Consider the following 55,255-nt stretch of genomic DNA (forward strand, 5'->3'; position numbering starts at 1 on the left):
CTACCTCGCGAGCTACCAGTCCGAACTGATGGGGCGCGTCTTCCGCGCCCTCGGCATGACCACGGGCGTCATCCTGTCGGGCCAGACGCCCGAGGAGCGCCGCGAGCAGTACGCGGCCGACATCACCTACGGCACGAACAACGAGTTCGGGTTCGACTACCTGCGCGACAACATGGCGTGGCAGGCGAGCGACATGGTCCAGCGCGGGCACTTCTTCGCCATCGTCGACGAGGTCGACTCGATCCTCATCGACGAGGCGCGCACGCCGCTGATCATCTCCGGACCGTCGTCCGGTGAGGCGAACCGCTGGTTCAACGAGTTCGCGAGCCTGGCCAAGCGTCTCGAGCCCGACGTCGACTTCGAGGTCGACGAGAAGAAGCGCACTGTCGGCGTGCTCGAGCCCGGTATCGAGAAGGTCGAGGACTACCTCGGCATCGACAACCTCTACGAGTCGGCCAACACCCCGCTGATCTCCTTCCTCAACAACGCCATCAAGGCGAACGCCCTGTTCAAGCGCGACAAGGACTACGTCGTGATGAACGGCGAGGTGCTCATCGTCGACGAGCACACCGGCCGCATCCTGATGGGCCGACGGTACAACGAGGGCATCCACCAGGCCATCGAGGCCAAGGAGGGCGTGGAGGTCAAGGCCGAGAACCAGACCCTCGCCACGGTCACCCTGCAGAACTACTTCCGCCTCTACAAGAAGCTGTCCGGCATGACCGGTACGGCCGAGACCGAGGCCGCGGAGTTCATGAGCACCTACAAGCTCGGTGTCGTGCCCATCCCGACCAACAAGCCGATGCGGCGTCTCGACCAGTCCGACCTCGTCTACAAGAACGAGCAGGCCAAGTTCGCGCAGGTCGTCGAAGACATCGCCGAGCGTCACGAGAAGGGCCAGCCCGTCCTCGTCGGCACGACGAGTGTCGAGAAGAGCGAATACCTCTCGCGGCTGCTCGCCAAGAAGGGCGTGCGCCACGAGGTGCTGAACGCCAAGAACCACGCTCGCGAAGCTGCGATCGTCGCGCAGGCCGGCCAGCTCGGCTCGGTGACGGTCGCCACGAACATGGCCGGTCGTGGAACGGACATCATGCTCGGCGGCAACGCCGAGTTCCTCGCGGTAGCCGAGATGAACGCCCGCGGACTCTCGCCTGTCGACACCCCCGACGAGTACGAGGCCGCCTGGGACGAGGTCTTCACCAACGTCAAGGCCAAGGTCGCCGAAGAGGCTGAGAAGGTCATCGACGCCGGCGGCCTCTACGTGCTCGGCACCGAGCGCCACGAATCGCGCCGCATCGACAACCAGCTGCGCGGCCGTTCCGGCCGTCAGGGAGACCCCGGCGAGAGCCGCTTCTACCTGTCGCTCACCGACGACCTGATGCGCCTGTTCAACGCCGGCGCCGCTGAGAGCCTCATGGGCCGCGGAAACGTGCCCGACGACCTGGCGATCGAGTCCAAGGTCGTGAGCCGCGCCATCCGGAGCGCCCAGTCGCAGGTCGAGGCGCGCAACGCCGAGATCCGCAAGAACGTGCTCAAGTACGACGATGTCCTCAACCGTCAGCGCGAGGCCATCTACAGCGACCGCCGCCACATCCTCGAGGGCGACGACCTCCACGAGCGCACCCAGCAGTTCCTCACCGACGTGATCGACGACATCCTCGACTCGCACACCGGCGAGGGCAACGGAGACGACTGGGACTTCGACGCCCTGTGGAGCGAGCTCAAGACCCTGTACCCGGTGGGTGTGACGATCGACGAGGTCATCACCGAGGCCGGTAACAAGGGCAAGATCAACCGCGAGTTCATGCGCCGCGAGATCCTGTCGGATGCCCGCATCGCCTACCAGAAGCGCGAGGAGTCCCTCGGGTCGCCCGCCATGCGCGAGCTGGAGCGTCGCGTCGTGCTCTCGGTGATCGACCGCCGCTGGCGGGACCACCTCTACGAGATGGACTATCTGAAAGACGGCATTGGCTTGCGGGCCATGGCTCAGCGCGACCCGCTGGTCGAGTACCAGCGCGAGGGCTACGCCATGTTCCAGCAGATGATGGGCTCGATCCGCGAAGAGACGGTCGGCTTCCTGTTCAATCTCGAGGTCGAGGTCAACCAGGCTCCGGGCGAGGTCGAGTCGCCGAGTGTCGCCGCCAAGGGCCTCGGCCGTGGCGAGGCCGACGCTGCTCTCAGCTACTCGGCTCCCAGCGACGCCGGCGGTGTCGAGGTCCGCAACCAGCGCGGTCAGATCGAGCAGGGCGCCACTGCTCGCGCTCAGCGCGCGGCGCAGCAGCAGAACGCGCCCGCCGCCCCACCCGCCCAGGCGGCGACCCAGCGCGGCGCCTTCGGCCAGAAGATCGCCGACGGCGACGCTCCTGCGCCCACCAACCGTGCCGAGCGGCGCGCGCAAGACCGCAAGCGCTGATCCACTCAGACCAGCCGACACGACGGGGCCGCCTCACTGCGAGGCGGCCCCGTCGTCGTTCCGGTGGGATCGCACTCCGTGGCATGCGAAGTCTGGCGTAGCGGCGCACAGATCAGCGCCGCGAAGCGGCCGCCCGGCTCACAGGACTGTGATCGCGCTCGCCCGCCAGCGTCCGGCAAGGTCTTCGAGGCGGATGGCGACGGCGCGTGAACGCGTCGGCTGATGCACCATCACGACGGCCTCGACCACCCCCTCGCACGGCCGGGTGACGATGGGCGTTCCCACGGTCAGCCGGGGGCGCCGCACCTGGCCGCCGGTGATCGCACGCGACCGTGACGCGATCGTCACCCGGCGGATCAGATTGGAATACACATCGTCGGTCACCCACCTCGTGACCTGTTCGAGACTGCGCACTCCGGCGAGGATCTCGACGACGCACCGCGTGAGATTGATCAGCAGCGGCGCCGGATCGGCGGACGCCCTCTCGAGCGACGTCTGTGCCGGAAGCGATGCCGGCAGCGAGCCTCTCAGTGCATCCGTGTCGCACGATAGCGGCGGCGCGACGTGTCGCCACCGACGCTGCGTCGGCGCCTGCTCGGACGGCGCGGCGACCGGTCTCGGCCCGCTGCGGTGCCGGACGTCGTGTTCGACTGCTGTGCTCATCTGACGTTCCCCCTCGTTCTTCACCGACCCGTCGCCGGTGTGGACTGCACGGCCGCCGGCGGTCTCCGCCCCGCCGCGCCGAAGGTCGTGGCAGCAACTCAACCAGGGGCGCCCCCGAGTGTCCAGGGCAGCAATGCACTGTGGATAACCTTCGTGATCCTCATCCGGTTCTGCCTAGACTGGGGACGTGTCGACGCTCAGTGATCTCGTGCTTGCCCAAGGCCGTTCCTCCGAGGCCGACGTCGATTGGCTTCACGGCCTGGTCGGCGACTGGCAACTCCTCGCCGACCTCGCGTTCGCCGACATCGTGCTCTGGGTGCCCACCGCCGACGACAGTTTCGTCGCGGTCGCCCACGCCCGGCCGTCGAGTGCTGCCACGCTGTTCTACCGCGACTTCGTCGGCCAGCGCATCAAAGCCGAGTGGCAGCAGCAGGTCACGGAGGCCTACGAGACCAAGCAGATCATCGACACCTCGGCGCCCGATTGGTTCGAGGAGACCCCGACGAGGGTGCGCGCCGTCCCGGTCATCCGGCGCCTCGGTGTCCACTCGGCCGAGACCGCCGAGCTCCCCGTCGCGGTGATCACCCGGCACTCGAACCTCAGCGAGACGCGCACTCCGAGCCGCCAGGAGATCACGTTCAACGACTGCGCGAACGATCTCTTCTACATGATCGCGACCGGCGACTTCCCCGATCTGGGAGCGCCGACTGGCCCCCGTCGCGGCGCTCCCCGGGCATCCGACGGCCTCATCCGGCTCGACGTCGACGGAACCACGACGTTCGCGAGCCCCAACGCCCTGTCGGCGTTCAACCGCATGGGCTTCACCGACGAGCTCGAAGGCGAGTCGCTCGCCGCCGTCACCACGCGCCTGCTCACGGGCCGGATGACCGTCGACGAATCGCTTCCGCTGGTGGTCACCGGCCGTGCCCCGTGGCGAACCGACATCGAGGCCCGCGGCGTGACCGTGTCGCTGCGCGCCATCCCGATCCGCAATCACGGCGAACGGGTCGGGGCCATCGTGCTCTGCCGCGACGTCAGCGAGCTCCGCCACCAGGAGCGCGAGCTCATCACCAAAGACGCGACGATCCGCGAGATCCACCACCGCGTCAAGAACAATCTGCAGACGGTCGCGTCGCTGCTGCGCATCCAGGCCCGCCGAACCCACTCGGAGGAGGCGCGCGAGGCGCTCAGCCAGGCCATGCGACGCGTCGCGGCGATCGCCGTGGTGCATGACACGCTGTCCACCGGCCTCGCGCAGATCGTCGACTTCGACGACGTGTTCGACCGGGTGCTGCTCCTCGTGGCGGAGGTGGCGTCGAGCCACAACACGACCGTGCATCCGAAGTCGTCGGGCAGTTTCGGATCCCTGCCCAGCGAATACGCGACCCCATTGGCTCTCGCGCTCACGGAGCTCGTGACGAACGCCGTGGAGCACGGGCTCGCCGGTCGTGAAGGCGAGGTGGAGATCATCGCGCATCGTTCGGAGGAGTCGCTCACCGTCAAAGTGGTCGACAACGGCTCCGGGCTGCCGGAGGGCAAGGTGGGCAGCGGCCTCGGCACGCAGATCGTGAGGACGCTGATCCAGGGTGAACTGGGCGGCACGATCGACTGGCACACCATGATGGGCCAGGGGACCGAGGTCACCATCGAGGTTCCGCTGCGCTACCTCACCAAGGCGTGACGGCCGGAGACCGGCCGGAGGCAAAAGAAAAGCCGAGGATCCTCTGCGCTCCCCACGTGCTAGGTGTGAGGGGGAGCGGCAGAGGCCTCGGTGGCGCGAGGTCTGGTGCTAGGACGCGCGACGGGCGCGAGCGGCGCGACGCTTGAGGGCGCGACGCTCGTCTTCGGAGAGGCCGCCCCAGACGCCGGAGTCCTGACCGGTCTCGAGCGCGTACTGCAGGCAGATCTCCGTGACGGTGCAGCGGGCGCACACAGCCTTCGCCTTGTCGATCTGGTCGACGGCGGGCCCGGTGTTGCCGACGGGGAAGAATAATTCTGGGTCCGCTGTGAGGCAGGCAGCTTTGTCGCGCCAGTCCATGGGGAGTGCTCCTTAATTGCTGGGTGCATGGCCGATCGGCCTAGAATGCGTGGTAAGCAGTCGAGCTACAGGGTGCAATGATCCGTGGGGATGATACCTGCCCACGACCCTGTGAGCGCTAACTCGACCTCAAATATGCTCCCATAGCGCTTAACACGAATCAATAGTTTTGTATGGGATAACGCTGTGAACACGAGTCGGAAACGCATGAATGATATAGTTCCGGCCCCCCAGGGGGACCACTCCGGCCACGATTCCGACGACCACGGCGATCACCACGGCCGCTCGACACCGGCTCGCCCACCGCTGCTGATCGCTCTCGCGGTGCTGCTCTTCCTCGAGGCGGCGCTGGTCGCCGGACTCACGATCTGGCTGATCGTCGAGCTCCTGACCGTCGTGCCCGACTCGTTCGTGAGCGCCGTGGCCATCGTGGTGCTCGTCGCCCTCGCCGCGGTCTGGGTGACCGCGACGGCCATCGGCGCCCTCCAGGCCCGCGGATGGTCGCGCGCATCGGCAGTGACCATCCAGATCCTCCAGATCGCCGTCGCCGTCGGCTCCTTCCAGGGCTTCTATGCGCGCCCGGACCTCGGCTGGGCGCTGCTGATCCCGGCGCTGGCCGGCATCGTGCTCGCCCTCACGCCGCAGGTGGTCAAGGCCACGACACGCAACACATCGCAACACGAATAGGCGACGAGCGGGAACAATACGCATACTCGGATCGTTATGACCGACATCGTGACTGAAACATCGGCCCCCGCTCCCACACGTCCATCCGTCGTCGACGCCGCCAGGGCCGGCTACCCCGAGTGGCGCGCGTGGCGCCTCGAAACGGTCGCCGCGCCCACCGGCAACCTGAGTCTCATCGAGACCCGGTGGCTGCAGCCCGGAGACGAGACCACCGTCGAGGATGCGCTGGCCGGGCATCCCGAGACCGTCGTCGCCACCGAGCTGACGCGCCGCAGCCTCGAGACCGGAGAGGCCGAACGCGGCATCCGGCTGTGGGACGCGAAGTCCCCGGCGATCCGCGCGTTCGAGACCATCACCGCGTTCCCGTTCGACCCCGACTGGGTCATCGAAGCGCGCTTCACGCCCGTCGCCGGCGATCGCACGGTGCCGTTCGAGCACCTCCGCGACAACGGGGGAACGCGCGAGCTCGTCGTGCCGGGCGACATCACCTTCACCCGGGACGGCGTCGACTACACGCTGAGCGCGTTCGACGACGACGGCACGCTGCTGCTCGTGTTCGGCGACAGCACCAACGGCGCCGAAGGGCCCGGCCGAACCTACGCGTCCGGGCGCTTCCTGTTCGTCACGCGTGACGGCGATAGCGCGGTGCTCGACTTCAACCGGGCCTTCGTTCCCCCGTGCGGATTCTCGGATCAGTACAACTGTCCGCTCCCGCCGAGGAACAACCGTTTCGACCTCCCCGTCGAGGCCGGCGAGAAGGTCGTGGTGTTCCGCGACGGCTACGCCGGCTGAGCACCGTAACGACACCCGCTCCACAGCACTTCACCGCATTTCACCGCACAATCCACAGCACAGGAGAACTCCGTTGAGAAAGACCCCCTTGATCGCCGTGCTCGCGACGGCCGTCGCAGCGGCGCTGGCACTCGCCGGCTGCTCCGGCGCCTCGTCGTCCGGCGCGACCGGAAGCGACGCGTCCATCGCCGTCGGCTCCATCTACGAGCCGCAGAACCTCGACAACACCGCCGGTGGCGGCCAGGGCGTCACCGAAGCCCTCAACGGCAACGTCTACGAAGGTCTGTTCAAGCTGACCGACGACGGCAAGACCGAGCCGCTGCTGGCCACGAAGTACACGACCAGCGCTGACGGCCTCACCTACACCTTCACGCTGCGCGACGGCGTGACGTTCCACTCCGGCAAGCCGCTGACCAGCGCCGCCGTGAAGTCGAGCATCGAGCGTGTGACCGCGGCCGACTCGCAGTCCGCGCGCAAGTCGCAGCTGGACGTGATCTCGACGATCGCCACCCCCGACGACAAGACGGTCGTGATCACGCTCAAGTCGCGGTCGATCTCGCTGCCGTACAACCTCAGCTACGTCTGGATCTTCGGCCCGGGCACCACGGACTACAAGACGGCCGAGGACGGCACCGGGCCGTACACGCTCGGGACGTGGAAGCGCGGAAGCTCGCTCAGCCTGGAGCGCTCGAACGACTACTGGGGCGCCAAGGCGAAGAACAAGGAAGTCGTCTTCGACTACTTCACCGACGCCACCGCCCTCTCGAACGCCCTGCTGACCAACCAGGTCGACATCGTCACGAGCATCCAGAGCCCGGATGCCCTCACGCAGTTCGAGGGCAACAAGGACTACACCATCTCCAACGGCAAGTCCACGACCAAGGAGCTCCTCGCCTTCAACGACAAGGTCGCGCCGTTCAACAAGACCGAGGTGCGCAAGGCCGTGTACTCGGCCATCGACACCAAGAAGCTGCTCAGCTCGATCTGGGGCAAGTACGGGACGCTCATCGGGTCGATGGTCCCGCCGAGCGACCCCTGGTACGAGGACCTCACGTCGGTGAACCCGTACGACGTGTCACTGGCCAAGAAGGAGCTGGCAGCGGCCGGCTTCCCGAACGGCTTCACCTTCACCCTCGACACCCCCACGTACGACCCGCACCCCGCGGTCGCCGAGTTCCTGAAGAGCGACCTGGCCAAGGTGGGCATCACGGTCAACATCAACTCCATCTCGGCCGACCAGTGGTACTCGAAGGTGTTCAAGGACCACGACTTCCAGGCCACCCTGCAGGAGCACGTGAACGACCGCGACGTTGTCTGGTACGGGAACCCCGACTTCTACTGGGGCTACGACAACCCGCAGGTGACGAAGCTGGTGAACGAGGCCGAGCAGGCGACGACCACGGCCGACCAGACCGCCAAGCTGAAGCTCGTCAACGAGCAGATCGCGAAGGACGCGGCCAGTGCGTGGCTGTACCTCTACCCGCAGATCGTCGTCGCGTCGAGCTCGGTCAGCGGCTACCCGGTGAACGGACTCAACTCGCAGTTCTACGTCTACGACATCGTCAAGAAGTAGGCAGGGGCGCGTCATCTACAGGATGCTCGGGGAGCCGTTCGGCGGCTCCCCGAGCATCTACGCTTGAAAAATCATGGCCGTCTACGTTCTGCGTCGCTTCGCCTTTCTGGTGGTGTCGCTCGTGCTCGCCATGGTCGTGCTCTTCCTGCTGCTGAGGGTGCTGCCGGGCGACCCGTCGAACGCGCTGCTGTCGGTCAACGCCACCCCTGGGCAGATCAAGGCTGCGCAGGAGCAGGTGGGAAGCGATCAGCCGATCCTCGCGCAGTTCTTCACCTGGTTCGGCAGTCTGCTCACCCTCAACCTCGGCCAATCGTTCATCAGCTCGCTCCCCGTAGGCCCGGAGATCGCGTCGCGGCTGGCGGTGACGATCCCGCTCACGCTGATGGCCTTCGTCCTCGCCCTCGTCCTCGCTCTGATCATCGGCTTCGTCGCCGCGTGGAAGGCCGAGACGTGGTACGGAATCGCGTTGTCGGCCTTCTCGCAGCTCGGAATCGCGGTGCCGGTGTTCTGGGTGGGCATCCTGCTCGTCAGCGAGTTCTCGATCAACCTGCGCTGGTTCCCCTCCGGCGGCTTTCCGCGGGACGACTGGGCCGACCCGGCCGCCGCCCTCACCTCGCTGGCCCTGCCCGTGATCACGGTGGCCATCGTGATGAGCGCCTCGATCGCCCGGTACGTGCGCAGCGCGACGCTCGACGTCATCGGCAGCGACTTCCTGCGCAACTCCCGGGCACTCGGCTCCAGCTTCGGCCAGGCGATGCGGCGCCACGGGGTGCGCAACGGTGCGGTGCCCGTCATCTCGATCCTCGGCATCGAACTCGCCACCACGTTCCTCGGCGCTGTCGTGGTCGAGAGCGTGTTCACGCTGCCCGGGCTCGGGAGCATGCTGCTGCGTGCGATCGAGCAGCACGACTACCCGAACATCCAGGGCATCCTGTTCGTCAGCACCCTGGCGGTGCTGCTCATCGGCTTCGCGGCCGACATCGTTCAGCGCCTCATCGACCCGCGGCTGCGGCAGAGCATCTCGGGGAACCGATGAGCGCGATCGTCGACCAGGCAGCCGGGCACGCCGGCGAGACGGAGCCCGAGGGCGCACCCGTCGCCGCCCGGACGCGCCGGCGACGTTCGGTGACCCTGTCGATCGGACTCGTGCTGGTCGGTCTGGTGGTGATCGTGGCCCTGGTGTCGTTCTTCTGGCTGCCGTTCGCGCCCGGCGACACGTCGGGCGGACGGCTCGAGCATCCGGATGCCGCCCATTGGCTCGGCACCGACAAGCTCGGCCGCGACCTCACCACGCAGTTGATGATCGGCGCCCGCATCGCCCTCGCCGTAGGCATCGGCTCGGTGGCGATCGGCGCCGTGATCGGCATCACGCTCGGGCTGCTGGCGGCCTTCGCCAGCACCTGGCTCGACGACACCATCTCGGCCGCGCTCGACATCGTGATCGCGTTCCCGACCCTGCTGCTCGCCATGCTCATCGTGGCCGCGCAGGGGGCGTCGCTCGGGTCGGCCATCCTCGCGATCGGGCTGGCCATGTCGGCCGTCGTCGCGCGACTCACGAGGGTGCTCGCCAAGCGGGTCCTCTCCCAGCAGTACGTGACAGCGGCCCGCACGTCGGGAACGGGCTGGCTGGGCGTGATCGCGCGGCACATCCTCCCCAACATCTGGCCGACGCTCAGTGTGAACCTCGCGCTCCAGTTCGGAGTGGCCGTCCTCGCCGAGGCGAGCCTCTCGTATCTCGGTCTCGGGGCGCCGCCGCCGAACGCGTCGTGGGGCCGGCTGCTGCAGGAGGCGCAGGGAACGGTCGCTGTCGCACCGGTCGGGGCGATCGCCCCCGGAGTCGCGCTGGTGATCCTGGTCATCGGCGTGAACCTGGTCGCCGACGGCCTGCGCGACGTTGCGGACCCGACGAGAAGGAGGTCGCGATGATCCTCGACGTGCAGAACCTTGGCGTCACCTCGCGCGACGGCGCACAGCTCGTCCGCGATGTGTCGTTCACCGTGGACGCGGGGGAGCGGATCGGGCTGATCGGCGAGTCCGGGTCGGGCAAGTCGCTCACCTCGTTCGCCGTCACGGGACTCCTTCCGGCGGGCCTCGAGGCCTCGGGGAGCGCAGTGCTCGACGGCGTGCAGGTGATCGGAGCGCGGGAACGCGACCTGGTCGAGCTGCGCGGCGGCGTCGCCTCCGTGGTCTTCCAGGAACCGCTGACCGCGCTCGACCCGCTGATGCGGCTCGGCAAGCAGGTCGCGGAACCGCTGCGGCGCCACCTCGGGCTGCGCGGCGACGGGCTGAGACGGGCGGTGATCGACGCGCTGACAGAAGTGCGGCTGCCCGATCCGGAGCGGATCGCCCGCGCCTACCCCCACGAGATCTCCGGCGGTCAGCGCCAGCGCGTGGCGATCGCCGCGGCGCTCGCGTGCAAGCCGCAGCTCCTGATCGCGGACGAGCCGACCACGGCCCTCGATGTGACCGTGCAGGCCGAGATCCTCGCCCTGCTCGACTCGCTGGTCGCCGACCGGGGGATGGCGCTGGTGTTCGTCAGCCACGACCTAGCAGTCGTCTCGCGGATGACCGATCACGCGCTCGTGCTGCGCGAGGGACGCGTGGTCGAGCGTGGCCCCATCGCGCGCATCCTGAAAGCCCCCAGCGACCCGTACACGATCGAACTGGTGCGCAGCGCCCGGGAGCTCGATGCCGCCCTGGAGGTGTCATGACGGCCATCCTGGAGCTGCGCGATGCAGGATTCCGCTACCGCCGCAGCGCGCAACCCGCGCTGGAGGACGTCACGTTCGGCGTCGAGGCCGGACGCAGCGTCGGTCTGGTCGGGGAGTCGGGCGCGGGCAAGACGACGGTGCTCTCGCTGCTGCTCGGCCTCGCGAGCCCGACCTCCGGTGAGGTGGTCTTCGACGGCGAGCCGCTCGACCGTCGCGATCGGTCCCGGATGCGCGAGTTCCGCCGCAGTGTGCAGACCGTCTTTCAAGACCCGTACTCGTCCCTCGACCCGCGGCAGAGCGTCGGGCGCATCGTCGCGGAGCCGTTGCGGTCGCTCCGGATCGCCGGCGGCGCGCAGGCGGCCGAGCGCGTTGCCGGGGCGCTCGCTGCGGTCGGGCTGCCGGCGGACGCCGCCCGCCGCTATCCGCACGAATTCTCCGGTGGTCAACGTCAGCGCATCGCCATCGCGCGGGCCGTCGTGTCGAGGCCGCGCATCCTGCTCGCCGACGAGCCGGTCAGCGCACTCGACGTCACCACGCGCATCCAGATCATCGAACTGCTCGCCGAACTCGGCGAACGCGAAGGGATGACCGTGGTCATGGTGTCGCACGACCTGGGCGTCGTCGCGGCGCTCTGCCGGCAGACGGTCGTGCTGCGCGGCGGCCGCGTGGTCGAGCAGGGGGACACCCGGCAGGTGCTGGGCTCGCCGTCGGACCCGTACACCCGCAGGCTGCTCGAGTCGGTGCCGAGGCTGCCCGCCGCGTGACCGGGGGGCGCGATCGGGCGTCGGCGGGTCAGGCGTCACCCGGTCGGCGTCGCGGGGTCGGGCGTCGGCGGGTCAGGCGTCGATGCCGAGCTTCTTGCGGAGGCTCGCGACGTGACCGGTCGCTTTCACGTTGTAGAGCGGGAGCCGGACGTCGCCGTCGGGGTCGAGGACGAACGTCGACCGGATGACCCCGGTCACCGTCTTGCCGTAGAGGTTCTTCTCCCCGTAGGCACCGTATGCCTGGTGCACGGCGAGGTCTTCGTCGGAGAGCAGCGGGAAGTTGAGACCCTCCTGCTCCTGGAACTTCTTGTTCTGGGCGGGGGCGTCCTTGGAGATCCCGATCACCTGGTAGCCGGCGGCGGCCAGGGAGTTCAGGTTGTCGCGGAAGTCGCAGGCCTCCGTCGTGCATCCGGGTGTCATGGCCGCGGGGTAGAAGTAGACGATCACGTTCTTCCCGGAGAAGTCCCCGAGGGAGACGGTCGCGCCGTCCTGGTCCTTCAGCGAGAACGCCGGAGCCGTCTCGCCCGCTTCAAGTCGCACATCACTCATGCCTCCATTCTCTCCCGCCCGAGCGTCCCGCCAATCGAGTCCGGACTTAATCGCCGTTCGCAGGCGCTCAGAAGCCGATTAAGTCCGGACTCGATTGCGGGGCGCTCGGCCGGGGCGGACGCGCGGGGCGGGGCGGATAGGCGGGGCGGATGCTCGGGGCGGGCCGGGGCGGGCCGGTGCGGGCCGCGAGTTCAGCGCGCGAACGTCGTGAGCAGCCGCTGCAGCGAGTCGAGGCGGGCGCGACCGATGTCGCCCAGCCGCCCGGCCTCGACGGCCTCGACGATCGCGCAGTCCGGCGCGTCGGGCAAGTGCGTACAGCCGCGCGGGCAGTCCTCTGCGAGCTCGGCGAGGTCGGTGAACGACTTCAGGATGTTCTCGGTCTTGATGTGCCCGAGGCCGAACGAGCGCACCCCGGGGGTGTCGATCACCCAGCCGTGCCCTTCCCCGTTCTCCACGCGCAGCGACACGGTCGACGACGACGTGTGGCGCCCGCGGCCGGTGACCACGTTGACGTGCCCGGTCGCCCGTTTGGCTCCCGGCACGATCTCGTTCACGAGCGTCGACTTGCCCACGCCCGAGTGCCCGACGACCACCGTGTCGTGGCCGACGAGCGCGGCCTTGATCGCGTCGACCGGGATGTGGTCCTCGCGGCTGGTGAACACCGGGAGGTCGAGCCCGCGGAAGTTCTCGAGGAACGGTCCGGGGTCGGCCAGGTCGATCTTGGTGACGCACAGCATCGGTCGGATGCCGGCGTCGTACGCGGCCACGAGGTAACGGTCGACCAGGCGCGTGCGCGGCTCCGGGTTCGCAGCGGACACCACGATGAGCATCTGGTCGGCGTTCGCGACGATGACGCGCTCCACCTCGTCGGTGTCGTCGGCGCTTCGCCGCAGCAGCGTGGCCCGGGGCTCGATGCGCACGATGCGGCCGAGCGTCCCGTCTTCGCCGGTGGTGTCGCCCACGACGGCCACCCGGTCACCGGTCACGATCGCGTGCTTGCGCAGCTCGCTCGCCCGCGTCGCCGTCATCTGGCGTTCGTCGGAGGTGTCCTCGTCGAGCAGCACGGTGTAGCGCCCGCGGTCCACTCCGAGCACCCGTGCGATGCGGGCATCCGCGTGCTCCGGCCTCATCTTGCTGCGCGGACGGTTGCCCTTCGGGTTGGGGCGGGAGCGGATGTCGGCTTCGTCGTACGCGTCGTACTCGTCCGGCTCGTCCTCACCGTCCGCCCACCACGACATCTAAGCCGAGCCTTCCTCGACCAGCCGCTGCCACAGCTGGGTGAACTGCGGGAGGGTCTTGGCGGTGGTGGCCACGTTCTCGATCTCCACGCCGGGGACAACGAGGCCCACGATCGCGCCGGCCGTGGCCATCCGGTGGTCGTCGTAGCTGAGCCAGACGCCGCCGGTGAGCGGGCGCGGCTCGATGCGCAGGCCGTCGGGCAGTTCGGTGACGGCGCCGCCGAGCCGGTTGATCTCGGCGACGAGTGCCGCGAGGCGGTCGGTCTCGTGGTGCCGGATGTGGCCGATGCCGGTGATCTCGCTCGGCTCGTCGGCCAGGGCGGCGATCGCGACAAGGGCGGGGGCGAGCTCGCCGCCGGTCGACAGGTCGAGCGTGACGCCCCGGATGCTCTCCCCGCCGGTCACCGTCAGGCGGTCCCCGTCGCGGGTGACGGTGGCGCCGAAGAGGGGGAGGAGCTCGGCGAGGTCGGCTCCGACCTGGGTGGTGCGGGACGGCCATCCGGTGACCGTCACCGAACCGCCGGTGACGACCGCTGCCGCGAGGAACGGCGCCGCGTTGGAGAGGTCGGGCTCGATGTCGACGTCGAGTGCGGCGATGGGACCCGGATGCACGACCCAGCGACCCACCTCGGGAGACTCCACCGTGACGCCGCGTGCGGCCAGAGTGGCGATGGTCATCTCGATGTGCGGGAGGCTCGGAAGGCGCTCGCCGGAGTGGGTGAGGTCGATGCCGTTGTCGAAACGCGACGCCGACAGCAGGAGGGCGCTGACGAACTGGCTCGACGAGGAGGCGTCGATCGTGATCGCCCCTCCGGTGACCGAGCCGGTGCCGTGCACGGTGAACGGGAGCTTGGCTCGACCGTCGTCGTTGATGTCGACGCCCAGGTCGCGCAGCGAGGAGATGATGGAGCCCATCGGCCGGCCACGGGCCGAGTCGTCGGCGTCGAACATGGTCGGGCCGAGCGCGAGCCCGGCGACCGGCGGGACGAACCGCATCACCGTGCCCGCCTGGCCGCAGTCGATGGTCGTGCTCCCGATCAGCTCCTCGGGCGGGGTGACGAGCAGGTCGGCGCCGAACACCCCGCTGCCCGGGCGCTCTTCGATGCCGACGCCGAGCGCGCGCAGGGCCTCGACCATGTTGGTGCTGTCGCGCGAGTGCAACGGCGACCGGAGCAGCGACGGACCGTCGGCCAGGGCGGCGAGGACGAGCTCGCGCGCGGTCAGCGACTTCGACCCGGGAAGCGACACAGAGGCGTTCAGCGGGCCACGCGCGACGGGCGCGGGCCACACCGTTTCGGGCTCGTCATGCGTGTTGTCGCCATACGGATCGAACTCCGGGGCGGAATATTTCGAGATCAGCATTGTTCTCAAGGGTATCCGCGTTTTCGATCGAAGGAAGGACAGCTCGTGGCATCGGCGACCATCGTTCTGGACTCTCCCAGTGTCGACGCACTGGCAGAACTAGACTGGCCGGTGATGAGCACCGACACTGACGAGACCGAAGCGGGCGACCTCGGGCCGCTCTTCGAAGAGCAGGCACTGCCGTACATGGACCAGCTGTACGCGGCAGCGCTCCGCATGACCAGGAACCCTGCCGACGCGCAGGACCTGGTGCAGGAGACCTTCGTCAAGGCGTATGCGGCGTTCCGCCAGTTCCAGCAGGGCACCAACCTGAAGGCGTGGCTGTACCGCATCCTCACGAACACCTTCATCAACACGTATCGCAAGAAGCAGCGCGAGCCGTATCAGGGAACGATCGACGAACTCGAGGACTGGCAGCTCGGCGGGGCGGAGTCCACCACCGCGTCGACCAGCCGATCCGCCGAGGCCGAGGCGATCGACCACCTGCCCGACAGTGCCGTCAAAGACGCGCTGCAGGCCATCCCGGAGGACTTCCGGATGGCCGTCTACTTCGCCGACGTCGAGGGATTCTCCTACCAGGAGATCGCCGACATCATGAAGACCCCGATCGGCACCGTGATGAGCCGCCTCCACCGCGGCCGCCGCATGCTGCGGGAGCTTCTCACCGACTACGCGCACGAGCGGGGGCTTTCCGCCGTGCAGACCCCCAGGAGCACGAAATGACCGATTGCGGCTGCGACAAGGCCAAACAGGATCTCGAAGAGTACCTGCGCAACGAGCTGCGCAGCGAAGATGCTGCCGACATCCGCGAGCACCTCGCGCACTGCGACGGATGCTCCGACGAGGCGCACTTGAACGTCGTGCTCACCGAGGTGGTGCAGCGGGCGTGCCGAGAGACGGCTCCCGAGACGCTGCGCGCCGAGGTCCTGCTGCGGATCCGTTCGATCCAGGCCACCCACTGAGCCCGAGCCGTACCCGCTGAGCCCGAGCCGTAGCCACTGAGCCCGAGCTAGGCCGGCGCTGAGCCGCCGCTGCCCACCTGGTGAAGCAGGAACATGCCACCGAGCGGATCGTTGACCTGGGCGAAGCGACCGAAGTCGCTGTCCCACGGGTCCCGGATGACGCTGCCGCCGAGTTCGACGACGCGCGCACAGGACGCCTCGGGGTCGTCCACTCCGAAGTAGATCGTCCAGTGCGACGGGATGCCGTCCGGCAGCATCTTGTCGGCGTCGTAGATGCCGCCTGCGGGTGCGTCTTCCGGCCCGAACGTCGCGTAGCGGAAGTCCGCCGTGTCGCCCAGTATCTTGGGCGTCCAGCCGAAGACCGCCGTGTAGAAGTCGAGCTGCGCCTGGTAGCTGCGCGCGTACAGCTCGTGCCAGGCGGGGGCGCCGGCCTCGGCGGCGAGCTCGAAACCGTGGAAGAGCCCGGGCTCCCAGAGTCCGATCGCGGCTCCTCCGGGGTCGGCGATCACGGCCATGGCGCCGCGGTCGCCGATCGTCATCGCGGGGGCGAGCACGTCGGCGTCGGCGTCCTCGGCCGCGGTCACGGTGGCTTCGGCGTCTTCGACGAGGAGGTAGGTCGTCCACACGTTCGGCTGCATCCCGCCCATCGCGCTGCCCATCCCCGCGACGGCGCGGCCGCCGGCGCGGAAGGTCAGGTAGCCGCCGTACTCCTCCGGCGCGGCTTCGGCCTCCCAGCCGAACAGCGCGGTGTAGAAGTCGCGTGAGGCCGCGAGGTCGGCGCTCGCGTAGTCGACCCAGCAGGGCTCACCGAGACGGTGTTTCGTGATGACGGTCATGGCGACACTGTACGCCCGGCGCCACCGACGCCGAAGGGTGCCACGAGCATCCGGATGGTGAACTCCGGATGCACTGGACACCCTTCGGCGGTGAGCTGCGGTCTAGAGGGTGAGCGCCCTCTGGACGAGCACGCTCTGCTCCTGCGCGTGGCGCTTGGCCGAGCCTGCGGCCGGCGACGCCGACGGCGGACGGGAGATGACACCGAGCGGGCGGGGGCCCAGCTTGGAGGTCTCGAGGATTATGTACGGCCAGGCGCCCTGGTTCTCCGGCTCGTCCTGGACCCACACCAGCTCGGCGTTGGGATACGAGGCGACTACCGCCTGCAGCTCAGCGGCGGGCAGCGGATAGTACTGCTCCACCCGCACGAGTGCGATCTCCGGGTTGGGGTTCTTCTCCAGCTCGTTGAGGAGGTCGTAGTACAGCTTGCCTGCCATGAGCAGCACGCGCTTCACCGCGTTGCGGTCGGTGATGCGCGCGTCGTCGAACACCGGCTCGAACTTGCCTTGGGTGAAGTCGGCCACATCGCTGGTGGCGCCGCGCAGTCGCAGCATCGCCTTCGGGGTGAACACGACGAGCGGACGGCGCGGACGGGCGTAGGCCTGGCGTCGCAGCAGGTGGAAGTACGACGCGGGCGTCGAGGGTCGCGCGACGGTCATGTTGTTCTCGGCGCACAGCTGGAGGTACCGCTCGATGCGGGCGCTCGAGTGATCGGGACCCTGGCCTTCGTACCCGTGCGGGAGCAGCAGCACGAGCGAGGAACGCTGGCCCCACTTCTGCTCGGCCGACGACACGAACTCGTCGATGATGATCTGGGCGCCGTTCGCGAAGTCGCCGAACTGGGCCTCCCACAGCACGAGAGCGTCGGGGCGCTCGACCGAGTAGCCGTATTCGAAGCCCATCGCGGCGTACTCGCTCAGCAGGGAGTCGTAGATCCAGAACTTGGCCTGGTTGTCGCTCAGGTTCGCCAGCGGCAGCCATTCCTGACCGTTCGTGCGGTCGTGGAGCACGGCGTGACGTTGGACGAAGGTGCCGCGACGTGTGTCCTGACCGGCCATGCGCACGGGCGTGCCCTCGAGCAGGACGGAACCGAGCGCCAGCAGCTCTCCGAAGCCCCAGTCGATGTTGCCGTTGCGGCTCATGTCGCCGCGCTTGACCAGCAGCTGCTGCAGCTTGGGGTGGACGGTGAAGCCGGCGGGCGGGTTGTTGAACGCGTCGCCGATCAGCTGGATGACCTGCTCGCTGACACCGGTCGTCTCCGGCTCGCCCGAGGCGTCCTCGCCCTGCTGGGCGATCGGACGCTCGAGGTCGGCGACGGCGTCGGGGTCGTCGGCGATCACCGGGGTGGAGTGCGTCTGGGCCTCGTGCGTCTCCATGAAGGCACGCTCCAGGCGCTCCTGGAAGTCGCGGTGCGCCTGCTCGAACTCGTCTTGTGTGATGTCACCGCGGCCGACGAGCGCTTCGGTGTAGAGGCGGCGCACGGACCGCTTGGCCTCGATGAGGTTGTACATCAGGGGCTGCGTCATCGAGGGGTCGTCGCCCTCGTTGTGGCCACGGCGACGATACGCGATGAGATCGATGACGACGTCGCGCTTGAACTCCTGGCGGTACTCGAAGGCGAGCTGCGAGACGCGCACCACGGCCTCGGGGTCGTCGCCGTTCACGTGGAAGATCGGCGCCTGGATCGTCTTCGCCGCATCGGTCGAGTAGACCGACGAGCGGGACTCGCTGGGCGACGTGGTGAACCCGACCTGGTTGTTGATGTTGACGTGGATGGTGCCGCCGGTGCGGTAGGCCCGCAGCTGCGACATCTGCAACGTCTCGACCACGACGCCCTGACCGGCCATGGCCGCGTCTCCGTGCACGAGGATCGGCAGGGTGAGGAAGGTCATCGGCGGGCGGCGGTCCTGCTTGGCGCGGACGACGCCTTCGACCACGCCGTCGGCCGCCTCGAGGTGCGAGGGGTTGGCCGCGAGGTAGACCGGGATCTCTTCGCCGTTGGCGCCCTTGAAGGTGCCTTCGGTGCCGAGGTGGTACTTGACGTCGCCGGAGCCCTGCACGGTGCGCGGGTCCTGGGTGCCCTCGAACTCGCGGAAGATCTGACCGTAGGTCTTGCCGGCGATGTTGGTGAGCACGTTGAGGCGGCCGCGGTGCGCCATGCCGATGGCGACCTCGTCGAGGCCCTCCTCGGCTGCGCCCTGGAGGATCGTGTCGAGCGCCGCGATGGTGGACTCGCCGCCTTCGAGGCTGAACCGCTTCTGGCCGACGTATTTGGTCTGCAGGAAGGTCTCGAAGGCCTCGGCCTCGTTCAGCTTGCCGAGGATGCGCAGCTGCTCGTCGTGCGACGGCTTCTCGTACCCGCGCTCGACCTTGTTCTGGATCCACTTGCGCTGGGCGGGGTCCTGGATGTGCATGTACTCGATGCCGACCGTGCGGCAGTACGAGTCGCGGAGCACGCCGAGGATGTCGCGCAGCAGCATCTTGCGCTTGTCGCCGCCGAACTGGCCGGTGACGAACTCGCGGTCGAGGTCCCAGAACGTGAGGCCGTGGCTGGCGATGTCGAGGTCGGGGTGGGTGCGCTGCTTGTACTCGAGGGGGTCGATGTCGGCCATCAGGTGGCCGCGCACACGGAACGCGTTGATGAGCTCCTGCACGCGTGCGGTCTTGTCGACGGCGCTGGCCAGGTCGACGCTGATGTCGGGCGCCCACTGGATGGGGGAGTACGGGATGCGCAGCGCGGCGAAGATGTGCTCGTAGAAGTCGCGCTTGCCGATCAGCAGCTCGTGCACGATCTTGAGGAACTCGCCGGACCCGGCACCCTGGATGACGCGGTGGTCGTAGGTGCTGGTGAGAGTGATCGTCTTGCCGATCGCGAGGTTGGCGAGCGTCTTCTCGGCCGCGCCCTGGAACTCGGCCGGGTACTCGAGGGCTCCGGCGCCGATGATGGCTCCCTGGCCCTTCATCAGCCGCGGGACGGAGTGCACGGTTCCGATACCGCCCGGGTTCGTGAGCGAGATGGTGGTGCCCGCGAAGTCGGCCGCCGTCAGCTTGTTGTTCCTGGCCCGGGAGACGAGCTCCTCGTAGGCGGCGAGGAATTCGCCGAAGCCCATCGTGTCGGCTCGCTTGATGCTCGGCACGAGAAGTGCGCGCGATCCGTCGGGCTTCGGGAGGTCGATGGCGATGCCGAGGTTGACGTGGGCGGGCGCGACCACGGAGGGCTTGCCGTCGACCTCGTCGTAGTACACGTTCTGGCTCGGGAAGTCCTTGAGCGCCTGGACGAGCGCCCAGCCGATCAGGTGAGTGAACGAGACCTTGCCGCCACGGGCGCGCTTGAGGTGGTTGTTGATGACGATGCGGTTGTCGATCATCAGCTTGGCCGGGACGGTGCGCACGCTGGTCGCGGTCGGGACCGTGAGGCTCGCATCCATGTTGGTGGCGAGGGTCTTCGACATGCCGCGCAGTGGCGTGACCTTGTCTTGCGGCTCCTCGGCGGGCTCGCCCTCGGGCGTGATCACCTGCTGCGGTGAGGTGACCGGGGCGTCGGCCGGCACCGGCTGCGGCTTCGGGGCGATCGACGTGGTGCGGGCGACCGGCTGGCTGCCGATGACCGGGATGGGCGCAGTGAGCGGGGCGGACCCGCCGCTGGGCACGGACGGCTCCGTGGGAGCGGGGGGCGCCGGCTCGGTCGGGCTCGGCACGTTCGGCTCGGCCGGGCTCGGGACGACCGGTTCGGTCGGATTCGGCGCGGTCGGCTCGGTGGGGCTGGGGGCGGGTGTCTCGTCAGGCGACGGGATGGAGGACTGCGCGCCCTCGTCTTTGACCGTCGGCTTGTAGCTCTCGAGAATCGGCCACCAGGATTTGTCGACCGAGTTCTTGTCGACGATGTACTGCTCGTACAGTTCGTCGACGAGCCATTCGTTGGCTCCGAATTCGCCCGAGGACCCGTCGTCGGTTCCCACTCCGGTCAATTGGCTCGACACAGCCGATCGCCCACTCTCTCCATTGATTCGTCTCGATCGGGCGGCATGACCGCCCGTTTCCATCCAGTCCTCAAGCCTAATCCCATCGGGCGGCAGGTGCTGGCGCTCAGGCGGGGGGTAGCGTTATTCCCATGCAGTTCTATGGAACGAATCCGATCAACGATCTGACGTACTCCGACGTGTTCCTCATCCCGTCCCGTTCATCGGTGACGAGCCGCCTCGACGTGTCCCTCGCGCCCAACGACGGGACGGGCGCGACCATCCCGATCGTCTCGGCCAACATGAACTCGGTGACCGGCAAGCGCCTCGCCGCCACGCTCGCCAGGAGGGGCGGTCTCGGGGTGCTGCCGCAGGACATGCACCTGCAGGATCTCGACGACGCCATCCGGTGGGTCAAGGCCCAGCCCGTGGCCTTCGACACCCCGTACGTGCTCGGCCCCGACGAGACGGTGGCCGACGCCCTGCGCCGTGTTCCGGCGCTGGAGGGCCACGGGGTCGTCATCAACGACGCCGACGGCACCTACCTCGGCGCGCTCGCGGCCGGCAGGCTCGGCTCCGCGCTTCCGGATGCCCGGCTCGGCGACCTGCTGCACGGCGCCATCACCTCGCTCGATGCCGAGGACATCACCGGCGGCCGGGCCGCCTTCGACGTGATGAACGCCGCGGACCTCGAGTTCGCGCCCGTGCTCGACCACGGAAAGGTGGTCGGCACGCTCAGCCGGCGCAGCGCCCTGCGCTCGACGATCTACGAGCCGGCGCTCGACGCCCACGGGCGGCTGCGCGTCGCGGCCGCGATCGGCATCAACGGCGATGTCGCGAGCAAAGCCAGAGCGCTCGCCGCGGCCGGGGTGGACGTGCTCGTGATCGACACGGCCCACGGCGATCAGGACGGCATGCGCCGTGCCATCCGCACGGTGAAGGACCTCGGCCTCGGCCTGCCCATCGCGGCCGGCAACGTGGTCACCGCTCAGGCTGTGCGCGACCTCGTGGACGCCGGGGCGGACATCCTGAAGGTCGGCGTCGGGCCCGGCGCCATGTGCACGACGCGCATGATGACGGCGGTCGGTCGCCCCCAGTTCTCCGCTGTGCTGGAGACGTCGGAGACGGCCTTCGAGCTCGGCGCGCACGTCTGGGCGGACGGCGGCGTGCGCTATCCCCGGGATGTGGCCCTCGCGCTCGCCGCGGGCGGCGCGTCGGTGATGATCGGCTCCTGGTTCGCGGGCACCATCGAAGCGCCGGGGGTGCTCAACACCGACGAGCGTGGCGCCCTCTACAAGGAGAGCTGGGGCATGGCGAGCACCAAAGCGGTCAAGGGCCGGTTCGAGCGCCTCGACGCCTACGAGCTCGCCCGGAAGACCCTGTTCGCCGAGGGCATCTCGAGCTCGCGCATCTACCTCGATCCGCTCCGGCCGTCGGTGGAGGACCTGCTCGACATGATCACGACCGGGCTGCGCAGCTCGTTCACCTACGCGGGCGCACGATCGCTCTCGGAGTTCCACGAGCGTGCTCTGGTGGGCATCCAGTCGGCTGCCGGCTACGAGGAGGGCAAGGCGCTGCCGGTCTCCTGGTAAGCGGTCGGGACGGCCGAGGCCTCACCGCCGACCTACCAGGGACCCGGACCGCCGTGTCGCTATACTTGGCGAGACAATGGACGACCCTCCTTCTGCGTACAGCCCATTCGATTCCGCGAGGCCGATGGCCTCGCCAGCCCTCGGCGGCCGCCTGAGCGGGAGCATCCGGAGACGCGGTGACCACCGTGGCGTATGAGTGGATCATGCTCGGGGTCGGCCTCCTGCTGACCGTGGGCACCGGCCTGTTCGTGGCCAGCGAATTCTCCCTCGTCAATCTGGATCGCGGCGAGCTCGAAGCCCGCCGGGCGCGTGGCGAGTCACGTCTCAGCATGACGATCGCCGCCCTCAAGATCACGTCGACCCACCTGTCCAGCGCACAGCTGGGCATCACGTTGACGACGCTGCTCACCGGTTACACGATGGAGCCGGCCATCAGTTCGCTGCTCGACGCTCCGCTGCGCGCGCTCGGCATCCCGGAGAGCGTCGTCGTGCCCATCGCCGTCACCGTGGCGATCGTGGTGGCCACCCTGCTCTCGATGATCCTCGGCGAGCTCGTCCCCAAGAACTTCGCGCTCGCCCTTCCGATCGCGACGGCCAAGCTGGTCATCCCGTTCCAGACGGTGTTCACCACTGTCTTCCGCCCGTTCATCGCCGTGCTCAACGGGACGGCCAACGCCGTGCTGCGCCTGTTCGGCGTGGAGCCGAAGGAGGAGCTGTCCGGAGCGCGCACCGCCGAGGAGCTCTCGTCGCTGGTGCGACGGTCGGCCAGCGCCGGCGTTCTGGAGGCGGACACGGCCACGCTGCTGAGCCGCACCCTGGCGTTCTCGCGGCACACGGCCTCCGACGTGATGACCCCCCGGCCGCGCATCGTCACCGTCCAGCGTGCGGAGCCGGCCCAGGCCGTGCTGGACCTCGCGCGCAGGACCGGCTACTCGCGGTTCCCGGTGAGCGACGACGACATCGACGATGTGGTCGGCATCGTCCACGTGAAACAGGCGGTGGCGGTGCCTCGCGCCCGCCGGTCGCGCGTTCCGGTGTCCGCGCTGATGACGGACGCGCTCCGCGTCCCCGAGACCATGAACCTCGACACGCTGCTCGGCGAGCTCCGCGCTCGCGGCTACCAGCTGGCGGTCGTCGTCGACGAGTACGGCGGCACCTCCGGCATCGCCACGCTCGAAGACCTGGTCGAGGAGATCGTGGGCGAGGTGGCCGACGAACACGACCGCACCCGCGCCGGCGTGGTGCGCGGCCGGGACTCGCTGACGTTCCCGGGCATCCTGAGACCCGACGAACTGCTCGAACGGGCGGGCGTCACGGTTCCCGAAGAGGGACCGTACGAGACGGTCGCCGGCTTCGTGATGAACGAGCTCGGCCGGCTGCCCGCCGTCGGCGACGAGGTCCCGATCGGTGGAGGCACGCTCCGGGTGGAGCGCCTCGAGGGACGGCGGGTGGACCGCATCCGGTACACGCCGGACCCGGTGACCGCGGGGGAGGCCGACGATGAGTGACTGGATCGGTATCGTCTGGCTGATCGTCCTGCTCGCGATCAACGCCTTCTTCGTCGGCGCGGAGTTCGCCGTGATCTCGGCACGACGCTCGCAGATCGAGCCGCTCGCCGAGCGCGGCAAGCGCAGCGCGAAGACGGCGCTCTACGCGATGGAGCACGCCACGCTGATGCTGGCGACCACCCAGCTCGGCATCACGGTGTGCTCGCTGCTCATCCTGAACGTGTCGGAGCCGGCCATCCACCACCTGCTGGAGGGGCCGCTCGGCCTCACCGGGTGGCCGGACGAAGTGATCGGAACGATCGCGTTCATCGTGACGCTGGTGCTCGTGTCGTTCCTGCACGTGGTGTTCGGCGAGATGGTCCCGAAGAACCTGTCGTTCTCGATGCCGGATCGCGCGGCTCTGCTGCTCGCGCCGCCGCTCGTGGCCATCGGGCGCGCGGTGAAGCCGATCATCGTCGCCTTGAACGCGTCGGCGAACGCGGTGCTGCGCCTGTTCGGCGTCGAGCCGAAGGAGGAGGCGGCCAGCACGTTCACTCTCGAGGAGGTGGCGACGATCGTCAGCCAGTCCACTCGCGAGGGGATGCTGACCGACCGCACCGGCGCCCTTACGGCCGCGTTCGAGTTCACGTCGAAGAAGGTGCACGATGTCGCGCTGGGGCTGGACTCCCTGATCTCTCTTCCGCCGTCGCCGACTCCGGCCGATGTCGAGCGGGCCGTCACCAAGCACGGCTTCTCGCGTTACGTGGTCCCGGATGCCTCCGGCGAGCCGACGGGGTACCTGCATCTCAAGGACGTGCTCGACCTGGAGGAGACGGGCTTCGAGCTGCCGGTGCCCGCCAAGCGCATCCGCCGCCTCGTCACGGTCTTCGCCGAGAGCGATCTCGAGGACGCGCTGGCGACGATGCGCCGCTCGGGTGTGCACCTGGCGCGCGTGGTCGATGCGGCCGGCGTCACGACGGGCGTGCTCTTCCTGGAGGACATCATCGAGGAGCTCGTCGGCGAGGTTCAGGACGCGACCCGGCGTTCGTGAGGTGCCGGGTCGCGCGGGTCGCTCCGTCGACCGTGAGGGGCGTCAGGCGTGCCAGCGCGCCCGGAGGTACTGCTGCGGCCAATAGTCGATGGTCGCGCCGAGCTCGTGGGCCGCACGCAGCGCGAAGTGGGGGTCGCGCAGCAGCTCGCGCGCGAGCATGACGGCGTCGGCCTTGCCGCTCTCGACGATCTCCGCCGCCTGCTGGGGCGTTGTGATGAGGCCCACGGCGCTCACCTCGACCTCCGCCGAGCTGCGGACGTGCGCCGCGAACGGCACCTGGTAGCCCGGCTCCAGCGGGATGCGGATGCCGCTCTGTATGCCGCCGCTCGAGATGTCGAAGAAGTCGGCGCCGGCATCCCGCGCCCATCCGGCGACGGTGGCCGTCTGCTGCTCGTCCCAGCCGCCCTCGGCCCAGTCGCTGCCGGAGAAGCGGACGAAGAGGGCCAGCTCGTCGCCCAGCTCTTCGCGCACGGCGCGCACGATGCGCAGGAGGATGCGGGCGCGGTTCTCGAGCGAGCCGCCGTACGCGTCGGTGCGGTGGTTGGCGAGGGGGGAGAGGAACTGGTGCAGCAGGTAGCCGTGGGCGCCGTGGAGCTCGATCGCGCGGAACCCGGCTTCGACGGCACGCCCCGCGGCCATCCGGAAGTCGTCGACGATGGCGTCGATGCCGGCGAGGTCGAGTTCTCGCGGCTCGTCGAGGTCGCCGAACGCGATGGGCGACGGTGCGACGGTCTTCCAGCCGCCCTCCTCGGCGGGGACGGAGCCCGTGCGACCCTCGAAGCCCCAGGCCGGCCAGCTCGACGCCTTGCGGCCCGCGTGCCCCAGCTGGATGCCCGGCACGGCCCCCTGCGAGGCGATGACGTCGACGATGGGCTTCCACGCATCACGCTGCTCGTCGTTCCAGATGCCGGTGTCGCGTGGCGAGATGCGCGCTTCGGGGCTCACCGCGGTGGCCTCCGTGAAGACGAGCGAGCTGCCGCCGACGGCGAACGACGTCAGGTGGATGAGCTGCCATTGCTGCGGAACGCCGGAGTGGTCGAGCACGGAGTACTGGCACATCGGTGAGGTGAAGATGCGGTTGCGCATCGTGACGCCGCGAAGGGTGATCGGATCGAAGAGGGTGGGCATGCAGAGTTCCCGTCGTGAAGCAGATGAGTGAAGGGCGCGGACGCCCTGAAGCTGTTAAGCCGCCAGGGACTCCAGATATGCCCGCAGATCGGCTGCGGTGGTGAAGACGTGCCCCGCGATGCCGAGAGCCTCCGCCCCCTGCACGTTAACCTCTTTGTTGTCGATGAAGACCATGCTCTCGGAGGTGATGCCGAGATCGCGCATCACCGTCTCGAAGATGTCGGCGCTGGGCTTGATGGTGCCGAGCTCGCCGCTCACGAACACCTGCTCGAAGAGGTCTCCGAGCGTGCCGTGGCGGAAGTAGGAGCCGAAATCGCGGCCGGCATTGGAGAGCAGCGCCATGCGCGTCCCGCCCTCCTGGAGTTCGATGAGCACGTCGAGGGTGTCGTGGTCGATGCTGAGCCAGCTGCGGAAGTCGGCGAGCCAGAGCCGGTGGATCGTGGCGTCGCCCCAGTGCTCGCCCAGCTCGCGCTCGATGCCGCGCCAGTACTCCTGGATGCTCATCGTGCCTTGATCGAGCGCGTCGCGATGGCGCCAGTATGCCGGCCAGAACACGTCGGCCTCGCCGCCGGCCAGGCCCGCCAGCTGGGCCCGGTCGGAGTCGCTCGGTGTGACCGAGATGACCTCGCCATAGTCGAAGACGATGACTTTGCCGGGGATGCTGATGCCCATATCGCTGACCTCTTTCGTCGCTCTTCAACCTATCGTGGACGAATGAGCCCGAAACCGGGGAGCGGAGGAGCTGTGGAGAATTGGCAGGCATGGGGTGGTGTGGAGGCCGCCCGCTGGATCGCAGTGCCCGAGGCCTCCGGCGACAAGTACTCGCGAGGAGTGCTCGGCGTCGTCACAGGCTCCGAGCTCTATCCGGGCGCAGCGGTGCTCGGCGTCGAGGCCGCCGCACGCACGGGGCTCGGGATGGTGCGCTACGTCGGTGCGCCGCGTGCGGCCGACTTCGTGCTGCGCCGCCGACCGGAGGTGGTGACCGCTGCCGGACGCGTCCAGGCCTGGCTGATCGGCTCCGGGATGGACGCCGCATCCCGCCCCCAGGAGGATGCCGTGCGGTTGCGCACCGCCCTGCGCGACGGCGTCCCGATCGTGATCGACGCGGGCGCCCTCGACCTCGTGCGCGACGCGACCGGTCCGGTCCTCATCACGCCGCACTACCGCGAGCTCGCCGCCGTGCTGGCCGTCGGGGCCGACGACGACTCGGACGCCGTCACGGCCGACGACATCGCCGCGGACCCGGGGGAGTGGGCGGCGCGCGCCTGCCGGAGCCTCGGCGTGACCGTGCTCCTCAAGGGCCACACCACCTACGTCGCCGGGACCGACGGCTCGCGGTTCGCCGTCCAGGCCGGACCCTCGTGGCTGGCCACGGCCGGCAGCGGCGACGTTCTCGGCGGAGTGCTGGGCGCGTTGCTCGCGACGCACGCCGACGAGATCGCCGGGAGCAGCGCATCCGTGCTGCCCGCCCTCGCGGCGACGGCCGCGTTCCTCCACGGCCGAGCCGGCGAGCGTGCGTCGGACGGCGGGCCCATCACCGCGCTCGACATCGCCGAGGCCCTTCCGGCCACCGTGCGCGAACTCCTCGCCGCTCGCTGAGCGCGCGGGCCGGGGTCGTCCGGGACCACTACGATGGGCGACTATGGGGATCGATCCGGCACCGACTCCGGCGCCGGCGACCGCGAGCGCCGCACGCCGCTTCTTCGCCAGTCCGTACTCGCTGTGGAGCGCATTCCTCCTGGTGCACCTCCTCCTCGGCTGGCTGAGCCTCAACACGGGCGGGATGCCCTTGGGCGACGTCTACCTCGTCTACAAGCCCTGGGCCCAGCTCGCCGGCCAGGGAACCTCGATCGTGGGCATCCAGACCGACTGGGTGTACCCGATCGGCGCACTCGTGCCGATCATGCTGCCGCTGCTGTTCGGCGCCGACAACTACACCGGCGGCTGGCTCACCCTGGTGCTCCTGCTCGACGCCGCCGCGTTCGCCGTTCTGATCGTCGGCCGCGACCGGCGCCGCATCGCCGTGGCCTGGTGGTGGCTCGCGTTCCTCCTGCTGCTCGGCCCGATCGCGATCGGCCGGCTCGACTCGGTGTCGGTGTCGCTTGCGATCGTCGGGCTGCTCTGGCTGACGTTCCACGAGAAGGCGGCCGTGGTCGTGCTCACCTTCGCGACCTGGATCAAGGTGTGGCCGGCAGCGCTGATCGCGGCGGCCGTGGTGGCGTTCCGCACCCGCTGGCGCATCGTGGCCTACGCGGCCGTCACGAGCCTGGTCATCGTGATCGTGGCGCTCACCTTCGGGTCCGGGATGCACGTCTTCAGCTTCATCACCACGCAGACCGGACGCGGCCTGCAGATCGAAGCGCCGATCAGCACCATCTGGATGTGGCAGGTCGCCCTCGGCGTCCCGCACGCCGTCATCTACTACGACCGCGAGATCCTCACCTACCAGGTCACCGGCGACGGCAGCACGACGGCCGGGATGCTCATGAACCCGCTGCTGGCGGTGAGTGCAGCGGTGGTATTCCTGATCGGCATCCGGGCGGTGCGGCGCGGGTCGCCCGTCACGCGCATCCTGCCGGAGCTGTCGCTCGCCCTGGTCGCCGCCTTCATCGCGTTCAACAAGGTCGGGTCGCCGCAGTACGTGACCTGGCTGGCGGCGCCGGTGGTGATCGGTCTCGTGTACCAGGGCCGCGGCTTCCGCACGCCGACGATCCTCGTCACGGTGACGGCGGCGCTCACGCAGCTGATCTACCCCTATCTGTACGACTGGGTGCTCTTCGCGCAGCCGGCGATGCTCGTGGTGCTGACCCTTCGCAACCTGATGTTCTTCGTCATCCTCGGCTGGGCGGTCGCGGCACTCTGGCGCGGCCTGATCGGCGTGGACGCCGAGGCGGACGAGCTGCCGCTGCACGTCTGGCCGTTCCGCGCGCCCGAGCACATCCCGGGGGAGCCGGAGGACGTCGCCGCCGGGCGCTGAGCACTCGTGTGACCGCGTCGGCGGCTGGCTAGGCTGGAGAGCGACGACACAAGGAGGAGCGATGCTGGTTGCATTCTCGGTAGCGCCGAGCGGTACGGGCAGGACGGACGGCTCGGTCCACGATGCGGTTGCCGCAGCCGTGCGGATCGTCCGCGACTCGGGCCTCCCGAACCACACGGACGCGATGTTCACGACCATCGAAGGCGAGTGGGACGAGGTGTTCGAGGTGATCCGCCAGGCGACCGAGGTCGTCGGAGACTACGGTTCGCGCGTCTCCCTCGTGCTCAAAGCCGACATCCGTCCGGGCTACACGGGCGAGCTCGAAGCGAAGGTCGACCGGCTCGAGGCCGCGATCGACAACGACGGCTAGGTCGCCCGGCATCCGGATGGCCGCGACGGTCCGTCCGTCGGCGACACGTCGGCGTGCTCGGGCTCGAATCGATTCGATATAGGCTTGAGGGGTGAACCCTGTCATCGACGGGCCGACGCAGCTGTCGTCGGCCCGTATTCGTCTTGCGCTCTTCGCACTCGCCCTCGGCGGCTTCGGCATCGGCTCGACCGAGTTCGTCGCGATGGGGCTGCTGCCCAACATCGCGCACGACCTGCTTCCGGGCGTGTACGCCGTGTCGCCCGACGACGCCAACGCGCAGGCGGGCTGGGTGATCTCGGCCTACGCACTCGGCGTCGTGGTGGGGGCGCCCACGATCGCCGCCTTCGGCGCACGCTGGCCGCGCAAGAAGCTCCTGCTGTGGCTGCTGGTCGCCTTCGCCGTCGGAACGGTCGCGTCCGCGCTCGCACCGACCTTCCAGCTCGTGCTGATCGCCCGCTTCATCAGCGCGCTTCCGCACGGCGCGTACTTCGGCATCGCCTCGCTGGTCGCAGCGTCGCTGATGGGTCCGGGCAGACGCGGTCAGGGCGTGGCGTTCGTGCTCTCCGGGCTCACGATCGCCAACGTGATCGGCGTGCCGCTCATCACGTGGCTCGGGCAGACCCACGGCTGGCGTGCCGCCTACCTCGTGGTCGCCGGCATCTTCGCCCTCACCTTCGTCGCCGTCGCGTTCCTGGTCCCGTGGCAGGCGGGCAACCCGAAGGCCACCATGGCGAACGAGCTGAAGGCGTTCGGACGGATCCAGGTGTGGCTCGCCCTGCTGATCGGTGCGATCGGCTTCGGCGGGTTCTTCGCGGTCTACACCTACGTCGCCCCGATGGTGACCACGGTCACCGGCCTGAGCGCGTCCGCGGTGCCGCTCGTGCTCATCCTGATCGGTGTCGGGATGACCGTGGGCAACCTGCTCGGCGGCTGGGTCGCCGACCGCGACCTCAAGCGCGGGATGCTCCTGTTCTTCGGCGTCCTGCTGGTGGGCCTCGCCACCCTGTACGTCACGGCGGCGACGCTCGCCGGGCTGCTGATCTCGCTGTTCGTGATCGCCGCGGCGTGCTCCGCGCTGTCGCCGACGATCCAGACGCGGCTGATGGATGTCGCTCACGAGAGCCAGTCGATCGCGGCAGCGCTCAACCACTCCGCGCTGAACCTCGCCAACGCATCCGGTGCGGCCCTCGGCGGCCTCACGATCGCGGCCGGCTTCGGCTACCTGTCGCCGGTCGTCGTCGGCGCGGTGCTCTGCGTCGCGGGCATCGGACTCGCCCTGCTGTCGTTCTCGATCGACCGGTCGCGCGCACGCCGCGGAGTGGACACCGGCGTGGTGCACGCCCAGCGCCCCACCCCGGTCACGATCGACTAGGCCGCAGGGCAGGCGAGGTCAGTCGCCCTGGAGGAGGATGCCGTCCTGGATGGCGCGCTTGCGGAGAGCGACCTTCGTGCCCACGTCGTAGCCGGCCACGCGGTACTTCTCGCGGATGCGCTTGAGGTAGCTCTTGGCGGTCTCGTCGGAGATGCCGAGCTGGAACGCGACGGCCTTGACGGGCTCACCCGCTCCGTAGAGGGCCATGACGCGGCGCTCCTGGGCGCTCAGCTTGGGCGCGCCGCCGACCTCGCCGGCGTTGAGCGCGAGGTCGAGCTCGGCCGAGATGAACGACTCGCCCTTGCTCGCCGCGCGGATCGCCTCGACGATCATCTCGGCGTCCTCGCTCTTCACCAGGTACCCGAGGGCGCCGGCGGCCAGTGCCTCGCGAACCACGGCGGGCTCCGAGTACGTGCTCATCAGCACCGTGCGGACGCCCGTGGTCTTGAGCGTGGACAGCTTGAGGGAGACAGGGATGTTGTCTTTGAGGTCCAGGTCGAGCAGCACGACGTCCACCGGGAACTCCGGATGGGTCAGCAGCTCGGGCCAGCTGGCTACGGCCGCGACCATCCGGATGTCGTCCGCGGCACTGCGGATCCATTCGGTCAGTGCGCCGAGCAGCATCTTGTGATCGTCGACGATCGCGATTCTGATGGGAGGTGCCTCGCTCACGAGTGGCCTTTCTGGCGATTTCCGGAAGCCGCCTTTCGGCGGCTAGAGGTCGGCCGGGTTGTCTGTGACGCTTTCGATCTCGATCCGCAGGGTCGATCCCGAGAAGGTCTCGACGAAGCGGCCCACCTTTTTGATAGCTTGCCACGCCGCGGGGTCAACCCCGTTTCGCGGCACTCCGGTGGCAGTGATCACGATAGGTATTCTGACACCCGCATTGGGGTCGCCCGATTCCGCCGCGCGGGGACGTTCGATGTCGAGTTGCAGGCTGCGCGTCTGCACGGCCCCCTGGCGCACGGGATCGCTGATCAGCAACCACACGGCGGTGAGCAGACCGTCGCGCTGGTCGCGGGTGAGAACACCGGCCAGCCCGTCCGAATCGCTCAGCGTGACCGAGGGGCCGAGGAGCGCGGACTCGGTGATGGCGTGGTAGAGCCAGGTCTCGCGCCGGCCCTGGATCAGGTGCAGCCGCAGCTCGGTCGCGATCGACGCCGCGCCGGAGGCCGTCGCCTCGTCGAGCGGCAGCGGGGTGCGGCCGCTGGCGACGCCGTCGAGCAGTCGCTCGGCGGCGAGGTCGAGGCGTGCGAGCTCCTCCGACGCCATCATGCCGACCGCGTAGCGCGGTGAGCTGACCGTGCTCTGGACCTGCACGAGGTCGAGCTCGAGCTGCACGAGCGTGCGCAGCGAACGGACGATCTGCACACCGAGCAGCGGTGGGGCGACCGCGAGCGCGATGGAGACGAAGGCCGGGCCCAGCGCGGAGGCGTCGTGCTGGCCGCGCAGAGCGAACGCGGCGGCGAGGGCGACACCGAGCGCGATCGCCGGCACGACGATGTCGCGGGCCGGGCGCACGGTCGCGCAGAGCAGGAGCATCGACCCGACGGCGACCGCCGCCGTGGGAGGGGCGCCGTTGTCCCCGGGGCCCCAGGTGCCGGCGATGTCGAGCGCGGCCGCGAGCCCCCAGAGCCCGAGGGCGCTGTAGAACATCCAGTTCGGCAGATCGTCGGGCAGACGCGGATGCACGATCAGCACGACGACGAGCGTTGCGATCAGGATGCCCCACGCCGCGCAACTCAGGGGGAGCGCGGTGTACGTCGAGATGTTCAGGATCATCACGACCAGCTGATAGGCGATCAGCGCGAGGGCGGCGATGTTGAAGCCGAGGTCGAGGCGGGCCCGACCGAGGGCATCCCGCTCGCTCGTGGTCCGCGGGCGCGGAACGGTCTGCTCGACGGTCCGGCTCACTTGGGCACCTCCAGGACGACGGTGGTGCCCGAGCCCGGGGACGAGAACAGGCGCGCGTTGCCGCCCACGTCGCGCAGCCGGGCGACGATCGACTCGGTGAAGCCGAGTCGGCCCTCCTCGATGGTCGTGACGTCGAAGCCTTTCCCCGCGTCGGTGACCATCGCGCGCACGGTCGTCTCGTCGTCGGTGATCGTGACGTGGGCCTCGCTGACACCGGAGTGACGGCGCACGTTCTCCAGGCATTCGGCGAGGGCGAGCAGGAACGAGTCGAGCACGTCGCTCGGCAGCAGCACCTGGCCGGTGCCGTGCCAGTTGACCTCCAGGCCCATGCGACGGAAGCGCTGCTTGACGGACTCGAGCGTGTTGCCGAGCGTGGACTCCTCGACCGGCTTCAGCTTGTAGTCGCCCGACGACGTGGGGTCAGGTGTGAAGCCGAGCCGGAGCTGCCGCAGCAGCGCCGCATCCTCGGCCGCCTGCTCGCGCAGGGCGGCCACGCTCACCCCGACACCGGAGTGCGCCAGGAGTGTGAGGGTGGCCAGCACCGTGTCGTGCAGGAGCCGGGCTCCCTGACGGCGCCGGGCCTCCGTCTCGCTGGCCTGCCGTTCGACGCGGTACGCGCGGCTCATGGTGGAGATGCGTTTGAGAGTGCGCGGGACCGTGCGGGAGAGCCAGAATCCGACGGAGCCCATCGCGATCCAGCCGGCGACGGTGAACACCACCGGCTCGCCGAACCGCGAGTCGGTCGCCAGGAGCGTGGTGATGAGGGTTCCGAGCGTCACGACGGCCGCGACACCGACGAAGACCCAGCGCTTGAACGAGGTCACGCAGACGATCGAGACGCAGGCGATGGCCGCCGCCGAGATCATCCCGACCGCGCTCAGGGCGGCCGGGTCGAGGGGAGTGGCCGGCAGCAGATGCAGCAGGATGAGCGCGTTGCCGGCGACCACGATCGTCACGATCCAGACGTTCTGGTTCGACGTCAGCTGGAACTGGGCGAAGGCGAGCGCTGCGAGCAGCACGATCGAGGCCAGGTAGAGGGGCAGCGGCAGCGCGCCCGGGATGCTCAGGCAGAACAGAGCCGTCGCGGTCGCGGTGAGTCCGATGTTGCGCGCCGTGACGGAGAGAAGGCGATCACGCTCCTTCTGGATGCGTGACATGCTTCTCCGTTCTGCTCAGGCGTCGAACAGGCGGCGGAGCTGCTCGCTGACTGCATCGTCTTCGATCAAGAAGCCGTCGTGTCCGAAATCCGACTCTATTACCACTGGAACCGCACCGTCGATCGTGCCGGGCAGGTGCCGTGCGATCTCCCGCTGACCTTCGACAGGGAACAGTCTGTCACTGTCGATGCCGACGACCAGTGTGCGGGCGGTCACCCGGGTCAGGGCCTCCGCCACGCCGCCGCGACCGCGGCCGACATCGTGCGAGTTCATCGCCTGCACCAGCGTGATGTAGCTGTTGGCGTCGAAACGCCGGGTGAACTTGTTCCCGTGGAAGTCGAGGTACGACTCCACCGCGAACCGGCCGCCGTCGCCGAGCGGGCTGATGCCGCTCTGCCACGACCGCGAGAACCGCTCGTTGAGCTCGGAGGGGCTTCGGTAGTTGAGCAGTGCCATCCGCCGGGCGAGGGCGAGACCCTGGTGGGGTCCCTCGCCGTCGGCGGCGTCGTAGTACAGGCCGCCTCGGAAGAGCGGGTCGGTGCGCACCGCCTCGATCTGCACCGAGTTGAGGGCGATCTGGTCGGCGGTCGAGAACGGGGGTGCGGCGATCACCGCGAGCCGCTCGACGCGGTCGGGGTACGCGACCGCCCACTCGAGGGCCTGCATCCCGCCCATCGAGCCGCCCACCACGCCCGCCCAGCGCTCGATGCCGATGGCGTCGGCGAACGCGGCCTGGGCGTTGACCTGGTCCCGGATGCTCGTGAACGGGAACCGTGGCCCCCACTCGGCGCCGTCCGGCGCGATCGACGCGGGACCGGTCGTGCCCTGGCACGCCCCGAGCATGTTCGGGACGACGACGAAGAACCTGTCGGTGTCGATCGCCTTGCCGGGGCCGATGATCCCCTGCCACCAGCCGGGGGTCGGATGCCCGGGGCCGGCCGCTCCGACGGCGTGGCTGTCTCCCGTGAGGGCGTGCAGCACCAGAATGGCGTTGTCGCGCTCGCGGGAGAGCTCGCCCCAGGTCTCGTAGGCGACCCGTACGTACGGGAGGGTCTCGCCGCTCTCGAACTCGAAGGCGCCGATTCCGGCGAAACGCCGTCCGCCCTCCTCGTCGCTCTCTTTCCAGGCGCCGCTCGCCGGGGGTTTGCCGAGGAGCGACCGCGCCTGTGCCTCCGTGATGAAACTCGACGGGGCCGTATCAGCTGATGTCTGCCACTCCATAGGCCAATTCTGTCCGAGTAGGGAGCGGCGCGTGGCTGTGTTACGTCGGTACGATTCCTAGCTCTCGCCGTCGGCGTCGGTGCGCTCGTCGCCGACGCTCAGATCGAGTTCGGGTGAGTGCCCGAGCTCGTGACCGTGGGAGTGGTCGTCGCGGTTCTGGCGCAGATGGGCGGTTCGGTCGTTCAAGGCGGTCACGATCGTCGCACTCGCCGTTCCCACGATTCCCACGCCGCCGATCATCAGCAGCACGGCGAGGACGCGACCGGTCACGGTGACAGGGACGTAGTCGCCGTAACCGACGGTCGCCATCGTCACGATCGCCCACCAGACGGAGTCGCCGAAGCTCGTGATGCTGGCGCCCGGCGCATCCCGTTCCACCGAGTAGACGGCGAGCGAGATCACGTAGATGAACATGACCACGAACGACGCCGCGATGATCACCACGCGTCGTCGCAGGTGCTGACCGGTGTTCCCCCGCAGCAGCGGCACCTTGGAGAGCTCCTTCAGCAGCCGGAACGGACGGGCGAGCGGCAGCAGGACCGACGCGAGATCGATCGGGTTCTGCCGCACGAACTCCCATTTGCGCGGGCTGAGTGACAGGCGCACCACGAAGTCCACGACGAACAGGACCCAGACGAGCACGAGGACGACGGCCAGGGTGATCGAGAGCCAACCGGGTCTCCGGGGCTCGAGGATCCCCCAGGAGTACGCGATCAGGAACAGCACGCTCGCGGCGATGAGCGGCCACGCTGTGGCGTCCTCCCAGCGCTTGCGCGCGCGCAGATTCCCCTGGGCGGCCATCTCAGTCGGTCCGAACCTGGAGCGCGCCCTTGTGGAACCGGTACGGCGCCGCCTGGGCGACCGGCTTGATCACGATGAGGTCGAGGTCGACGTGACCGGGCCGCTCGAGGGCGTCGACGATGGTCTCGGCGACGTCCTCGGCGGTCAGGGGCTCGGGCACGTCGTCGTAGACGGCGTCGCGCTTGGCCTTGTCCCCGCCGAAGCGCACGAGCGAGAACTCCTCGGTGGCGACCATGCCGGGAGCCACCTCGACCACCCGGATCGGCTCGCCGTTGAGCTCCAGGCGCAGCACCTCGGTGAGGGCGTGCTCGGCGAACTTGGCCGCGTTGTACCCGCCGCCGCCCACGTAGGCGGTGTGGCCCGCGATCGAGGTCACGTTCAGGATGTCGGCGTGCCCGTCGTCGGCGGCTCCCGCACGGAGCAAGGGGAGCAGCGTGCTGATCACACGTTTGGTGGCGATGACGTTGATCTCGAACATCCACACCCAGTCCTCGATCTCCGACTTCTCCACCGAGTCGAGCCCGTGGGCGCCGCCCGCATTGTTGACCAGGGCGTGGACGGGGCCGGTCGCTGCGAGCTGCGCGGCAAGACGATCGACGTCGTCCTGCTTCGTCAGGTCGGCGACGAACGTCTCTGCACCGGTCTCGGCGGCGAGGGCCTCGAGGCGGTCGGCACGCCGGGCGACACCGACGACGTCCCAGCCTCTCGCGCGGAACAGGCGCACCGCGGCCGCCCCGATCCCCGAACTCGCACCGGTCACGACCACACGTCTCGTACTCATGCCGTCTATTCTGGCCCGCTGCCGAGCATCCGGGGGTTACGTCGTGTTTCGCGCGCGTTGCCGGCGCCGGCGCGCGAGCCTACTCTGCAGGAGAGGCGGTGGCATGCCGCACGCCCCACCGAAACCCGAAGGAGTGACGCCATGACCGATGCCGCCGACTGGCAGTTCGAAACCAAGCAGATCCACACGGGCGCTGCGCCCGACCCCGTGACCAATGCGCGGGCGACGCCGATCTACCAGACCACCTCGTACGTGTTCAACAACGCCGAGCACGCCAAGAACCTGTTCGCGCTCGCCGAGTTCGGCAACATCTACACGCGCATCCAGAATCCCACCCAGGCTGTCGTCGAGGAGCGGGTCGCCGCTCTCGAAGGCGGCACCGGAGCCCTCCTCGTCGCATCCGGCCAGGCTGCGTCGACGTTCGCGATCCTCAACATCGCGCAGGCCGGCGACCACATCGTCTCCTCCAGCTCGATCTACGGCGGAACGTACAACCTCTTCAAGTACACCCTCGCCAAGCTCGGCATCGAGACCACGTTCGTCGAGAACCAGGACGACGCCGACGAGTGGCGCCGCGCGGTCCGCCCCAACACGAAGCTGTTCTTCGCCGAGACCATCGGAAACCCGAAGATCAACATCCTCGACATCGAGCTCGTCGCCGGCGTGGCGCACGCGGCCGGCGTCCCGCTGATCGTCGACAACACGATCGCCACGCCGTACCTGATCCGCCCGTTCGAGTTCGGCGCCGACATCGTCGTGCACTCGGCCACCAAGTTCCTCGGCGGCCACGGCACGGTCATCGGCGGCGTGGTCGTCGACGGCGGCACCTTCGAGTGGTCGAAGAACGTCGAGAAGTTCCGGGGACTCACCGAGCCCGACCCGTCGTACCACGGCGCCAGCTACACCGCGGCGGTCGGTGACGGTCTCGCCTACATCATCAAGGCCCGCGTGCAGCTGCTCCGCGACCTCGGCTCGGCGATCGCCCCGGCCAGCGCGTGGCAGCTCATCCAGGGCATCGAGACGCTCTCGCTGCGTGTCGAGCGCCACGTGCAGAACGCGCAGGAGATCGCGGAGTTCCTCGAGAACCACCCCGACGTCGCTTCGGTCAACTACGCGGGGCTGCCCACCAGCCCCTGGTATGCGGCCGCGAACAAGTACGCCCCGAAGGGCGTGGGCGCCGTGCTCTCGTTCGAGCTCAAGGGCGGGGTGGATGCCGGCCGCGCGCTGGTCGACAACCTCTCACTGTTCAGCCACCTCGCCAACATCGGCGACGTGCGCAGCCTGGTGATCCACCCGGCGTCCACCACCCACGCACAGCTCACCCCCGAGCAGCAGCTGACCGCGGGCGTCACCCCCGGCCTGGTGCGCCTCTCGGTGGGCCTCGAGAACGTCGAGGACCTGAAGGCGGACCTCGAGGCGGGCCTGGCGGCCGCTCGGTCGGTCGCGCAGGCTGCGCGGGTGTAGCGGAGGCTGCGTTCGGCGTTCGGCGTTCCGCGTCCGCGTTCCGCATCCGCTGAAGTGAAGGGCCCCGTGAGCGATGTTCACGGGGCCCTTTCACGCGCGCGGAAGGCCAGGCCGCCCCCCAGCCTGCAGTTGTCCACAGGCGCGGGCTCGCTCCTCGCGTGAGTTGTTCCAAAGTGTCGTTATGAGGGCGAGATAGCGGCCTATAACGACACTTTGGAACGACTCAGCGTCAGGAGGTCTCTGGGGGTGGGAGGTTTCGGGCGGGGACGGGTTTCTGCGGGTGGGAGGTTTCGGTCGGGGAGTGGTTTCTGCGTGTGGGAGGTTTTCAGGCAGGGAAAGAGTCAGTGGGCGCGGTTGTCCACAGGCGAGGGACTCGTTCCTCGCGTGAGTTGTTCCAAATTGTCGTTATCAGGGCGAAATGGCGGCCCATAACGACAATTTGGGACAACTCAGCGTGTGAGAGGTCTCTGTGGGTGGGAGGAGAGTGGATGGGGAAGCGAGCGCATGCGGGCGCGCGGATACCCGCGGGCGCGGCGGCGCATGCGGGGGCGCACCTCCTGCGTCAGGCAACGGGAGCCTCCGCGGCCTCCGCGGGCTGCGCGGGTTCCGCATCGGCGAACGCCAGCTTGGGGACGAAGAAGAGCAGCACGGCGGCCACGAGGGCACCGAGGCCGCAGATCGTCCAGACGAGCATGTAGCCGAACAGGCTGGCGGCCGTGGCGGTCACCGTGGCCGCGCCCGCCAGCAGCACCACGCCGAAGACGGCCGACGCGAATGAGCCGCCGATGGTCTTGGTGGTGTTGGTCAGCGCGGTCGCGATGCCGGTCTGGCCACGGGGCGCAGCGGCGGCGGCTGCGGCGGGGAGGGACCCGACCAGGGCGCCGGATCCGATGCCGGCGATGGCCATGTTGGTGAACACCTGCCAGGTCTCCTGGTGGAACGGCAGGAAGAGCAGATAGCCGATCGCCACCAGGAACGCGGCGACGATCAGGGCGCCCCTCGGAGTCGCCCGCCGTGACAGCACGGGGAACAGCAGAGCGCCGACGATCATCGAGATCAGGTAGGCGCCGATCAGGATGCTCCGCTGGCCCGCCGAGAGTCCGAGGCCGTAGCCGTTGACCGGGTCGGTGCCGGCGAACGTGCTCAAGGGCGCCTGCGCGCCGAGCAGGCTGATGCCGATCAGGCCGGCGGTCAGCTGCACCGGCCACATGTTCGGGCGGCGCAGCACCCGCAGGTCGATGGCCGGGTCCTCCTGCTTCAGCTCGTACCGGCCGAAGGGGATGAAGGTGAGGATGCCGGCGACGATGAGCACCCACACCCACCAGGTGCCGACGCCGTTGATGCGCAGGAACGTGAGGCCCGAAGTGATCAGCAGGAGCCCGAGCGTCAGGATGCCGAAGCCGACCCCGTCGAGGCGGCGGCGGCCGGGCGCGGGCTCGGACTCGGGGACGCCGAACAGGATGGCGAAGAACACGAGCGTGACGGCGACGGCCGGGACGATCAGTGTGAGGGTGACGTTCTGGGCGAACGCCTCGAAGAGCAGGCCGGCCCCGATGGCGCCGACGATGGCGCCCGCCTCGAGCGCGACGACGAGCAGGCCGGCGGCGCGCCGGGTCTGCGAGGCCGCGGTGCCGGAGCGGCGCCCGCGATCGAAGATCAGTGCCACCTCCAAGGGCAGCCAGACGACGTAGAAGCCTTGCAGCGCGAACGCGATGAGGAAGGTGGTGAAGTTCGACGAGAACGCGAGCGCCCACGTCGCCAGCGCCGTCAGCACGGTGGCGATCAGCAGGATGCGCTTGTGGCCGAACATGTCGCCCAGCTTCGCCAGCACCGGCACCACCAGAGCCGACAGCAGCAGCTGCGCGGCCTCGAACCAGTTGTAGTCGGCGTCATGGATGCCGAGATGCTTGACGATGTCCGAGATCAGGGGCACGTAGTAGCCCTGCAGGATGCCGCTGGTCACCTCGACGAAGGCGAGCCATCCGATGAGGCCGGCGGTCACGCCGATCGCAACGGAACCACGGCGAGAAGTGGGGATGGCGCGGTCGGGCCCGCTCGTCCTCTGTGACGTCATTCGTGGATGCTAGCACCGCCGTCGCACGGGTACGGTAGGTGGATGGCCAGCGAACTCGACGACTCCGGATCAACCGTTCTCGCGGAGACGGAGCGTGAGGTCCTCGGGTGGCTGGAATTCGGCGAGGCGTCCCGCCATCTGGCCGGCGAGGTCGTCGAGTCGGGCTTCGAGCCCGACCTGGTCGTCGCGATCGCCCGCGGTGGGCTGCTGCTCGCCGGCGCGATCTCCTACGCGCTCGGCATCAAGGCGTGCGGCGCGCTCAACGTCGAGTTCTACACCGGTGTCGACGAGCGGCTGCCCGAGCCGGTCGTCCTCCCGCCGATGCTCGATCAGTCCGCGCTCGGCGGCAAGCGGGTGCTGCTCGTCGACGACGTGTCGGACTCGGGGCGCACGCTCGCCATGGTGGTCGACCTGATCGCAGCATCCGGAGCCGACGTGCGCACCGTGTGCCTCTACAGCAAGCCCCGCACGGTGCTCGAGCCCCACTTCGTCTGGCGCAAGACCGATCGCTGGATCACCTTCCCGTGGTCGGCTCTCCCGCCGGTGACGGCCGGCGAATAGTCGCACCCGCCGTGCCCAAGACCCTCGCCGAGCTGGCTGCGGACGGTTCGATGGACCCCGGCTGGGCGGCCGCCCTCGAACCGATCGCCGACCGGATCGCCGACATGGGCGCGTTCCTGCGGGCGGAGGTGTCGGCCGGCCGCGGCTACCTGCCCGCCGGGCCGAACGTGCTCCGGGCGTTCCAGGCTCCCCTCGCGGACGTGCGGGTGCTGATCGTTGGTCAGGACCCGTATCCGACTCCCGGGCATCCGATCGGCCTGTCGTTCGCCGTGGAACGGCACGTCCGGCCCCTGCCGCGCAGCCTGCAGAACATCTACCGCGAGCTGCGCGACGACCTGCAGCTCGCTCCACCGCCGCACGGCGACCTCAGCGCCTGGTCCCGGCACGGCGTGATGCTGCTCAACCGCGTACTGACCGTGCGGCCGGGGGAGCCGGCCTCGCACCGGGGAAAGGGGTGGGAGCCGGTGACCGAGTACGCCATCCGGTCGCTGGTCGCCCGCGGCACGCCGTTCGTCTCGATCCTGTGGGGTCGGGACGCGTCGACCCTGAAGCCGCTGCTCGACGGCAACCCGGTGATCGAGTCCGCGCATCCGAGCCCGCTGTCGGCGTCGCGCGGCTTCTTCGGCTCGCGGCCGTTCTCGCGGGCCAACGGGCTGCTGGCGGACCTGGGCGAGAAGCCGGTCGACTGGGCGCTCGAACCCTGAGCGACCCGGTCCGGGACCCACGGTCCAGGTCGGCGGTCCGGGCACCCGGTATTTACGCGCGCGAAACGCGCCGAGCGTAGGCTGGTGCCCGTGCTTGAAGAGGAATACCAGACACGACGGAAGCTCCCGCCCCACCTGCGCAAGAGCGAGCCGGCCGAGACGCCGTTCGAGTTCAGCATCCGGGATGCGGTGGCCGCCGACCTGCCCTGGGTGCGGGAGATCTACAACCACTACGTCGCCAACAGCACTGTCACGTTCGACGAGGACGCGATGACGCTGCGCGAGTGGAAGTCGAAGTTCGCCTACCTCGAGAAGCTCGGGATGCCCTTCATCGTCGCCGTCTCGCCGAGCGGGCAGATCCTCGGCTACGCCCTCGTCTCGCCGTGGAAGCAGAAGCGGGCCTACCGGTTCACGGTCGAGAACTCCATCTACCTCGGCGCCGCCTCGACCGGCAAGGGTCTCGGGCCCGTGCTCATGCAGGCGCTCATCGACAAGTCGAAGGCGGCCGGGCTGAAGGAGATGATCGCCGTCATCGCCGACAAGGGGGCGGAGGCGTCGATCAAGATGCACGAGAACTTCGGCTTCACCGAGATCGGGCGCATGGGGCGCGTCGGCTACAAGTTCGACCGCTGGCTCGGCACCGTGCTGATGCAGAAGTCGCTCAAATAGCGATTCGTCCAGCTATTCGTCGCGCGGCGGTTCGATGCTGTCGGGCCGCCGCAGAACTCACTAGGGTGTCTGCGTGAGTACCGCGACTACGAATCAGCAGACGGTCGCCGCCGCCCCCGCGACGCCGCCGAATCTGCCCCTGCGCAAACGTCCGATCGACATCTTCTTCATCTGCGTCTTCTCGCTGTTCATCGTGACCTGCATCATCAGCGACGCGATCCCGACCCTGGGCATTCCGCAGACGGCGACGACGCACAACCTGTTCGCGCAGTGGAACTACACGTACTCGTCGCAGTACGACCCGCTCTACGAGAACCCGCCGATCTGGCTCCGGTTCATCACGGGCACGTCGGCGTTCATCTACCTGCCGTTCTATGTGCTGCTGATCGTCTGCCTGTCCAAGGGCTACAACTGGATCCAGCTCTACGCGGTCATCTACGCCACAATGATCATCAGCCTCACGGGCATCCCGATCTTCGGCGTCGAGTTCTTCGGCGACGTGGCCCAGCGCACGCCGCAGCCGTTCATCTTCCTGCTCTACAACGGGCCGTACGTCCTCATCCCGCTGCTGCTGCTGATCCGGATGCGCAAGCCGCTGCCGTTCGCACGGAAGTTCTAGTCCGCGCGTTCGTGACGGGCGTGCCAACCTCAGGCGGGCCGGCCGCCGAGCTCGAGCAGGCCGACGCCGAGGATGACGAGCACGATGCCGGCGATCTGGACCCAGGTCAGCGACTCCTTGAAGAACACCCACGAGATCAGCACGATCGCCACGACTCCCACCGCCGACCAGATCGCGTAGGCGACGCCCAGCGGGACGCCGCGGGCGAGGGACTGCGACAGCGCCACGAACGAGGCGACGTAGCCGACCACGACGATGACGAACGCCCACCAGCGGGCGTCGTCGCCCGACGTGAACTTGAGGAACGTGGTCGCGACGACTTCCGTGACGATGGCGATGGCGAGGAATACATAGCCGAGCACGGCGGGTTGCTCCTGTCAGTCGGGCGGACGCCGGACACTGGGACAAACGTACCGATCGAGGAGGGCGGCGGATGGGCGACACGGCAGGGGTCCGGCAGCTGCGGATCGTGGTGGAGGCGGACGACTACGACGCGGCACTCGCGTTTTACCGGGACGTCCTCGGGCTCGACGAGCAGGAATCGTATTCGGGCGAGGGAGGGGCCAGGGTGGCGATCCTCGACGCGGGTCGCGCGACGCTCGAGATCGCGAACTCCGCGCAGAAGGCGATGATCGACGAGGTGGAGGTGGGGCGACCGGTCGCCCCGCACATCCGGCTGGCCTTCGAAGTGGGCGACGGCCGCACGGTCACTGCGCGCCTGGTGGAGGCCGGCGCCGAGCTGATCGCACCGCCGACGGTCACGCCGTGGAACTCGCTCAACGCGCGGCTCGCGGGGCCGGCGGACCTGCAGCTGACCGTCTTCCAGGAGCTCGGGAACGCGGGCGACGCCAGCGCCGGCTGAGTGTTGGCTTTGCACTGTTTCTGGATGCCGTGAGACGTCGGTCGCGCGGCATCCCGCCGACCTAGGGTGAGACCACGTCATCAACGGACGGCTCGCAACAGGGATAGCTGCGGCCCGGCCGTGGCGAGGCGGATGAACAATCGTGGCCGGGAACCCGTCGGGTCCCCGGCCACGTCCATGCGTTCGGCGGCTCAGCTCTTCGGCGTCGCCTTGCGCAGGATGAAGAAGCCGGCCACCGCCCCGAGCGCCGTGGGCACCAGCAGCCAGGCCACCACACCGGTCGGACCCATGGTCGCGAACCAGGTGCCGACAGCCGCCCAGCTGCCAGTCAACGTGATCAGGGCGACGGCGCCGACCAGGAGCAGCACCAGGATCGCGCCGGCCAGCAGAAGACCGTTCACCCTCCAGCGCATGAAGATCGTGGCGCTGGTCGATCCGACGAAGAAGAAGAACAGCATCGCGGCGAAGACGATGAACAGCCGCGACCAGACGCCGCCGCCTCCGAAGTAGATGGAGGTGAACAGGTGGCCGCCGAGACCCCAGCCGCCCGTCGCCTCCTCGATCAGGGAGAGGACGGTGAAGCCGAGCGAGTAGCCCGCTGCGAGCATCCCGAAGGTGAGCGCCGAGCCGAGATAGAAGTCGCGGCGGGTCACGCTGTAGCCGAGGGCGAACGGGAAGGTCAGGCTGATCACCGTGATGCCCACCACGAGCATGTAGACGAAGATGTAGAACGCTCCGCCGCTCCACTGCGTGTTCTGGAGGGCGTCGGCGCGGTCCTTCGGTCCGGCGGCGACCCAGATGATCCACCAGATCAGATAGTTCACCACCCAGATGAACCCCATGATCATGATCGGCAACCAGATGGTGCTCCACTTGTTGACCATGTTGAGGCGGACCACGCGCCAGATGCGCTGGCCGGAGGCGGGCGTGGTGCGGAGGATCGCGGCCTCCGGTGCGATGGCGGTCATGCGCTCTGCTCGAATTCTGTCGCTCGGACGTTGGTCTTGCGGACGATGAGTTGCTGGAGGGATACGGGCGAGAGCTCGAGGCCGGCAGCGAGGGCCTCCGCGCGATCGGACGGGCTCAGGGCGCCGACGGTGACGGAGGCTAGACCTCCGACGCCTTCGCGGTGCAGCACCTCGTGGCGGCCGACGAACGCGTCGACCGTGCCGCGCCGGCCGACCACGGTGATGGCGGAGTCGCGCATCTCGTCGGCGTCCTCATCCATCAGGATGCGGCCCTGATCGATCACGATGACGTGCTCCAGCAGGTTGGCCACCTCGTCGATCAGGTGCGTGGAGAGGATGACGGTGCGCGGATGCTCGGAGTAGTCCTCGAGGAGGCGGTCGTAGAAGATCTGCCTGGCCACCGCATCCAGCCCCAGGTACGGTTCGTCGAAGAACGTCAGCGGTGCGCGCGAGGCGAGGCCGACGATCACGCCGACGGCGGAGAGCTGGCCGCGGGAGAGCTTCTTGATCCGGCGGTTCATCGGCAACCGGAAGTCGGCGATGAGCTGCTCGGCGAAGTCGGCGTCCCAGTTCTCGAAGAACCAGGGGGCGCTGCGGAAGACGTGCTTCGGCATGAAGTCGTCGGGGTAGCGCTGGCTCTCCTTGATGAAACAGATGTTCTGGAGGATGCGGGCGTTCTCGACCGGCCTCTCGCCGAACACCCGGATGTCGCCGCGGGTGGCGAAATCCTGACCGGTCAGCAACTGCATGATGGTGGTCTTGCCGGCGCCGTTGCGGCCGAGGAGCCCGTAGATCTTGTTGGGTTTGACGGTGAAGCTGATGTCGTCGATGGCGGTGAACGAGCCGAAGCGCTTGGTGAGGCCTTCGACGTGCACGGCCGGCGCGATCGACGTCGGAGTTGCGGTGCTGGTCATGCGCTGACTCCTTCCGTGGAGATCATCTCGGTGAGTTGCTGGGGGTCGATCCCGAGCTTCGCCGCTTCGGCGAGCAGGGGCCGGAGGTATTCGTCGCGGAACGCCTCGCGCCGCTTGACGATGAGGCGCTCGCGGGCGCCGTCGGCCACGAACATGCCGATTCCTCGTTTCTTGTAGAGAATTCCGTCGTCGACGAGGAGGTTGACCCCTTTGCCGGCGGTTGCGGGGTTGATGCGGTAGAAGGCCGCGAACTCGTTGGTGGACGGCACCTGGGTCTCCGGAGGGTAGACGCCGTCGATGACGTCGTTCTCGATCTGTTCGGCGATCTGCACGAAGATCGGCTTTCCCTCGTCGATCATGCGTGCGTCCTTCCGTCGACCAACCTCATCGGTTAGTTACTCATGTAACTAACCAACCAGGCTCGCGACGATTTGTCAACACTTTTCTCACGAGCGCGTGAGCGGGCGCGAGAGCGAGCGGCCGTGCGAGGCGCGGATCGTCAGAGGAGGTTGACTGTGACGTCGTCGACGTAGAGCAGCAGGGCGATCAGCACGGCGAAGCCGCCGGTGGCGGCCAGCAGACCCGGATGCGCGAACCCGACGATCATCCGCTGCGTGCGGGGTTCCTCGGCCAGGAACGACGCCGGAATGCGGGTCTTCCGCGGTCGTGCCTTCCACCCGCGCAGCCGCGACAGGAACCACGCGTACCGGAAGATCAGCAGGAGCCAGAGGAAGAGCACGACCACCGGCACGACCTCGATGAGCAGGCTGAGCCCGATCCCCAGCGTGTCGATCTCGTTGTTCCTGCCCTCGTTCTGCAGCTGCACCGCGATCGTCGCGCTGAGCACGACGGAGAGCGTCCACGCGAGGAACGCTCCGACGTAGGCAGCGAAGCGGGTGAAGAAGTGCCCGAGCACCGACTCGGGACGGCGCAGGTGCGAGTGCGGCGTCTGGCTGAGCACGATCACCGTGGCGGTGAAGGTGGGCAGCACCGCGACGATCACGATCGCGAACCACACCGCTGCGTGCAGGCTGAAGTGGTCGGCGGGCACGAGCAGCAGCACCCAGAACGCGGCCCAGATCCAGCCCGCGGTCAGGGCGTGCTCGACCAGCCAGACCGGGTGGCGGTGTTCGTAATGAGCGGCGACCCTGATCACCGATCGCCGGGCGACGACCTGCTCGACGGGCTCCCGCTCCTCCATGCTGACACTGTAGTGGGGCTAGCCTCGAAGCATGGCTGACCTTCACGAGCTCACCGCTCTGGACCTCTGGCAGGAGCTTCAGAGCGGGCGGGTGTCGCCCCGCGAGCTGACTGCCCACTACCTCGACCGGATCGAGCGGCTCAACCCCGAGCTGGGCGCGTTCGTCACCGTCACCCGGGAGGCCGCGCTCGCGCGGGCGGACCGGGTGGCCGCCGAGGTCCCGCGAACCGCCCCGCTCTGGGGTCTGCCGTTCGGCGACAAGGATCTGTGGCTGCGCGCCGGCGTCCCCGCGGGTTTCGGCTCCCGGGTGATGGCGGGCTTCGTGCCGGACACCTCCGACGAGATCGTCGAGACGCTGGATGCCGCAGGCGGGGTCAGCCTCGGCAAGACCAATGCGCCCGAGTTCGGGCTGCCCGCCTACACCGAGTCGCTCGCTGCGCCTCCCGCCCGCAATCCGTGGAACCCGGAGCTCGGCGCCGGCGGGTCGAGCGGCGGCGCAGCGGTGGCCGTCGCCAGCGGGATGCTGCCGTTCGCACCGGGCTCCGACGGAGGCGGCTCGATTCGTATTCCTGCCGCGGCATGCGGCCTGGTCGGGCTCAAGCCGTCGCGGGGTCTCGTACCGGCCGGCAGCGGGATCGACTCGCTGGCCGGGCTCGTGGTCGACGGCCCGCTGGCCCGCACCACGACCGACGCCGCGCTCCTCCTCGACGGGATGATCGCCCGGCGCGACGGCCGCATCGACCACCATTACGCGCTGCGGGCGCCGTACGACGACGACGGCCCCTTCCTCGGTACGGCCATTCGGGGCGAGGGGCGATTCCAGCTGGGTGTGATGACGACCTCCGCTTGGGACGACGCGTACGAGATCACGATCGCGCCGGATGCACGCGCAGCGCTCGACGCCGCCGTCGACGTGTTCGCCGGGATCGGTCACGGCATCGAGGAGACGGCCCTCACGCCCGACCCGACGTACGCACCCGCGTTCCGCACGATCTGGCAGGCGGGTGCTGCGAGCATCCCGGCCGAAGGCGACGCCCTCGAGCTGCTCGAGCCCCTGACCCGCTGGCTGGTCGGCCGGGGCCGTGCGCTGTCGGCGCGCGAACTCGGCGAGGCCCTGCGAGCGCTGACCGCGTACGAGCGCTCGCTCATCGCACAACTGGCGTCGTTCGACGCCGTGCTGACGCCGGCGCTCGCGCTGACCCCGCGCCCGATCGGCTGGTTCGATCAGGAGGACGGTGAGCGCAACTTCGAGCAGCAGGTGCAGTACACCCCGTTCACCTCGATGCTCAACGTGTCGGGGCTTCCCGCGATCGTGCTCCCGGTGTCGCAGACCGCGGACGGACTCCCGATGGGCGTGCAGCTGATCGGCCGACCGGGCGGGGAGCGGACGCTGCTGTCGCTCGCGACGCAGCTCGAGCGGAGGGTCCGCTGGCAGCATCGTCGACCGCCCACCTGGTGAGAAGGGTCCGACTGCGTCAGGGCCCCACCTGACGACGCAGGGAGGCCGGGGCTCGCGTGAGCCACGCATCCGTCACCAGCTCGCGCATCAGCTGCGGCTCGATGCGCGAGAAGTCGACCAGCGCCGACGACAGCCGGCCGGCGAACCAGCGCTCCGAGCAGTGCTCCGGCCACGCGGCGGCGGCTTCGCGGATGCCCGCCTCGCCGAGCATCAGGTGGACGCTGGACCTCTCGAGCATGGTGGCGAAGCGCCGGCCGCGCACCCGGAAGGCGGGCAGGTCCCCGTGCGTGTACTCCTCCACCTCGGGGAGGGAGAGCGCGAGGGCCCGGACGGCTTCCGCATCCATGTCACCAGGGTAGCCACGCGTTGACGCGGCTCGCCCGGCGGGTGGAGAATCTGCGGCGTGGGCGAGAGTTCGCACGATCCTCGCGCCGACGCCTTCGACGAGGTGCTCGGTGAGGCCTCGGCGCTCGCAGCACGCTGGCTCGACGGGGTGCGCGACGGGACGATCCCGTCGACGGCGACCATCGACCAGGTGAAGGATGCGCTCGGCCGGGAGCTCCCGGCGCGGGGCGATCCGGCGGTCCCGGTGCTGCGCCGCCTCGCGGACGCCGTGGAGCCCGGGCTCATCCGCATGGATTCGCCGCGGTTCTACGGCTGGGTCATCGGCGGGACGCAGCCGGTCGCTCTGGGCGCCGATTGGCTGGTCTCGTCGTGGGATCAGAACGCCGCGATGCGCGCTGTCACCCCGGGAGTGGTCGCCGCCGAGGAGATCGCGGGCGATTGGCTGCTTCGGCTGCTCGGGCTCCCGCGCACGGCGGAGGTCGGCTTCGTCACCGGTGCGACCACGGCCACCACCGTCGGACTGATCGCCGGCCGCGACGAGGTGCTCCGCCGCGTCGGGTGGGATGCCCGCACCGAAGGTCTCGCCGGCGGCCCGCGGGTGCGCTTCATCGCGGGCAGGGAGCGTCACGGCTCCGCCGACGACGCAGGCCGGTACGCCGGACTCGGTGCCCCGGCGGTGGTCGCCTCGGACGAGCAGGGTCGCATCGATGTCACCGCGTTGCGCGACGAGCTCGCCGCGGGCAGCGGCCCGGCCGTCGTCTCCCTGCAGGCCGGCAACGTCCACTCCGGCGCGTTCGACGATCTGGCCGCCGCCACGGAGGTCGCGCACGAGGCGGGCGCGTGGGTGCACGTCGACGGCGCCTTCGGGCTGTGGGCCGCGGCCGCGCCCGGGCTCGCGCACCTGACCTCCGGCATGGAGGCGGCCGACTCGTGGGGGACCGACGCGCACAAGACCCTGAACGTGCCGTACGACTCGGGAATCGCGATCGTCGCCGATCCCTCGGTCTTGCACGCGTCGTTCGCGCAGCAGGCGGCCTACCTGTCGAGCGCCCACGACTCCGACCCCAGCCATCGGGTGCTGGAGTTGTCGCGGCGGGCGCGCGGGGTTCCGGTCTGGGCGGCGCTCGCCCGCCTCGGGAGCGACGGGGTGGCCGAACTGGTGCAGGGTCTCGCGGACGCGGCGACCGCCCTGGCCGCCGGGCTGCGCGAGGTGCCGGGGGCGCGCATCCTGAACGACGTGGTGTACACCCAGGTGTGCCTCGCCTTCGGCGACGACGAGACCACCCGCGCCGTGGCCGCTGCGGTCGACGCATCGGGAGTGGCCTTCGGCTCGCCGTCGACGTGGCGCGGCGAGGCGGTGCTGCGCTTCTCGGTGAGCAACTGGCTCACCGGGCCGGACGACGTCGAGCGCACGCTCGAGGTCGTCCGCGAGGCGGTCGGCAGCACGGCCCGCGGCTGATCGGGCTCAGCGCGCGACCAGCCCGATGTTCAGCGGCCCGCCGCGTACCCCTGCTCGCCGCGCGGGTTGGCCGCTGCCGTCAGCACACCGCGGTCGCGGTCGTGACCGACCGACGAGAGACGTCCGAGCGTCCAGTCGCCGGCTCGGGTGACCACGTGCCCGCGGGCCTCCAGCCCCGCGATCACCTCGTCGCCGAGCCGGTCCTCGACAACCGCCCCCGCCGGCTCCCAGGTGCGCGGCCAGAACGATCCCGCCAGCGATGTCGTGTGCAGGGCCGGCGCGTCGATGGCCTCCTGGGGCGAATAGCCGCCGACGAGCGTGCGCAGCAGGTAGAGCAGCTGCCACTGATCCTGCTGGTCGCCGCCCGGTGACCCGAGAGCGGTGACCGGATGCCCGTCCCGGAGCACGAGCGTCGGCGTGAGCGTCGTCCGCGGCCGGCGTCCCGGCGTGAGCGTCGCCGTCGATCCCTCCTCGAGCCAGGTCATCTGGAGCCGCGTTCCCAGGCAGAAGCCGAGTGCGGGGATGAGCGGCGACGACTGCAGCCAGCCGCCGGAGGGCGTCGCCGAGACGATGTTCCCCCACCGGTCGACGACGTCGATGTGGCAGGTGTCGCCGCGGGTCTCCCCGGATGCCGCGACGGTGGGCTCTCCGATTCCGGCCACCGACGAGGCGGCCGTGCCGTCCGACGGCGCCGTGTAGGTGGTGCGCAGGGGCGGCTCGAAGCCGGCCCCGCCGTCGATGGCGCCCGGACGGAACTCCGTCGAGGCCGTCTCGCCGATGAGCGCGCGCCGGGTGGCCGCGTACTCCGGCGACAGCAGGACGTCCAGCGGTACGTCGCCGTCGCCGTAGTACGCGTCCCGGTCGGCGTAGGCGAGCTTTTGCGCTTCGAGGATCGTGTGGGCGCCGAGTTCGGACGACGGGTCGAGCCGATCGTCGTCGAACCCGTCGAGGATCGCCAGGGTCTGCAACAGGGCCGGCCCCTGGCCCCAGGCGCCGGTCTTGGCGATGGTGTGGCCGCGGAACTCGAGTGTGACCGGCTCCTCGTAGGTCGCGCTGAACGCCGCGAAGTCGCCGACGTCGATCACGCCGGCGTGGTCGGTGCCCGACGAGTGCCGGTGCGGCTGCTTCAGGAAGGCGACGGTCTCCTCGGCGACGAAGCCCGTCTTCCATTCGGTGCGCGCGGCCTCGATCCGTGCCTCGCGGTCGGGGGAGCCGGCGCCGGCGTCGACCAGGCGCTGCAGCACATCCGCGTACGCCGGGTTGACGATGATGTCGCCGGCCTGCGGCACCCGCCCGCCGGGCATCCAGTGCGCGGCCGAGCTCGGCCAGTGGTCGGCGAAGAGCTGCGAGACGGCCGCGATCGTGCGGCACACGCGCCCCAGCACCGGATGCCCGTCCCGGGCGTAGCCGATCGCGAAATCGAGCACCTCCGAGAGCTCCCAGGTGCCGTGGTCCCTCAGCAGCAGGAGCCAGCCGTCGACCGCTCCGGGGACGGCGGCGGCGAGAGCCCCGGAGCCCGGCACCAGTTCGAGGCCTTCGGCGAGGTAGTGCTCGCGCGTGGCGGCCGCCGGGGCCGGTCCCTGCCCGGCGAGAACGATGGGGGAGGAGTCTTCTGCGGTCGCGAAGATGGCCACCAGGTCGCCGCCGGGCCCGTTGAGGTGCGGTTCGACCACGTGCAGCACGAACGCGCCCGCCACCGCCGCGTCGAAGGCGTTTCCGCCGCGTTCCAGGACGGACTGCGCGCTGGCCGTCGCCAGCCAGTGCGTCGAGGCGGACATCCCGAACGTGCCTTCGAGCGTCGGTCGGGTGGTGACGGGCGGCGGTGGCGTGAAGGTCATACAGCCAGGCTAATCGAGCGGCCGCAGGGGTCCGGCCTGGCGGCCGGGGTCTCTAGCTGACTGGTCCGGTGTACTTCTCGCCCGGTCCTTTGCCGATCGGGTCGGGGATCGGGGAGGCCTCGCGGAACGCGAGCTGGAGCGAGCGAAGGCCGTCGCGCAGGCTGCGCGCGTGCTGGTCTCCCAGGTGCTGGGCGCTCGCCGTGACGAGGCCGGCCAGGGCGTCGATGAGCTTGCGCGCCTCGTCGAGGTCGGTCTGCGAGGCTGGGTCGTCGGCCAGTCCGCACTTGACGGCGGCGGCGCTCATCAGGTGCACGGCCGTGGTGGTGATGACCTCCACCGCCGGCACCTCGGCGATGTCGCGCGCCGCCTCGTCGTAGGCGTCGACGTCGACCTCGATATCGACGTCGAGGTCGTCGGTTGCGGACGGGTCGACGGGGGGTGTGTCGCTCACTGCGTTCCTCTGTTAGAATTGCTCGGGCTCCGGGGCATCTGCCTCGGACGAAAGTGGAGATTCCTCCCACCCGCGCTTGACCGCTTACAAGGTTACCGGGTTGTTGCACTCCGTCATCGCGCGCAAGCGCGGGGGCAGCCAGGGTGCGGTACCAAGCCTGCGAGAAATTCGCAGGAGTGTGTTGGTGCGTGGAAAATCCTCTTTCGCCGCTTCCGTCACCCGACGGGGCGAGGCTGCAAGCATCGCTTGATCAGAGGAGAAAAGCATCAGCGATCCCCGTACCAATGACCGTATCCGCGTCCCCGAAGTTCGCCTCGTCGGCCCCAGCGGTGAGCAGGTCGGCGTCGTCAAGATCGAGGTCGCCCTCCGTCTCGCACAGGAGGCAGACCTGGATCTGGTTGAGGTCGCTCCCAACTCCAAGCCGCCTGTCGCGAAGATCATGGACTACGGCAAATTCAAGTACGAGGCTGCGCAGAAGGCCAAGGAGGCCCGGCGCAACCAGGCGAACACCATCCTCAAAGAGGTGCGGTTCCGCCTCAAGATCGACAAGCACGACTACGAGACGAAGCGCAAGCGCGCCGAAGGCTTCCTGAAGGCCGGCGACAAGGTCAAAGCCATGATCTTGTTCCGCGGCCGCGAGCAGTCGCGCCCCGACCAGGGCGTGCGCCTGCTCCAGCGCTTCGCAGAAGATGTCGCCGAGTTCGGCTCGGTGGAATCGACCCCGACCATCGACGGTCGGAACATGGTCATGGTCATCGGCCCTCTGAAGAACAAGTCAGAGGCCAAGGCCGAGGCCAACGCACAACGTGCCGCCTCCAAGGCGCGGGCTCACGCCCCCGCCGACGAGCCGGTTGCTGCCGCAGACGACTCTGCGCAGTCCGACCAGAGTTCGCCCGACGAGGCGACGAACGAGGAGAAGTAATGCCCAAGCAGAAGACCCATTCCGGGGCCAAGAAGCGCTTCAAGATCACCGGCACCGGCAAGGTCATGAAGCAGCAGTCCGGCATGCGCCACCACCTGGAGACCAAGTCCAGCAAGCAGAAGCGCCAGCTGAACCAGGAGCAGATCGTTCCCGAGGTGGACGCCAAGGTCGTCCGCCGGATGCTCGGCAAGTAACCCCCCGACGTCACGACGTATAAAGGAATTTGAGAAATGGCAAGAGTTAAGAGGGCGGTCAACGCCCACAAGAAGCGTCGGGTCATCCTCGAGCGCGCCGAAGGTTACCGCGGCCAGCGCTCGCGCCTCTACCGCAAGGCCAAGGAGCAGGTCACTCACTCGCTGGTCTACAGCTACCGTGACCGCCGTGCCCGCAAGGGTGACTTCCGTCGCCTCTGGATCCAGCGCATCAACGCTGCGAGCCGCGCGAACGGACTCACCTACAACCGTCTGATCCAGGGTCTGGGTCTGGCCGGTGTCGAGGTCGACCGCCGCATCCTCGCCGAGCTGGCCGTCAACGAGCCCGCCACGTTCGCGGCTCTCGTCGAGACCGCCAAGAAGGCTCTTCCCGCCGACACGTCGGCACCGAAGGCCGGCGCCGCCGCGTAGGCAGCACACCTCATCGAGCCCGGAGCTCTTCGGCCGAAATCACGCATTTCGGTCGGGGCACTCCGGGCTCGATCGCGTGCACCACTACGCGATTGCTCGCACCACTAGGCTTGAGGCATGCTTGACAACCCGCGCTCGCCGCGCGTACGGGCCGTTGCCAAACTCGCGAAGCGGAGTGCCAGGTCGGAGACCGGGCTCTTCCTGCTGGAAGGGCCGCAAGCCGTCGCCGAGGCGCTCACCTTCCGCCCCGAGCTGGTGGTCGAGCTCTATGCGACCCCGACCGCCCTGGAGCGCTACAGCGACATCGCCCAGACGGCCGTCGAGGCCGGGGTCGACGTCGAGTTCGTCACCGAGCACGTGCTCGAGACGATGGCCGACACGGTCACCCCACAGGGCTTCGTCGCCGTGTGCCGCCAGTTCCCCACCTCGATCCGCGACATCTTCTCCGGTGAGCCGCGCCTGGTGGCCGTTCTCGAAGAGGTGCGGGATCCGGGGAACGCCGGCACGATCATCCGGGCCGCCGACTCGGCCGGCGCCGACGCGGTCGTGCTCACCGGTCGCACGGTGGACCTCTACAACCCCAAGGTGGTGCGCTCGACGACGGGTTCGCTGTTCCACGTTCCGGTCGCCGTGGGCGCGAGTCTGGATGACGTGGTCGAGCGCGCGCACGCGGCAGGTCTCCAGGTGCTCGCCGCCGACATCAAGGGGGAGGACCTGCTCGCGGCCCGCACTGACGGCCAGCTGGCCCGTCCGACGACCTGGGTGTTCGGCAACGAGGCCCGCGGGCTGGACGACGAGCTGCTGGCACTGGTCGACCGCGTGGTCACCGTGCCGATCTACGGGCGCGCCGAGTCGATGAATCTCGCGACCGCCGCCTCTGTCTGCCTGTACGAGTCGGCATTCGCCCAGCGTTCGGCCGATCTCTTCGATTAATCCTTGCGTTATATAACTCGTATTTGATACGTTCGCGTCATGGACGCGTTGGAAGCGATCGGCGACCCCGTCAGGCGCCGCTTCGTCGAGCTGCTCGGCGCGGGCGACCTGACTGCCGGGGAACTCGCCGTGCGCGCGTCCGCCGAGTTCGGGATCAGCCAGCCGGCGGCGTCACGGCACCTGCGCATCCTGCGCGAGACCGGCCTCGTGACCAGTGCGGTCGACGGCAAGCAGCGCGTCTACGCGCTCGACCGTGAACGACTGGATGCGGCGGCCTCCTGGTTCGACGGCGTGCTCGGCTTCTGGTCGCAGCGGCTCGACGCTCTCGAGACGGAGCTCGTGCGGGGCCGGCGCAGAGCGCGAGTCGACGAGACCGGCGAGCCGCCGGCATCCGTGAGCGGAGAGGAAGCATCGTGACGATCTGGGGAGACATCGCACTCGACGGAGCGCGCCGGTCGGTGACGGTCGAACGGGAGTACCCGGCGACCGTGGCCGAGCTCTGGAGCGCGCTGACCGAGCCCGAGAGGCTCGCGCACTGGATCGGCCGGTACACCGCCGACGGCGACGACTACCGCATCGAGCTGGGGCGGGCCGACGGCGAGGCGATCGCTGCGGGCCGGGTGCTGTCGTGCGAGCCCGAGCGGAGCATCCGGGTCAGCTGGCGGTTCTCGGGCGGCGGCGACGAGGAGGCCGAGACCGAACTGGCGGTCGAGCTCGAGCCCGTCGGTTCGGACCGCGCGCGGCTCACCCTGTCGCACCGGCGGGTGCAGGCCGTGACGGCGGCGGTCTACGG

Annotated in this window: 56 protein-coding genes (2 of these 56 running past the window's edge); 32 read left to right on the forward strand and 24 right to left on the reverse strand. The window is 69.1% G+C overall.

What is annotated here, in order from left to right:
* Positions 1-2,413, forward strand: the 3' portion of a protein-coding gene (gene secA, locus ACFVV5_RS07125; RefSeq protein WP_387241057.1) for a preprotein translocase subunit SecA. It extends 395 nt beyond the left edge of the window; only the last 2,413 of its 2,808 coding nucleotides appear in the window; its start codon lies beyond the left edge, outside the window; its stop codon occupies positions 2,411-2,413.
* Positions 2,414-2,551: 138 nt separating this feature from the next.
* On the opposite strand, the gene ACFVV5_RS07130 is transcribed toward secA, so the two are convergent.
* Complete coding sequence (locus ACFVV5_RS07130; RefSeq protein WP_387241060.1) at positions 2,552-3,076, reverse strand: Rv3235 family protein; 525 nt, start codon at positions 3,074-3,076, stop codon at positions 2,552-2,554.
* A gap of 187 nt (positions 3,077-3,263) precedes the next feature.
* Between ACFVV5_RS07130 and ACFVV5_RS07135 the strand changes: the two genes are divergently transcribed.
* Positions 3,264-4,757 carry a sensor histidine kinase gene (locus ACFVV5_RS07135; RefSeq protein ID WP_387241063.1) on the forward strand — a complete coding sequence of 498 codons (1,494 nt, stop codon included), beginning with the start codon at positions 3,264-3,266 and terminating at the stop codon, positions 4,755-4,757.
* A gap of 108 nt (positions 4,758-4,865) precedes the next feature.
* Here the strand turns inward: ACFVV5_RS07135 and ACFVV5_RS07140 are convergent, their stop codons facing one another.
* Entirely contained in the window at positions 4,866-5,114 is a 249-nt protein-coding gene (locus tag ACFVV5_RS07140) for a WhiB family transcriptional regulator (protein WP_018190103.1), read from the reverse strand.
* Positions 5,115-5,321: 207 nt separating this feature from the next.
* On the opposite strand from ACFVV5_RS07140, the gene ACFVV5_RS07145 reads away from it, so the two are divergent.
* The 7 genes from ACFVV5_RS07145 to ACFVV5_RS07175 all read left to right on the forward strand — a co-directional run bounded on the left by ACFVV5_RS07145 (position 5,322) and on the right by ACFVV5_RS07175 (position 11,641).
* Positions 5,322-5,801, forward strand: a complete 480-nt coding sequence (locus ACFVV5_RS07145) for a hypothetical protein (RefSeq protein ID WP_387241066.1) — start codon at positions 5,322-5,324, stop codon at positions 5,799-5,801.
* Between the two features lie 36 nt (positions 5,802-5,837).
* Positions 5,838-6,593 (forward strand): DUF1684 domain-containing protein, encoded by a 756-nt coding sequence (locus ACFVV5_RS07150; protein ID WP_387241069.1) that lies wholly within the window; start codon positions 5,838-5,840, stop codon positions 6,591-6,593.
* 73 nt (positions 6,594-6,666) lie between these two features.
* Positions 6,667-8,166, forward strand: a complete 1,500-nt coding sequence (locus tag ACFVV5_RS07155) for an ABC transporter substrate-binding protein (RefSeq protein ID WP_387241072.1) — start codon at positions 6,667-6,669, stop codon at positions 8,164-8,166.
* Positions 8,167-8,239: 73 nt separating this feature from the next.
* Entirely contained in the window at positions 8,240-9,202 is a 963-nt protein-coding gene (locus ACFVV5_RS07160) for an ABC transporter permease (protein ID WP_387241075.1), read from the forward strand.
* Entirely contained in the window at positions 9,199-10,092 is an 894-nt protein-coding gene (locus ACFVV5_RS07165) for an ABC transporter permease (protein WP_387241077.1), read from the forward strand. The genes ACFVV5_RS07160 and ACFVV5_RS07165 overlap by 4 nt, the downstream gene beginning before the upstream one ends.
* Positions 10,089-10,877, forward strand: coding sequence for an ATP-binding cassette domain-containing protein (locus ACFVV5_RS07170; RefSeq protein WP_387241080.1), 789 nt, complete (start codon positions 10,089-10,091; stop codon positions 10,875-10,877). The genes ACFVV5_RS07165 and ACFVV5_RS07170 overlap by 4 nt, the downstream gene beginning before the upstream one ends.
* Positions 10,874-11,641 carry an ABC transporter ATP-binding protein gene (locus ACFVV5_RS07175; protein WP_387241083.1) on the forward strand — a complete coding sequence of 256 codons (768 nt, stop codon included), beginning with the start codon at positions 10,874-10,876 and terminating at the stop codon, positions 11,639-11,641. Before ACFVV5_RS07170 ends, ACFVV5_RS07175 begins: the two co-directional genes overlap by 4 nt.
* Before the next feature lie 72 nt (positions 11,642-11,713).
* Here ACFVV5_RS07175 and bcp read toward each other — a convergent pair whose 3' ends face one another.
* The 3 genes from bcp to aroA all read right to left on the reverse strand — a co-directional run bounded on the left by bcp (position 11,714) and on the right by aroA (position 14,790).
* On the reverse strand, positions 11,714-12,190 hold the full coding sequence (gene bcp / locus ACFVV5_RS07180) for a thioredoxin-dependent thiol peroxidase (RefSeq protein WP_387241086.1): 477 nt from the start codon (positions 12,188-12,190) through the stop codon (positions 11,714-11,716).
* 191 nt (positions 12,191-12,381) lie between these two features.
* Complete coding sequence (rsgA, locus tag ACFVV5_RS07185; RefSeq protein ID WP_387241090.1) at positions 12,382-13,428, reverse strand: ribosome small subunit-dependent GTPase A; 1,047 nt, start codon at positions 13,426-13,428, stop codon at positions 12,382-12,384.
* Complete coding sequence (aroA, locus tag ACFVV5_RS07190; protein ID WP_387241093.1) at positions 13,429-14,790, reverse strand: 3-phosphoshikimate 1-carboxyvinyltransferase; 1,362 nt, start codon at positions 14,788-14,790, stop codon at positions 13,429-13,431.
* 114 nt (positions 14,791-14,904) lie between these two features.
* Here aroA and ACFVV5_RS07195 point away from each other — a divergent pair, with 114 nt between their 5' ends.
* Positions 14,905-15,513: a sigma-70 family RNA polymerase sigma factor gene (locus ACFVV5_RS07195; protein WP_387241096.1), complete on the forward strand. Its 609-nt coding sequence runs from the start codon at positions 14,905-14,907 to the stop codon at positions 15,511-15,513.
* Positions 15,510-15,752 carry a zf-HC2 domain-containing protein gene (locus tag ACFVV5_RS07200; protein ID WP_387241099.1) on the forward strand — a complete coding sequence of 81 codons (243 nt, stop codon included), beginning with the start codon at positions 15,510-15,512 and terminating at the stop codon, positions 15,750-15,752. The genes ACFVV5_RS07195 and ACFVV5_RS07200 overlap by 4 nt, the downstream gene beginning before the upstream one ends.
* Before the next feature lie 47 nt (positions 15,753-15,799).
* Here the strand turns inward: ACFVV5_RS07200 and ACFVV5_RS07205 are convergent, their stop codons facing one another.
* Both ACFVV5_RS07205 and ACFVV5_RS07210 read right to left on the reverse strand, forming a co-directional pair.
* The gene (locus ACFVV5_RS07205; protein WP_387241102.1) at positions 15,800-16,588 is read right to left on the reverse strand and encodes a VOC family protein; all 789 of its coding nucleotides are present in this window, start codon (positions 16,586-16,588) and stop codon (positions 15,800-15,802) included.
* A 102-nt stretch (positions 16,589-16,690) separates the two neighbouring features.
* Entirely contained in the window at positions 16,691-20,566 is a 3,876-nt protein-coding gene (locus ACFVV5_RS07210; RefSeq protein ID WP_387241105.1) for a multifunctional oxoglutarate decarboxylase/oxoglutarate dehydrogenase thiamine pyrophosphate-binding subunit/dihydrolipoyllysine-residue succinyltransferase subunit, read from the reverse strand.
* Positions 20,567-20,697: 131 nt separating this feature from the next.
* On the opposite strand from ACFVV5_RS07210, the gene ACFVV5_RS07215 reads away from it, so the two are divergent.
* The 3 genes from ACFVV5_RS07215 to ACFVV5_RS07225 all read left to right on the forward strand — a co-directional run bounded on the left by ACFVV5_RS07215 (position 20,698) and on the right by ACFVV5_RS07225 (position 24,675).
* Positions 20,698-22,137: a GuaB1 family IMP dehydrogenase-related protein gene (locus tag ACFVV5_RS07215; protein ID WP_387241108.1), complete on the forward strand. Its 1,440-nt coding sequence runs from the start codon at positions 20,698-20,700 to the stop codon at positions 22,135-22,137.
* Positions 22,138-22,340: 203 nt separating this feature from the next.
* Entirely contained in the window at positions 22,341-23,645 is a 1,305-nt protein-coding gene (locus ACFVV5_RS07220) for a hemolysin family protein (RefSeq protein ID WP_387241346.1), read from the forward strand.
* On the forward strand, positions 23,638-24,675 hold the full coding sequence (locus ACFVV5_RS07225; RefSeq protein WP_387241111.1) for a hemolysin family protein: 1,038 nt from the start codon (positions 23,638-23,640) through the stop codon (positions 24,673-24,675). The genes ACFVV5_RS07220 and ACFVV5_RS07225 overlap by 8 nt, the downstream gene beginning before the upstream one ends.
* A gap of 42 nt (positions 24,676-24,717) precedes the next feature.
* Here the strand turns inward: ACFVV5_RS07225 and ACFVV5_RS07230 are convergent, their stop codons facing one another.
* Both ACFVV5_RS07230 and ACFVV5_RS07235 read right to left on the reverse strand, forming a co-directional pair.
* Positions 24,718-25,803 (reverse strand): NADH:flavin oxidoreductase/NADH oxidase, encoded by a 1,086-nt coding sequence (locus ACFVV5_RS07230; RefSeq protein WP_387241114.1) that lies wholly within the window; start codon positions 25,801-25,803, stop codon positions 24,718-24,720.
* Between the two features lie 54 nt (positions 25,804-25,857).
* Complete coding sequence (locus tag ACFVV5_RS07235) at positions 25,858-26,475, reverse strand: HAD family hydrolase (protein ID WP_387241117.1); 618 nt, start codon at positions 26,473-26,475, stop codon at positions 25,858-25,860.
* A gap of 42 nt (positions 26,476-26,517) precedes the next feature.
* On the opposite strand from ACFVV5_RS07235, the gene ACFVV5_RS07240 reads away from it, so the two are divergent.
* The 4 genes from ACFVV5_RS07240 (at position 26,518) to ACFVV5_RS07255 (ending at position 30,522) form a co-directional block, all read left to right on the forward strand.
* The gene (locus tag ACFVV5_RS07240) at positions 26,518-27,402 is read left to right on the forward strand and encodes an NAD(P)H-hydrate dehydratase (RefSeq protein ID WP_387241120.1); all 885 of its coding nucleotides are present in this window, start codon (positions 26,518-26,520) and stop codon (positions 27,400-27,402) included.
* A gap of 43 nt (positions 27,403-27,445) precedes the next feature.
* Entirely contained in the window at positions 27,446-28,780 is a 1,335-nt protein-coding gene (locus tag ACFVV5_RS07245; protein WP_387241123.1) for a hypothetical protein, read from the forward strand.
* A 61-nt stretch (positions 28,781-28,841) separates the two neighbouring features.
* On the forward strand, positions 28,842-29,150 hold the full coding sequence (locus tag ACFVV5_RS07250; RefSeq protein ID WP_387241126.1) for an MTH1187 family thiamine-binding protein: 309 nt from the start codon (positions 28,842-28,844) through the stop codon (positions 29,148-29,150).
* 91 nt (positions 29,151-29,241) lie between these two features.
* Entirely contained in the window at positions 29,242-30,522 is a 1,281-nt protein-coding gene (locus tag ACFVV5_RS07255; protein ID WP_387241129.1) for an MFS transporter, read from the forward strand.
* 18 nt (positions 30,523-30,540) lie between these two features.
* Here ACFVV5_RS07255 and ACFVV5_RS07260 read toward each other — a convergent pair whose 3' ends face one another.
* The 6 genes from ACFVV5_RS07260 to ACFVV5_RS07285 are packed head-to-tail and all read right to left on the reverse strand — an operon-like array spanning position 30,541 to position 36,396.
* A complete protein-coding gene (locus tag ACFVV5_RS07260) occupies positions 30,541-31,194 on the reverse strand; it encodes a response regulator (protein ID WP_387241132.1) in 654 nt (217 codons plus the stop codon).
* 42 nt (positions 31,195-31,236) lie between these two features.
* Complete coding sequence (locus tag ACFVV5_RS07265; protein ID WP_387241134.1) at positions 31,237-32,436, reverse strand: hypothetical protein; 1,200 nt, start codon at positions 32,434-32,436, stop codon at positions 31,237-31,239.
* On the reverse strand, positions 32,433-33,593 hold the full coding sequence (locus tag ACFVV5_RS07270; RefSeq protein ID WP_387241137.1) for a sensor histidine kinase: 1,161 nt from the start codon (positions 33,591-33,593) through the stop codon (positions 32,433-32,435). The genes ACFVV5_RS07265 and ACFVV5_RS07270 overlap by 4 nt, the downstream gene beginning before the upstream one ends.
* 15 nt (positions 33,594-33,608) lie before the next feature.
* Positions 33,609-34,814, reverse strand: a complete 1,206-nt coding sequence (locus ACFVV5_RS07275; protein ID WP_387241140.1) for a homoserine O-acetyltransferase — start codon at positions 34,812-34,814, stop codon at positions 33,609-33,611.
* A 57-nt stretch (positions 34,815-34,871) separates the two neighbouring features.
* Complete coding sequence (locus ACFVV5_RS07280) at positions 34,872-35,615, reverse strand: potassium channel family protein (RefSeq protein ID WP_387241143.1); 744 nt, start codon at positions 35,613-35,615, stop codon at positions 34,872-34,874.
* 1 nt (position 35,616) lies between these two features.
* Complete coding sequence (locus ACFVV5_RS07285; RefSeq protein WP_387241146.1) at positions 35,617-36,396, reverse strand: SDR family oxidoreductase; 780 nt, start codon at positions 36,394-36,396, stop codon at positions 35,617-35,619.
* 141 nt (positions 36,397-36,537) lie between these two features.
* Between ACFVV5_RS07285 and ACFVV5_RS07290 the strand changes: the two genes are divergently transcribed.
* Complete coding sequence (locus tag ACFVV5_RS07290) at positions 36,538-37,860, forward strand: bifunctional o-acetylhomoserine/o-acetylserine sulfhydrylase (RefSeq protein WP_387241149.1); 1,323 nt, start codon at positions 36,538-36,540, stop codon at positions 37,858-37,860.
* Between the two features lie 562 nt (positions 37,861-38,422).
* On the opposite strand, the gene ACFVV5_RS07295 is transcribed toward ACFVV5_RS07290, so the two are convergent.
* Complete coding sequence (locus tag ACFVV5_RS07295) at positions 38,423-39,934, reverse strand: MFS transporter (protein ID WP_387241152.1); 1,512 nt, start codon at positions 39,932-39,934, stop codon at positions 38,423-38,425.
* A 42-nt stretch (positions 39,935-39,976) separates the two neighbouring features.
* Between ACFVV5_RS07295 and ACFVV5_RS07300 the strand changes: the two genes are divergently transcribed.
* The 4 genes from ACFVV5_RS07300 to ACFVV5_RS07315 all read left to right on the forward strand — a co-directional run bounded on the left by ACFVV5_RS07300 (position 39,977) and on the right by ACFVV5_RS07315 (position 42,487).
* On the forward strand, positions 39,977-40,495 hold the full coding sequence (locus tag ACFVV5_RS07300; RefSeq protein WP_387241155.1) for a phosphoribosyltransferase: 519 nt from the start codon (positions 39,977-39,979) through the stop codon (positions 40,493-40,495).
* Between the two features lie 11 nt (positions 40,496-40,506).
* The gene (locus ACFVV5_RS07305) at positions 40,507-41,199 is read left to right on the forward strand and encodes a uracil-DNA glycosylase (protein WP_387241158.1); all 693 of its coding nucleotides are present in this window, start codon (positions 40,507-40,509) and stop codon (positions 41,197-41,199) included.
* 90 nt (positions 41,200-41,289) lie between these two features.
* The gene (locus ACFVV5_RS07310; protein WP_387241161.1) at positions 41,290-41,868 is read left to right on the forward strand and encodes a GNAT family N-acetyltransferase; all 579 of its coding nucleotides are present in this window, start codon (positions 41,290-41,292) and stop codon (positions 41,866-41,868) included.
* 73 nt (positions 41,869-41,941) lie between these two features.
* Positions 41,942-42,487: an EXPERA domain-containing protein gene (locus tag ACFVV5_RS07315; RefSeq protein WP_387241164.1), complete on the forward strand. Its 546-nt coding sequence runs from the start codon at positions 41,942-41,944 to the stop codon at positions 42,485-42,487.
* Between the two features lie 29 nt (positions 42,488-42,516).
* On the opposite strand, the gene ACFVV5_RS07320 is transcribed toward ACFVV5_RS07315, so the two are convergent.
* The gene (locus ACFVV5_RS07320; protein WP_387241167.1) at positions 42,517-42,849 is read right to left on the reverse strand and encodes a DMT family transporter; all 333 of its coding nucleotides are present in this window, start codon (positions 42,847-42,849) and stop codon (positions 42,517-42,519) included.
* 71 nt (positions 42,850-42,920) lie between these two features.
* Here ACFVV5_RS07320 and ACFVV5_RS07325 point away from each other — a divergent pair, with 71 nt between their 5' ends.
* Positions 42,921-43,349, forward strand: a complete 429-nt coding sequence (locus ACFVV5_RS07325; RefSeq protein ID WP_387241170.1) for a VOC family protein — start codon at positions 42,921-42,923, stop codon at positions 43,347-43,349.
* A gap of 191 nt (positions 43,350-43,540) precedes the next feature.
* On the opposite strand, the gene ACFVV5_RS07330 is transcribed toward ACFVV5_RS07325, so the two are convergent.
* The 4 genes from ACFVV5_RS07330 to ACFVV5_RS07345 all read right to left on the reverse strand — a co-directional run bounded on the left by ACFVV5_RS07330 (position 43,541) and on the right by ACFVV5_RS07345 (position 46,432).
* Positions 43,541-44,317: a hypothetical protein gene (locus ACFVV5_RS07330; protein ID WP_387241173.1), complete on the reverse strand. Its 777-nt coding sequence runs from the start codon at positions 44,315-44,317 to the stop codon at positions 43,541-43,543.
* Entirely contained in the window at positions 44,314-45,231 is a 918-nt protein-coding gene (locus ACFVV5_RS07335; RefSeq protein ID WP_387241176.1) for an ABC transporter ATP-binding protein, read from the reverse strand. Before ACFVV5_RS07335 ends, ACFVV5_RS07330 begins: the two co-directional genes overlap by 4 nt.
* Positions 45,228-45,590 (reverse strand): GntR family transcriptional regulator, encoded by a 363-nt coding sequence (locus tag ACFVV5_RS07340; protein ID WP_387241179.1) that lies wholly within the window; start codon positions 45,588-45,590, stop codon positions 45,228-45,230. The genes ACFVV5_RS07335 and ACFVV5_RS07340 overlap by 4 nt, the downstream gene beginning before the upstream one ends.
* Positions 45,591-45,730: 140 nt before the next feature.
* The gene (locus ACFVV5_RS07345; protein WP_387241182.1) at positions 45,731-46,432 is read right to left on the reverse strand and encodes a hypothetical protein; all 702 of its coding nucleotides are present in this window, start codon (positions 46,430-46,432) and stop codon (positions 45,731-45,733) included.
* Between the two features lie 31 nt (positions 46,433-46,463).
* Between ACFVV5_RS07345 and ACFVV5_RS07350 the strand changes: the two genes are divergently transcribed.
* Complete coding sequence (locus tag ACFVV5_RS07350; RefSeq protein WP_387241185.1) at positions 46,464-47,891, forward strand: amidase; 1,428 nt, start codon at positions 46,464-46,466, stop codon at positions 47,889-47,891.
* 16 nt (positions 47,892-47,907) lie between these two features.
* On the opposite strand, the gene ACFVV5_RS07355 is transcribed toward ACFVV5_RS07350, so the two are convergent.
* Entirely contained in the window at positions 47,908-48,237 is a 330-nt protein-coding gene (locus ACFVV5_RS07355) for a hypothetical protein (protein WP_387241188.1), read from the reverse strand.
* 57 nt (positions 48,238-48,294) lie between these two features.
* On the opposite strand from ACFVV5_RS07355, the gene ACFVV5_RS07360 reads away from it, so the two are divergent.
* Positions 48,295-49,695, forward strand: a complete 1,401-nt coding sequence (locus ACFVV5_RS07360; protein ID WP_387241191.1) for a pyridoxal phosphate-dependent decarboxylase family protein — start codon at positions 48,295-48,297, stop codon at positions 49,693-49,695.
* A gap of 29 nt (positions 49,696-49,724) precedes the next feature.
* On the opposite strand, the gene ACFVV5_RS07365 is transcribed toward ACFVV5_RS07360, so the two are convergent.
* Positions 49,725-51,533 (reverse strand): gamma-glutamyltransferase family protein, encoded by a 1,809-nt coding sequence (locus ACFVV5_RS07365; protein ID WP_387241194.1) that lies wholly within the window; start codon positions 51,531-51,533, stop codon positions 49,725-49,727.
* Positions 51,534-51,585: 52 nt separating this feature from the next.
* The gene (locus ACFVV5_RS07370; protein ID WP_387241349.1) at positions 51,586-51,930 is read right to left on the reverse strand and encodes a DUF1844 domain-containing protein; all 345 of its coding nucleotides are present in this window, start codon (positions 51,928-51,930) and stop codon (positions 51,586-51,588) included.
* Between the two features lie 319 nt (positions 51,931-52,249).
* On the opposite strand from ACFVV5_RS07370, the gene infC reads away from it, so the two are divergent.
* The 6 genes from infC to ACFVV5_RS07400 all read left to right on the forward strand — a co-directional run.
* The gene (gene infC, locus ACFVV5_RS07375; RefSeq protein WP_387241352.1) at positions 52,250-52,906 is read left to right on the forward strand and encodes a translation initiation factor IF-3; all 657 of its coding nucleotides are present in this window, start codon (positions 52,250-52,252) and stop codon (positions 52,904-52,906) included.
* Positions 52,906-53,100, forward strand: a complete 195-nt coding sequence (gene rpmI / locus ACFVV5_RS07380) for a 50S ribosomal protein L35 (RefSeq protein ID WP_387241197.1) — start codon at positions 52,906-52,908, stop codon at positions 53,098-53,100. The genes infC and rpmI overlap by 1 nt, the downstream gene beginning before the upstream one ends.
* Positions 53,101-53,136: 36 nt before the next feature.
* On the forward strand, positions 53,137-53,529 hold the full coding sequence (gene rplT, locus ACFVV5_RS07385; RefSeq protein WP_387241201.1) for a 50S ribosomal protein L20: 393 nt from the start codon (positions 53,137-53,139) through the stop codon (positions 53,527-53,529).
* A gap of 117 nt (positions 53,530-53,646) precedes the next feature.
* Positions 53,647-54,462: a TrmH family RNA methyltransferase gene (locus ACFVV5_RS07390; protein WP_387241204.1), complete on the forward strand. Its 816-nt coding sequence runs from the start codon at positions 53,647-53,649 to the stop codon at positions 54,460-54,462.
* 39 nt (positions 54,463-54,501) lie between these two features.
* Entirely contained in the window at positions 54,502-54,879 is a 378-nt protein-coding gene (locus tag ACFVV5_RS07395) for an ArsR/SmtB family transcription factor (protein WP_387241207.1), read from the forward strand.
* Positions 54,876-55,255, forward strand: partial view of an SRPBCC domain-containing protein gene (locus ACFVV5_RS07400; protein ID WP_387241210.1) — the 5' portion only. The gene runs 673 nt beyond the window's last position; 380 of the gene's 1,053 nt are visible here — the first part of the coding sequence; its start codon is at positions 54,876-54,878; the stop codon falls past the right edge of the window. Before ACFVV5_RS07395 ends, ACFVV5_RS07400 begins: the two co-directional genes overlap by 4 nt.

This window comes from Leifsonia sp. NPDC058248 (assembly GCF_042881905.1).
Lineage (GTDB): Bacteria > Actinomycetota > Actinomycetes > Actinomycetales > Microbacteriaceae > Leifsonia.

Excerpts from the sequence above, each read along its gene's own strand:
- rpmI (WP_387241197.1), top strand. The coding sequence starts at position 52,906 with ATGCCCAAGCAGAAGACCCATTCCGGGGCCAAGAAGCGCTTCAAGATC.
- ACFVV5_RS07280 (WP_387241143.1), bottom strand. The coding sequence starts at position 35,615 with ATGGCCGCCCAGGGGAATCTGCGCGCGCGCAAGCGCTGGGAGGACGCC.
- ACFVV5_RS07175 (WP_387241083.1), top strand. The coding sequence starts at position 10,874 with ATGACGGCCATCCTGGAGCTGCGCGATGCAGGATTCCGCTACCGCCGC.
- rplT (WP_387241201.1), top strand. The coding sequence starts at position 53,137 with ATGGCAAGAGTTAAGAGGGCGGTCAACGCCCACAAGAAGCGTCGGGTC.
- ACFVV5_RS07285 (WP_387241146.1), bottom strand. The coding sequence starts at position 36,396 with ATGAGTACGAGACGTGTGGTCGTGACCGGTGCGAGTTCGGGGATCGGG.
- ACFVV5_RS07215 (WP_387241108.1), top strand. The coding sequence starts at position 20,698 with ATGCAGTTCTATGGAACGAATCCGATCAACGATCTGACGTACTCCGAC.
- ACFVV5_RS07290 (WP_387241149.1), top strand. The coding sequence starts at position 36,538 with ATGACCGATGCCGCCGACTGGCAGTTCGAAACCAAGCAGATCCACACG.
- ACFVV5_RS07395 (WP_387241207.1), top strand. The coding sequence starts at position 54,502 with ATGGACGCGTTGGAAGCGATCGGCGACCCCGTCAGGCGCCGCTTCGTC.
- ACFVV5_RS07350 (WP_387241185.1), top strand. The coding sequence starts at position 46,464 with ATGGCTGACCTTCACGAGCTCACCGCTCTGGACCTCTGGCAGGAGCTT.
- ACFVV5_RS07300 (WP_387241155.1), top strand. The coding sequence starts at position 39,977 with ATGGCCAGCGAACTCGACGACTCCGGATCAACCGTTCTCGCGGAGACG.
- ACFVV5_RS07270 (WP_387241137.1), bottom strand. The coding sequence starts at position 33,593 with ATGTCACGCATCCAGAAGGAGCGTGATCGCCTTCTCTCCGTCACGGCG.
- ACFVV5_RS07195 (WP_387241096.1), top strand. The coding sequence starts at position 14,905 with ATGAGCACCGACACTGACGAGACCGAAGCGGGCGACCTCGGGCCGCTC.
- ACFVV5_RS07145 (WP_387241066.1), top strand. The coding sequence starts at position 5,322 with ATGAATGATATAGTTCCGGCCCCCCAGGGGGACCACTCCGGCCACGAT.
- ACFVV5_RS07340 (WP_387241179.1), bottom strand. The coding sequence starts at position 45,590 with ATGATCGACGAGGGAAAGCCGATCTTCGTGCAGATCGCCGAACAGATC.
- ACFVV5_RS07345 (WP_387241182.1), bottom strand. The coding sequence starts at position 46,432 with ATGGAGGAGCGGGAGCCCGTCGAGCAGGTCGTCGCCCGGCGATCGGTG.
- rsgA (WP_387241090.1), bottom strand. The coding sequence starts at position 13,428 with ATGTCGTGGTGGGCGGACGGTGAGGACGAGCCGGACGAGTACGACGCG.
- ACFVV5_RS07235 (WP_387241117.1), bottom strand. The coding sequence starts at position 26,475 with ATGGGCATCAGCATCCCCGGCAAAGTCATCGTCTTCGACTATGGCGAG.
- ACFVV5_RS07225 (WP_387241111.1), top strand. The coding sequence starts at position 23,638 with ATGAGTGACTGGATCGGTATCGTCTGGCTGATCGTCCTGCTCGCGATC.
- bcp (WP_387241086.1), bottom strand. The coding sequence starts at position 12,190 with ATGAGTGATGTGCGACTTGAAGCGGGCGAGACGGCTCCGGCGTTCTCG.
- ACFVV5_RS07170 (WP_387241080.1), top strand. The coding sequence starts at position 10,089 with ATGATCCTCGACGTGCAGAACCTTGGCGTCACCTCGCGCGACGGCGCA.
- ACFVV5_RS07245 (WP_387241123.1), top strand. The coding sequence starts at position 27,446 with ATGGGGATCGATCCGGCACCGACTCCGGCGCCGGCGACCGCGAGCGCC.
- ACFVV5_RS07220 (WP_387241346.1), top strand. The coding sequence starts at position 22,341 with ATGCTCGGGGTCGGCCTCCTGCTGACCGTGGGCACCGGCCTGTTCGTG.
- ACFVV5_RS07365 (WP_387241194.1), bottom strand. The coding sequence starts at position 51,533 with ATGACCTTCACGCCACCGCCGCCCGTCACCACCCGACCGACGCTCGAA.
- ACFVV5_RS07275 (WP_387241140.1), bottom strand. The coding sequence starts at position 34,814 with ATGGAGTGGCAGACATCAGCTGATACGGCCCCGTCGAGTTTCATCACG.
- ACFVV5_RS07390 (WP_387241204.1), top strand. The coding sequence starts at position 53,647 with ATGCTTGACAACCCGCGCTCGCCGCGCGTACGGGCCGTTGCCAAACTC.
- ACFVV5_RS07130 (WP_387241060.1), bottom strand. The coding sequence starts at position 3,076 with ATGAGCACAGCAGTCGAACACGACGTCCGGCACCGCAGCGGGCCGAGA.
- ACFVV5_RS07240 (WP_387241120.1), top strand. The coding sequence starts at position 26,518 with ATGAGCCCGAAACCGGGGAGCGGAGGAGCTGTGGAGAATTGGCAGGCA.
- ACFVV5_RS07165 (WP_387241077.1), top strand. The coding sequence starts at position 9,199 with ATGAGCGCGATCGTCGACCAGGCAGCCGGGCACGCCGGCGAGACGGAG.
- ACFVV5_RS07150 (WP_387241069.1), top strand. The coding sequence starts at position 5,838 with ATGACCGACATCGTGACTGAAACATCGGCCCCCGCTCCCACACGTCCA.
- ACFVV5_RS07335 (WP_387241176.1), bottom strand. The coding sequence starts at position 45,231 with ATGACCAGCACCGCAACTCCGACGTCGATCGCGCCGGCCGTGCACGTC.
- ACFVV5_RS07355 (WP_387241188.1), bottom strand. The coding sequence starts at position 48,237 with ATGGATGCGGAAGCCGTCCGGGCCCTCGCGCTCTCCCTCCCCGAGGTG.
- ACFVV5_RS07160 (WP_387241075.1), top strand. The coding sequence starts at position 8,240 with ATGGCCGTCTACGTTCTGCGTCGCTTCGCCTTTCTGGTGGTGTCGCTC.
- ACFVV5_RS07295 (WP_387241152.1), bottom strand. The coding sequence starts at position 39,934 with ATGACGTCACAGAGGACGAGCGGGCCCGACCGCGCCATCCCCACTTCT.
- ACFVV5_RS07200 (WP_387241099.1), top strand. The coding sequence starts at position 15,510 with ATGACCGATTGCGGCTGCGACAAGGCCAAACAGGATCTCGAAGAGTAC.
- aroA (WP_387241093.1), bottom strand. The coding sequence starts at position 14,790 with ATGCTGATCTCGAAATATTCCGCCCCGGAGTTCGATCCGTATGGCGAC.
- ACFVV5_RS07325 (WP_387241170.1), top strand. The coding sequence starts at position 42,921 with ATGGGCGACACGGCAGGGGTCCGGCAGCTGCGGATCGTGGTGGAGGCG.
- ACFVV5_RS07230 (WP_387241114.1), bottom strand. The coding sequence starts at position 25,803 with ATGCCCACCCTCTTCGATCCGATCACCCTTCGCGGCGTCACGATGCGC.
- ACFVV5_RS07140 (WP_018190103.1), bottom strand. The coding sequence starts at position 5,114 with ATGGACTGGCGCGACAAAGCTGCCTGCCTCACAGCGGACCCAGAATTA.
- ACFVV5_RS07330 (WP_387241173.1), bottom strand. The coding sequence starts at position 44,317 with ATGACCGCCATCGCACCGGAGGCCGCGATCCTCCGCACCACGCCCGCC.
- ACFVV5_RS07205 (WP_387241102.1), bottom strand. The coding sequence starts at position 16,588 with ATGACCGTCATCACGAAACACCGTCTCGGTGAGCCCTGCTGGGTCGAC.
- ACFVV5_RS07250 (WP_387241126.1), top strand. The coding sequence starts at position 28,842 with ATGCTGGTTGCATTCTCGGTAGCGCCGAGCGGTACGGGCAGGACGGAC.